The organism is Colwellia sp. MB3u-8, assembly GCF_014076985.1.
Taxonomy (GTDB): domain Bacteria; phylum Pseudomonadota; class Gammaproteobacteria; order Enterobacterales; family Alteromonadaceae; genus Cognaticolwellia.
On sequence record NZ_JACGVA010000068.1, the window covers coordinates 1 to 57,671 of the forward strand.

The following is a 57,671-nucleotide window of genomic DNA, read 5'->3' on the forward strand; positions in this document are numbered from 1 at the left end:
CTAGCGACAATAGCGACATGGCCCCACCTGATCCCATTCCGAACTCAGAAGTGAAACGTGTTAGCGCCGATGGTAGTGTGGGAGTTCCCATGTGAGAGTAGGACATTGCTAGGCTTCTATTTAGAATACCCAGCTTATGGCTGGGTTTTCGGCCCTGTGGAGGGGTTCCCGAGTGGCCAAAGGGATCAGACTGTAAATCTGACGGCTCAGCCTTCGGTGGTTCGAATCCACCTCCCTCCACCACCATTCTAAAACCCGTAACTAACGTTACGGGTTTTTTCGTTTCTGTCTATCAATTAATCCTATTTTTTAGTGTTTACCTCCTGCAGTCCTCTTGCTTCTCTCCCTGTGAGATGTTTTTTATTTTTACAGAAAGGAATAAGTAAATACCTAAGGCATTAAAGAACAGCTTAGCTTTGCCTTCCCCATTAGTATTAATTTAGTTGCTGTTTATGATAGAAGAATAAGCACTTTCATTGCACTAAAGCCGTCTATACTGTATTCTGCATCGCCGTTTGACATTGGATCAAACCAACAGCGAGAAGAGAATATTCTATGAGTTTTACCGATTTAGGTTTATCTGCACCCATTCAAAAAGCCATTGCGGAAAAAGGTTACGATACGCCATCACCTATTCAAGCTCAGGCTATTCCTGCCGTGCTTGCTGGTAAAGACGTTATGGCTGCTGCGCAAACGGGTACAGGTAAAACGGCCGGTTTTACTTTACCTATTCTTGAACTGTTATCAAAGGGCGATAATGTCCGACCAAACCAAGCTAGAACGCTTATTATCACTCCGACTCGTGAGCTTGCAGCACAAATTGCTGAAAACGTAGAAATGTATGGTAAACACTTACCATTGAAATCTACTGTAGTATTTGGTGGTGTTAAAATTAATCCACAAATGCAGCGCTTGCGTCAAGGCGTTGATATTTTAGTCGCTACTCCTGGGCGCCTACTCGATTTGTATAATCAAAAAGCGGTGCGATTTAATCAATTAGAGATATTGGTGCTTGATGAAGCAGATAGAATGCTAGATATGGGTTTCTTACGTGATATTAAGAAAATTTTATCTTTACTGCCAAAAACACGTCAAACACTACTATTTTCAGCAACATTTTCTCCCGATATTCGTGAACTAGCTAAAGGCATAGTTAACGATCCAGTTGAAATTTCCATTAGCCCAAAAAATACAACAGCTGAATCTGTTGAGCAATTAATTTATTCGGTTGATAAAAACAGAAAAGCAGCTTTACTGACGCATTTAATTCTAGAGAATGACTGGCAACAAGTTATTGTGTTTATGAAAACTAAACATGGCGCAAATAAATTAACTAAACAGTTAGATGCTGCAGGTATCAGAGCCGCTGCTATTCATGGCAACAAAAGTCAAGGTGCGAGAACTAAAGCTTTAGCACAATTTAAAGAGGGTAATATTAGCGTACTCGTTGCTACTGATATTGCTGCCCGTGGTATCGATATAGAACAGTTGCCACAAGTGGTTAACTTTGAATTACCTAATGTACCAGAAGACTATGTGCATCGTATTGGACGTACCGGCCGAGCAGGTTCTACCGGTCATGCAGTATCTTTAGTTTGTGCTGATGAAATAGATTTACTTAATGATGTAGAACATGTCATACAAACACATTTGCCAAGAGAAGTTATTGCCGGTTTTGAACCCGTACATGCCTTACCAGAGTCACGTAATTTACGCGCTTTAAAAGCTCAAAAGCCAAGAAAATTTAAATCAGAAAGTGTTGAGCATAAAGATGGTCAACGCTCGGGTGAAAATGCTCGTGGTCATAAACCTACTGGAAAAAACAGACGTCATATCGGCAATAGCTCTGCTAGTAATCCCTATGGCAATAGCGACGGTAATGGTGGCGGACGCCGCCGCATTAATCCTAATCCAAGTAAATAATGATAATAGCAAGGGCAAAATAATTTTTTGCCCTTGCGCTATATTTGCTTAACTTATTGCTGCGCTAGTAACTTATCAAGATTGTTAGCAAAAGCTTGTCGATCACTTTGGCTAATAGGTGGCGCTCCACCTGTTTCAATACCACTAGAGCGCAGCGTATCCATAAAGTCACGCATATTAAGACGTTGACGAATATTGGCCTCTGTGTAAAGCTCGCCTCTAGGGTTAAGTGCTAAGCAGCCTTTTTCGACGACTTCAGCCGCTAAAGGAATATCTGCTGTTATCACTAAGTCATTTGGCTCGGCTCGCTTTACAATTTCATCGTCAGCAACATCAAAGCCAGCACTCACTTGTACGAAGCTGATCACCTTAGACGGCGGTACTTTTAGATAATGATTAGCCAATAATGTTGTGAATGTTTGAGTACGCTCTGCGGCTCGAAATAAAATCTCTTTAATAACTACCGGACACGAGTCGGCATCAACCCAAATTTTCATGGTTATCCTTTAAATTTTAACTATGACTTAACGGGTGTAATGTACCTTTAAACCGCAAGTATTGTAACCACTGTTAGCCTTAATTTTACTGATAAATAGGAAGCACCATGAAGCAACCGCAACGCGATATAACCTTAAGATTTTTAGCTGAACCTCAAGACGTTAACTTTGGTGGAAAAGTTCACGGTGGTGCGGTAATGAAATGGATTGATTTAGCTGCTTATGCCTGTGCAGCAGGTTGGAGTGGTCGTTATTGTGTTACCGCGTATGCGGGTGGCATTCGTTTTGTGGCGCCAATTCATGTCGGTAGCTTAGTAGAAGTTGAGGCAAAAGTGATTTATACCGGTAAGTCTTCCATGCATATAGCTTTGAAAGTAAATGCCTGTGATCCTAAGTCATTAAATCGTCGACTCACCACGCATTGTATTGTGATTATGGTGGCTGTTGATCAGAATGGTCAATCTGAGCGTGTTCCTGAGTGGATACCTAAAACAGCAGTAGATAAAAAAGAGCATGATAGCGCAATAAAGTTAATGGAAATGCGGAAAAACATCGGCGAAGAAATGCAAATTTTTGTAGAATAGCGCCGCCATTTAAAAATAGTTTTCATCAGGAGTTCATGTGTTAGAGCCAGAAAAAATCAAACAAATATTACAGATGGATGACGCGCAGCGCGCTGTTTACTTTATCAATGAAGCGGTCAGCCAAAACGAGTTATGGATCTTAACGGATGAACATGGCTGTGTAATGCTCAACACGGAAGAAGAAGACTGTGTACCGGTTTGGCCGAATAAAGAGTTTGCCCAAGCTTGGGCTACCGATGGCTGGCAAGCTTGCCAACCTGAAGCGATTTCTTTAAACAAATGGTTTAGTCGTTGGAGCACGGGTTTAGCGGATGACGAACTCGCTATTGTGGTGTTTCCAAGCCAAGACGAGCAAGGCTTAGTCTATTACCCTGATGAACTTGAGCATGAACTTAAACAAAAACAACATTCGATTAATAAGCGATAGATAATCATGAGTTTTTCGTCCCTAGCATTAGATAAGTCACTTACTGATGCCGTTAAAGCCTTAGGCTATGATCAGCCAACGCCGATTCAACAGCAAGCCATTCCGGCTATTTTAGCCAATAAAGATATTATGGCTGGAGCTCAAACCGGTACAGGTAAAACTGCCGCCTTTGCTTTACCTATTCTGCAACGTTTAAGCGAGAGTATTCCAGCACAAAGACCGATTAGAGCCTTGGTATTAACACCGACGCGTGAACTTGCGCAGCAAGTGTATAAAAGCTTTGTTAGTTATGCTGAAAACACTGAGCTGAATATTGCGGTTGCTTATGGTGGTGTCAGTATTAAACCGCAAATTGAAGCCATTGAGCAAGGTGCTGATATATTAATTGCCACCCCAGGCCGGTTGTTAGACCATATTGTTAATGGCAGTGTCTTGTTAATTCACCTTGAAACCATTGTTTTTGACGAAGCTGACCGTATGTTAGATATGGGCTTTAAGGACGAGATTGACCGTATTTTAAATCGCCTACCGCCCAAGCGTCAGACTTTATTGTTTTCAGCGACTTTTGATGATGCCATCTTCAAACTCAGTAAAACCTTACTTAATGACCCACAACTTATTGAAGTCAGTGAACGTAATACCGCAGCAACAAAAGTAGAGCAAATTGTTTATACCGTTGATAGCGACCGTAAACGTGAGCTAACTTCATTTTTAATTGGTTCTAAAAACTGGCAACAAGTGCTTATTTTTACTCGCACAAAACTGGGCGCGGATGAACTAGCAAAAGAAATGTCGAAAGATGGCATTAAAACCCAATCTATTCATGGTGATAAATCACAAGGTGCCCGTGATAAAGCCTTAGCAGAATTTAAAGCAGGTAAAACTCGAGCCCTAGTCGCGACCGACGTTGCCGCGCGTGGTATCGATATTAGCGACTTACGTTATGTGATCAATTATGAACTACCCTATATTGCTGAAGATTACATTCATCGTATTGGCCGCACCGGACGAGCAGGTAATGAAGGTTTAGCTATTTCTTTAATGAGCCCATCAGAAACCTGGTTGCTAGAAGCGGTAGAAAAAGTGTTAGACACACGCTTAATGCAACAATGGCTACCAGGCTATGAGCCAGATTTAACTAAAACTGACCCACCAGCCCGTAAAAATACCTTAGGGCAGCAAAAAAAGCATGGTCGACAAAAGGCTTTTGGCGATAACAGTAAAGCTAAGCTGAATAAGCCACATAAGTCACGTAAACGCTAAAGCAGTAAATTAGTTATCCTACTTATGATGACATCATAATCTTAATAGCCTGGCTAGTAGGGGTTAGAGCAAGCAGAGCTTCTGCTTGCTCTTGAACTAAACTGAACCTAGGTAAATTACATTGAGGTAAAGTCAAGACAGGCTAGGTTAAGCGCCAAACTTGTGCTGATTTGCATTTTCTTTTACGGGCACTGTCATCGTAAGCAAGATCATCAATACTTTGTCTAATGTCTTCATTAACCGTGGCCCATAAATAATAACTATGTTCGGTGACGCCGCCAACAATATCAGAGCAGTTGACTTGACTGACTTTATTGTGCAATTGCAAAGGTCGTGCTGTGCCATTATGGCCTAACCTATCGGTATTGCCTTTAGTGTAATCAGAAATATACATAGCTAAATCACCATTATTGTAATAAACCGTTACGTGCCTCGCTAATCGATGCAAATTCACCATAGGTCTTTCATCTTCAAAAACATTATCATCAACATCAGGCGCACACATAAATATATGCTGAAATAATTGTGGAAAGTGTTTTTGGTTATTGAGCTTATCTAATGAAACTAGGGCGTGTTGTAAAACATAATTACCCATTGAGTGGCACAGTAAGTGTAGTTGTTGTCCACATTCATTTATCGTTGGATCATGATGTTTAGGTCTGAGTGTCATCAGAAAGTCACGTAATTTAAGAAAGCCTCGCGCTACTGCTACGCTTGAGTCTCTAGCATCGTTACGATCGGATAAATAAGCTCTACTTTTCACCATAGCGCCGTTTGAAGGCCAAGAGAAAAGAAACACGCTAGTATCTTTTAAGTCGTCATTATCTTGAGAGTGTCGGTTTAACATTAATTCTAATGCCATGGCAGAGGCGACCGCTTCAAACCAGTCAACATTAAAACCATGAATAAAAACCACCAGATCGCGTTTCAGCTCCATTTTTTTCTTGAGCTCATTAAAAGCCACAGTCGAAGCCAGAGGTGAATTTGTGGTATTGGTGAGGTTATCTGGTTCTACAAAAGCGGCGATAAGACTTTTTTTACGTAATTTTTTCTCAATATAGCCTGATAGGCTTTCACCATCACCGGAGCGCTTATTGACTTTATCATTCAGGTACTCTGTTACTTTATTAGTACTAACTTCAACCGTGACTCGCCCAAAACGTAAGTTATTAGGTCGGTCAGCACTAAAATCTTGTCCATAACTGTCGGGAGTCCAACGTTGACCTAAGTGATTTCTGTTAGTGGCATAATGTAGCGTTAACGTGAGCATAGAAACATCCTGTAAAATTAAACTAAACTAGAATAATTGTAGCTAAGATATTCTTGCTCACAAGCGACTTAGGTCATTATGCTGATGTTATACGTTGAAAAAACTTGCTTATTAAGCTCGCTTGTTCCTGCTTTAGCGCGGCATCGTCATAATTACTGTTTAATATTTTAATACGGATAGAATAGGTTGAGCCATGACCCCAAGGCCACCAAATAACAGCAAGGGCGGGTGTTTCTTGAAAGGCTGGGTGAGTAAAAATCAATTGATTTTTATTAAGGTTTGTTAATTTACCCAATTCATCTTTAAGCGCTTTAGGGGCTTTTTTAATATTCTTTCTATGCCATTCTTCACTGAATAACTGCCGTAAAATAGTTAATATGCGCTCTTTTTTTTCCCATGAAAACTCAGAGAGTAAAGCTGAGTGTTTGTCTTCCCAGCGCCACGTTAGCTCATCACCTAATGGTGTTGTTACGGTGCTAAATATAGTGTCTTGTTTTGTTTGCATATGTGACACGAAAATTCCTTTTTATTTATTTATTTATTTATTTAAGTAATTAGGTGAGCATTTAAGTTAAATGATTTAAAAATACCTAGGTATGTTTTTAAGACTTGTTGATAACCTTGTTAAAGTTGAATTTATCGATGCAGTTTTTACAAATACATGATTTTCCAGATAACGCTGGTGGTACTTGTGTCAATAATGCGGGTTTAACATCACGACTTACGCACCAACAAGGTTCATTACCATTGACCGCACATAAATTATTTTGTTGGCATAAAGGGCATTGTCTGGTATCAATGGCAGGCATTAGCACTATTGCTCTAGATAAGGTTGTTAACCTTAATCTAACATAACTTCACTAACAGTAAAATATTTAGCGGTAAACTTTAGGCGCTGTTGTCGTTAATTGTTGTGTCTTAGGTAAAATGACTTGGCTAAGCACTTGCAATAGCAGAGACGGCTAGTTAGCTGTGCTACAGAAAGCTATTAATCAGCAACTTTTTATTAACTGTATAAATAAACAGTTTTAAATGCTAGGCTATTTAAAACATCAGCAGCCTTTGCTCTACAGGTAAGCCTTCATCTTGAAATTATATATCGCCGAAAAACCAAGCTTAGGTCGGGCAATTGCCGCCGCATTACCAAAACCTCAAAAAAATCATCAAGGCTATATCGCACTGGCCAATGGTGACGTAGTCAGTTGGTGTATTGGTCATATTCTTGAACAAGCAAATCCTGAAGATTACGACCCCGCATTTAAAAAGTGGCAAATGGCCCATTTACCCATTGTGCCCGAGCAATGGCAACTAAAACCTAAAGCACAAACCCGGTCACAGCTTACCGTGTTACGAAAACTGGTTAAGCAAGCAGATGAAATTATTCATGCGGGTGATCCTGATAGAGAAGGTCAACTGTTAGTTGATGAGGTTATTGATTTTTTTAAGGTATCAGCAAAGAAGAAGCAAAATACTAAGCGCTTGTTAATTAGCGACTTAAATCTACCCGCAGTGCAAAGATCGCTGGCTAACTTACAAAGTAATCAATTGTTTATGCCCTTATCAATTTCTGCTTTAGCGCGCTCAAGAGCAGATTGGCTATACGGTATTAACTTAACGCGAGCTTATACTTTACAAGGGCAAAAAGTCGGTTTTAATAGCGTGTTATCTGTTGGCAGGGTACAAACGCCGATTTTAGGTTTAGTCGTGCGACGCCAACAAGAGATTGACCATTTTGTCGCGAAAGACTTTTATGATGTGCACGCACACTTACAAACTAGTACCCAAGCGCAATTCATTGCAAAGTGGCAACCCAGCGATGCCTGCCAACCACATATGGATGAAGAAAGCCGTGTGATTAATCGTGCTTTAGCTGAAAATGTTGTCCGTCGTATTGACCATAAAACCGCTGAAGTGAGCTCAGTGATTGAGCAGCAGAAAAACCAAGTAGCCGCATTGCCTTATAGTTTATCAGCACTGCAAATTGACGCGGCAAAAATATATTCATTGAATGCCAAGTTGGTATTAGATGTCTGTCAGGCATTGTATGAAAAGCATAAACTGGTGACTTACCCTCGTTCTGATTGTCGCTATTTACCCACTGAACATCACGCTCAGGCTAAAGGCATTATTGCCATGTTAGCCAGCGCGGATGAAGACTACGGCAAGTTTGCGCAAGGTGCTGATAGTTCGTTAAAAAGTAAAACCTGGAATAATGCCAAAGTAACCGCTCATCACGCCATTATTCCGACCGAGAAATCAGCAAAAAAGTTATCGTTGAACCCATTTGAAAAGCAAGTTTATTTTCTTATTGTTCGGCAATATTTAGCACAGTTTTATCCACCATATCAATATAATCAGTGTCGGGTTGAGCTGCTCATTGCCGGGGGTAAGTTCTTAGCTAATGCTAAAACCCCGATTGCCCAAGGTTGGAAGGTGTTATTTCAGCGAGCAAAAAATAAGCCTGACAATGCAACGCAAGATAATGACGAAAAGCTTAATAATCAACTATTGCCAAAATTAGTTAAAGGCGAGCAAATACTCTGTCGTCATGGCGAACTCATTAGCCGTATGACACAAGCACCTAAGCAGTTTACTGATGCGAGTTTACTGAGTGCCATGACCGGCATTGCTAGGTTTGTCAGTGATAATGAGATAAAAAAACTTTTACGCGAAAACGACGGTTTGGGTACCGAAGCAACGCGTGCCGGTATTATCGACTTATTGTTTAAACGTGATTATTTGCAGCGCCAAGGCAAGAATATTAATGCCACAGTGATTGGCACGTCACTGATCAATGCCTTGCCTGTTGCGGCCACCATGCCTGATATGACCGCCCACTGGGAAGCCACACTGACTAACATTAGTGAGAAAAAAAGCCGTTATGAAGATTTAATCACTCCTTTAACATCGACTATAGCGCAGATGGTTAAGCAGTCAGAGCAACAGTCATTTGCCCAATTACCCAAAGTGGCTTTTAAGCCTAAGTCAAAAGCCAAAAAGCAGAGTACGTGGAAAAAATCCGCGGTTAAATAAAACCCATTTTTATTGGTCAACATAGTTATACCCTTGGTGTATGTAGAGTGTAGTGCAGGTAATAGGATAAGTAGGATTAAGCTGTTAAGTTGATGCCATAAGTATTGGCCTTTACCTAACATTATGCCTTAGAAATAACTGTTGGATAATGTCCCTAGCTATGTTTTTATCGAGTAAAAAGATAATTGATGAGCATTAAAAGGCACAGGGATAGGCAGATAGAAAAGGCAGATAGAAAAGGCAGATAGAAATTTTCAAAAGCTGCAGCAGATACTCGTGAACTAGGCATGTTCACGAGTATGTTAATCGCTAGTATTACAGGATGGTTTGTGGACTAGCAATAAAGACTTTAAAAGGTAAGGGTGCTTCTAACGCGCTGTCATCTATAGCTAAATAACTAAAACCTGACTGCTCAAAGAACGCGCTTAATGCTTCAGTGTTTAACTCGTCTGCGGCTAAGTTCATGGCCTGATAATAGGCGGTATTTTCAGGTGTTTCGCAGTCTTGTGCATCAACAAATAAACTCATTGGCATACACAGTGCCGAAATTGACTGCACTTTGCTGTAGTGTTGGGCAATTTCTTTTAGTAAAAATTTCGCAACACCCTGCTGGCGATATGCGGGTAAGACACTAATAGCCTCAATTAAGATATGATCTTTGGCTTTAGTATCAATTTTTGCCTGTAATTTTTCGACTAAATCTGCCGCGACATGTTGTTTTTTAAAAAATAAATTTAAGGGTACTTCCCAGTCGGTAGCATCATGCTGGCTTAATAATTCATAGCTTTCGTCAGCACCACGGTGCTTATTTAAAGTGATTATTTCAATTTCTGCTTTGGCAATAACTTGGTTTTCGTCATTTTTAACATTAATCTCTTGTGCTAATTGCCAGTCAAAGGCACTTTTTATTTCTGGTTTATTAAATTCTATGGTTAAGTTCATCATATTTCAGTGCTTGGCTTAACGGTGATATAGCACCGAATAACAAGCGACTGCCTTAAGTGGTTGGCACAGTAAATTAAAGCAAAAATTTTGCCCTTACTGCATATTTTCATGCTCTGGCCCGTTTATACCACTAGTATGCCTGTCATACCAGCGTTTGATTTTTTAAGCGCTAGGCAACGAGAGGCTAATGTTTAAAAAGTATTGATGATAATTTTGCTTGATAAATGCGTCTTAAGAATATAATTTGAGAGATTGTTAGTTGTTGCCATATTAAGCTGCTAATGAAAATCTGATCTTGTTGTCTTAGATAGTCCTGGCTACCGAAAGGTAAATGTCTAACCCAGCAGCTAATATCAAGGCAATACAGTTAAAATAGCTTTTAAATACACCAAGCACTATTGAGGGGAATGCTTATATTGCCTACAATAGCGCACTTTTTATTTACTACAGGTCACCAAGATGAATGACACTAAATCGCTACCCGCTTTACCCGATCGCCTTTCGATCAATCCTCGTAGCCCACATCATGTGGCAGAAATTTTTGAGCATGATATTGGTATTACGCTCAACGGCAAAGACCGTTCAGATGTCGAAGAATATTGCATCAGTGAAGGCTGGGTAAAAGTTGCCACACACAAAGCGTTAGACCGTCGTGGCCAACCGCTTTTAATGAAGGTAAAAGGCACAGTTGAAGCGTTTTATCGTTAATAATTATTAATGAAAAGTCGAAAACCTAAAAAGCCTCGTTCAAGAGATATTGCACGGGGCTTTTTATTATCCATGTTGTTAAACCGGAAAAGCTCAGCCTGTGTTTTTAAGCTTAATACTCGCTATTGGTTGAGAGTATTACTGATTAACTACCTGGTATTTATCCATTATGAAAAAGTAGATCACTTAATCAGTGTAATGGTCTAATAAATAGCTTATGTTGCTGCCCTAAATAGTGTTTTTTATTTGAAGGTTATCGGCACTAGTATTAGTCATCGGCATTAACACTAAGTATTAGCATTAGTTATTACCCAGGGCATTAAGATTAATGCTTGGGATCAACTTCCCAAAATTCAAAGAAAATTGCTGCCAGTTCATGCCGACCGCTTACTTGGGCTTTTTTATAAACCGACGAAGCCTGGTTACGCACTGTTTTTTCTGATTTTTGCATTAGCGAAGCAATTTCAGTAATCGTTAAGCCTTTTAAGAGAAAAAGAGCAATATCATGTTCTGCCGCAGTGAGTTCCCAAATAGCGAATTGCGCATTAATGGCATCAAAAAAACTGTGCTTACTTCTTTCTAATTGCTTATTGAGTATTTTTTGCTGGTGTTGGCTGGAGTCTAATTGTCGCAGTAAATAGTTAGTTTGCTTGCTGCGGGTAAAAATATCTTTCATGAGAAAGATAAAAAGTGATAACGAAATAATAACCAGAGTGAGCTCTTGTGCTAAATGAAGGTAGCTAACTTCACTTTTAAAATCGACATAAATATCTACCAGTTTAAAGCCAATGATAAGTGAAAGGGCCAGTGATATTATTTTATCTTTATGCATTTTAATCCCATAAAAAAGCGAGGATAAACCTCGCTTTATTGCTACACTCCCTTGAATTTAATCATCGATTCAATTCGATTCAATTTCAGCTTCTAAGACGCGAATATAGGTATTTTCTACCCATACACCTTCAATCTCTACCGTGGTATTAACGGTTATTGCATTCATAAAGTCAACTAAATTAACGTTTTGATCATTGAGTTCTAAGCTAGCGCTATTATCTAAACGTACATCATAGCCATTAAGCGTAAAGCTAGTTGCGGATAGTAATTGCGATACCCGACCTTCGATTTCTACGTAACCTTGGCCAGCATTATGGTTGGATGAGTCGTCTTGGTCGTCTGATGAATCGTCTGATGGATTATCGCCTTGTGAATGAGACTCTAGTTCAAGTTTGTTAATGACTAATTGATTATTGCTATCGTAGTAACCTTCTATTTCGACAGAGATACCTAGTACGAGCGCATTAATGAAATCATCCATTGCAACCACAATATCTTGATTAAGATACAGGCTGCTACTATTTAACAAAATTCTTACACCATTAACCGTGATTGATGACGCGTCGAATGCACTAACAACCCCTTCAATTTCCCACTCATCGTTAAATTCGCTGCTGTTTTCTCGCTCAATTCGCTGTATGACTTTAACGCCATCAATCAGAGCAAACACTATTTCAACCGCATCATTAACTTGTAGATTTTGTAAATTAACATATTGATCGTCATCATCTTCAAATCGGGTATTAATACTTAGCTTATAAGCTTGGCCATACAGGGTAATTAATTGATTATCTCGATCAATTTGCTCAATATTGCCTTTAACTTTGCCATCAGAACGATATTTGTCTGATTCAAATTCAATACGTACGACTGCTTTGCTAGTCGATAATTCGAGTTCAACAAATACACCCGCTATTAAGGCATCTGCTGTGCCACCTTGGTATTGAACTGTATCAGCAAGCGTAAAGGTATAGCCATTGACGGTTATGGTGTTGTTCGTGGCATCGAACGCCGATACTATGCCTTCAACTTCATAACGAGAAAATTCTTCTGATGAAGACTCGCTATTGCCGTCAAACATCTCGGTTTCAATGTGAGATGCGATAATCGTTTCGTTGCTTAGAACACCTTCAACTTTGACTAAAGCCCCATTACTCAGTTCCCCTTCAATTGAGGCGGTACTGTAGTCAATAATCAATTGATTTAAGTGAAAGGTTCTATTCGTTGTATTGAGCTGTTCAATTAATCCTCGGGTATACTCAGCCTGATCATTACTGGTATCAACGTCAAGTTTGATCATAGTGGCAAGATAAGAATTATCCTGTCTTAAATAGCCATTAACTTCTATTCGCTGAGCCACAGACAAGTTAGCTTCAGTAATATCAATAAAGTGAGTCAGGTTGTTATAGGAGATTAACGTGCCTGCGACAATGATGGTTTGGTTATCCCTATCTATCGAGCTCACCATGCCTTCTACTTCAGATTCATAAGTCACTCTTGAGGCTTCTGGGGTCTCACTATTATCGTCGCTTGAAGCAATAGTTACCTGCATACCTACCTTCAATAATGAGACATCAGAACCGCTATTGCCATTGATATTGATGTCAGCACTGTCAGTAAGATATCGTACGCCATCAAGATAAACGCTGCCAAAGCCAGTAATGACACCGGTCGAGGAAACTAAGCTAGGTGAACTTGCAATAGGTGCTGGTTGGCTCGGTGGAGCGATCGGCGCTGGAGTGATAGTCGTTTCAGAGCCACCTGAGCCGCCACAACCAAAAAGCAATGTCGCGGTAATTATATTCAGTGAGTAAATCTTTTTTTTGTTGTAAGACATAAGTGCTGCTACCTGTTGGTTAATCTAATTGAGGCCAACATACCAAATACTCAGTTTTATTCACATGGGTTGAATGACCTATAGGCCTATTTTTAAGGGCTGTAGCCTGATAATTAATAACTAAAAAGCTATTTAGTGACTATTTTTACACCCAAGTGGAAATTTAATGACGTGACATAATTATATGATTGTTGAAGCTAAACTAATTGATAGAAAATTATGGCAGGCTTTAATAACCAGACTACTATTATTGGTCTAGCTACTTAGAGCTGTTGAAAACAAGTTATTAGCTAAATAGCCTAACAAAAATAGCTTGGACATAAACTGGCTTTTGATGGTAAAGGTTCCTAATTATCTAAGCTGATTAGCATGTACATTATGCTCACACGTTTGCAACAACCCAAGTAAATGTATAGATTTTTCACTTAGGCTGCGCATAAGAAGCATTAATTCATCCATAGAGCAATGATTTTGGGCTGCCCGGAGTAATTTATCACCGGCTTTATGTAATGAGATATGCGGTTCTTCTAAGCTTTTAATACAGTCAAAGTTACGCAGTTCTTCACTTAAACTGTAGTACCACTTTCCAAGTCGACAAGTGGTGGGATCAATTTCTGGACACCCTCTTAAATTTTCAAACGATCTTGTTTCAGTAGTACCTTGTAGAAAAAGAGCCGTGTCAATAACGGTTTTACGCCATTGAATATGGTCAAGCTGTGCCATGTATAGTAGCCCAGCAGGTGAAACGGGTAGCTTTTTATAGTGTTTTATATAGATAAGAAAGTCTTGCAAGGCAAGGGGTTTGCTAATCCAGTAACCCTGTCCGTTTTCACATCCAAATTCCTGAAGAACCTGATAGGTGTGCTGATCTTCAATACCTTCAGCAATAATATCGATATCTAACTGATGAGCTAACCTGATGCTGGCTCTAACAATTTCACGGTCTTTGGCTGAATCTTTTAAACCTTTAACAAATTTTTTGTCCATTTTTAAAACAGAAAATGGCCATTGGCTGAGCTCAACCAATCCAGAGTGGCCGGTACCAAAATCATCCATAGCAATGCTAATACCGAGATCAGACATTTGACTCAGGTATTTTTTTGCCTGACTATTATTGACTAAGGCAGTCTCAGTGACTTCTATTTCAAATTTTTCTGCCCTTATAAGGTTATTATTGATTGCTGAGCTAATAATTTCAGCTAAATCACCATTTTGAAAGTCTTTGCCCGATGCGTTAAATGAAATAACCAGAGCGTCATTGATTGCTTCTATACAGGTAAGGTTAATAATGAGTTCATTGAAAACATATTTTGTTATTTCACATATAAAGTTACTTTCTTCAGCAAGCGGAATAAATTGATCAGGTAGAATAAACTCACCATTTTTACGCCATCGTATTAACGCTTCAGCACCGGTTAAGTCACCGGTAATCATTGATACTTTTGGTTGATAAAAAAGTTCAAATTCGTGATTGTCGAGGGCAGCTTGTAAATCTAACAGGTTGATTTTTTTGCTCATTAAGAAAAAGACCTTTTAAGGGGGCACTGTTTCGAATAGAGAGCAAAAAATGACATAGCTTTATTCAAACTGAATACCCACATAACAACAAAGTGATACTGATTAACACACATGGTTCAGGCATTAGACCCGACCTGAACGGGCGGGGAGTTATGACTTTCCACCTCGAAATATCATCCGACTTATTAAGTCAAAATCAAGCCACTATATTATTCACAGTGATAGACAAGGTTCAAGTTAACAAGCTTACTTTTCATTTTTCTTGAGCTTTTTTAACTGATGTAGTTCATACAGTTTTGCTTCTTTTATCAAGGCATAGTACGAAGCTATCATGGCGGTTATTAAGCCTCTATTACCAGAGAAAATATGGCCTTGAACAATATATTTTTTAATAAATGTCACCGGAAAGACAAGAAATAACTTTAATGTGGAATAGGGTCTGCTTTTTAAAAATTTTTCTTGAGCTTTTAAACTTGAGTACTGATTACATTTATCGGTCATAACAGCAACGCTACCATAACCATAATGATCAAATGACTCATTAATGAAAATTTCTTTACCCTCGACGGTTGCACTTTCATGTACTAAGTCATTTTCATTGAAATGAGCTTTAGATTTTTTATAAAGACGAAGATTATTGGCTTTTTTGGTAAAGCGAGATGACACCTTGCCAATAAAAATATCATGACGTAAAAATCTAACACTATCCGCTTCGTTATTTTCAACTATTTTTTTGAAACGGGCAATAATAGCAGTGTTCAGCACTTCATCACCATCTAAGTTTAAGACCCATTCATTTGAGCATAATGACATAGCAAATTGTTTTTGACGTGCATAACCTAACCATGCTTGATGGTAAACTTTAGCGCCATGTTTTTTAGCTATGTTAACCGTGTTATCTGTACTACCTGAATCAACTAGTATGACTTCATTCATACTGGCAACACTCAATAATACTTGTTCAATGTAAGCCTCTTCATTTTTGGTAATGATAAAAACGCTAATGGGCAATGACTTTGGTGTGATTATATTCATAGGGTGATCGCAAATATATTTGATGTTATGTATTTAAATTACTGATGAAGGCCATCTAAAGCTTTTAACTTTTAATGGTATTCACCAGCCTATTTAGCTTGTTCAGACAGGTTTATGTTGTAACTTGCTGCTCGAATGAATTTTTAGTTTTTTTAGCTGGCGTCCTTATCTAGCCAAATTTTATTTTTATTTTTCAAGACAGTGGTCGCTTCAATAGTTAAGCCGCTTTATTGATTAAAGTGAACATAAATTGGCTGATGAAAGGACTATAAATAACGCCATGATTTTAAACAGCAATATATAAGGTATGTCAACTTCGTTATGTTATGTTTAATGAGTTTATCATGTAAAGCTTAATAAAAACTTAAGAGTGGCCGCGTTTTGTCCTCCCGCATTGTATTGATTATTTAACAAAATTAAAATTAGCATTAACTATTAGATCGATATTTTATTGATTTATTTTCCAGCGATGTTCAGCATAGTTTATCCTGAGTAACTTGGTTGGCAGGCTCAAGCCGCATTTTTGCCTAATTATGAGCCACTATCCTTAATAACTTGACCATCAAGAGTTTGAATCATTAGCTTTACAGTAGAAGCTAATACGGGCTCATAATGCCTTAATAACACGAGTTATAGGGTTAACTCCCAGTGTCATTATCATCAGTTACCGTTAGTGTGACCGTATATGCGCCTTCATCAGGGTAGCGGTAGATAACTATTTCGCCTTTAGCCATATCACCATGACCAAAAGCCCTAATGATAACTCACTGTAGGAGGAGAGTTTGTATTAGTGGCTATTAATACCGGTGTATAAACAGCGGTATTATTTAGGTCGAGTAAAGGTTCTTTTTCATAATCACCAGAGTCATCAACCCAATCATAATTACCCATAGATATCAGCGTGTCCCAGGTCGACTGTGAGCCAAATACTTGAGTTTAATGTCTTTAGCTTAACCCTATTATTGTCTTATCTGATAACCACTTTTAAATATCCAAGTAACCGCTAATAAACACAAGGCTAAAAAGCCGCCCATTACACAAAGACTTGTGATTAAACTGACATCAGCCACTTCATAAAAACTCCATCGAAAGCCACTGATTAAATAAAATACTGGGTTAAATTGCGTTACTGTTTGCCAAAAGGGCGGCAACATACTGACAGAATAAAAAGTGCCTCCTAAGAAAACCAGTGGAGTAATAATAATCAGTGGGATCACTTGTAGCTTCTCAAAATTGTCGGCCCAGATACCAATAATAAAACCAAACAAACTAAAGGTAATGGCGGTCATCACTAAAAAGAATAACATCCAAAAGGGATGGGCTATTTCAAGCGGCACGAAAAAATGCGCGGTGGCTAAAATAATTAAGGCTAATAACGTTGACTTAGTCGCTGCCGCACCCACATAACCGAGTAACACTTCAAAAGAAGATACCGGTGCAGAAAGTAATTCATAAATAGTGCCGGTAAATTTTGGAAAATAAATACCAAATGACGCGTTAGAAATACTTTGAGTTAATAGCGATAGCATGATTAATCCCGGTACAATAAAAGCACCGTAGCTAACGCCACCTATTTCAGTGATACGAGAGCCAATCGCCGAGCCAAAAACCACGAAATAAAGAGAGGTAGAAATTACTGGAGAAATAATACTTTGAAAAATAGTGCGTTTAGTGCGAGCCATTTCAAATTTATAAATAGCCGCAACAGCGTAACGATTCATGTTGTTTCCCTTACTAATGAGACAAATATATCTTCCAGCGAGCTTTGGTCGGTTTTGATATCTTTAAAGGCAATACCGGCGACTGACAAATGCTGAAGTAAAACAGAAATGCCCGTGTGCTCTTCGGTGGTGTCATAACTGTAAATTAACTGCAGTCCATCATTTTTAAGCTGTAAATTAAAATCAGCCATATTGGCGGGTATTTCAGTTAAGGGTTCTTTTAAATCTAGGATCAATTGCTTGGTACCTAATTGATTCATCAATGCTATTTTATCTTCAACCAAAATAAGTTGACCATTTTTAATCACGCCAATACGGTCTGCTATCTCTTCCGCTTCTTCAATATAATGTGTGGTTAAAATAATAGTGACGCCATCGTCACGTAATTGTCGTACCAATTGCCACATGTCTTTGCGCAGTTCTACATCAACGCCTGCCGTGGGTTCATCTAAAAATAAAATAGCCGGTTCATGAGACAGTGCTTTAGCAATCATCACTCGGCGTTTCATACCGCCAGACAACTCGATGAGACGGCTATCTTTTTTATTCCAAAGTGACAATGATTTAAGTGTTTTTTCGATAAAAGCGGGATCGGGTTTTTTGCCAAATAAACCACGACTAAATGACACAGTCGTCCACACTGTTTCAAAGGCATCTGTGGTCAACTCTTGTGGCACTAAACCAATCAGTCTACGTGTGTGTCGGTAATCGCTAACAATATCTTTACCGTCAACGGTGATTTGCCCAGAGGTTGCATCAACAATGCCGCAAATAGCACTAATGAGTGTGGTTTTACCGGCACCATTAGGGCCTAACAAGGCAAAAATTTCAGCAGGTTTTATTGATAAGTTAATATTATTAAGTGCTTGAAAACCACTAGCATAAACCTTATTAACATCGGTGATTTGAATCATTGGCTGCAAGATTATTTTCCGTCAAAATTTGAATGCTACTAAGGTATACGAGTTGCCCTATTGATGGCTAGGAAAATCATTAAATTAACCGCCTAAATTTATCTACAGGCTACTCACTCGTACCACAAAAGAGTCGGTCTTTATCAAGCAGAATCATGCGATCAAAGACTAAGTTAGATACCATAGTTCAGCGTTAGTATCTTTGATTATAAGAAAAAATTTACCTTGGAAATACGCGATTAAAAAATAACTGTGCCCAACTGATAAGAAAAAAAGGGCTAAAAAAACGATAATATTTGTTAAATAAAAACTCAGTAACCTAGCTAGTTAATCATAGGACGATGAATTTAATATCTAAGAATATAGAGCTGCTTAAGTAAAGGTAATATATGTATCGATAAGCATAATTAATAGACGAAATTTTGTTATCATGATTTACCCAGAGCTTGATGTTTATCCTTTAATGAAAAATTTTTTTTTAAAATCTATGATGTTGTTTTTTTTAATGCTGCCCCAGCTTAAAGCATTTCAATATCCATCCTCTATTGAAAATATTACTTTTTACACCGAAAATTACCCACCGGCTAATTATATAGAAAATGATAAGCTTAAGGGGATTTCAGTCGATACATTAAAGGCGATATGGAAACATCTAAAGTTACCAGAACAAAAAATATTTTTAGTACCTTGGGTGCGTGGCTATAGATTTACCTTGGATAAAAATAATACCGCTTTATTGACTGTGTCTAAAACTCAAGCGCGTGAAAGTTTATTTAAATGGGTGGGGCCTTTTTTTTCCTCTACTTATGTCTTGATAGCAAAAAAATCAAAAAACTTTAACTTTTCCAGTTTAGGACAAGTTTTTGACCATACCGTTGCAACAGTGCAAGGTGATATTTCAGAAATATCACTGCAGCAAGTGGGTTTTCCTTCGCCGAATATGGCAACAACGTCTCAATTAAAACAAGCCTTTCTAATGATGCAAGCAGACCGTGTCGACATGATCGTTGTGGCCAATCATGGTTTTGCCCATTTAGCGACGCAACTTAAGTTTGATGCTAATGAATATGAACAGGTGTGGGTGGTTAACAAAAAGGCGAATTACTTGGCATTTAATATCAATACAGCAGATAACGTCATAGAAACTTACCAAACAGCCTTTGACAGTATTGCCAAGCAAAGATTAAGTATTAAAGAGCATTATAATTTATCTCAAGCTGATTACTAATGCGATGATTGTTCTGCTAGGGTCGTTTTTGCTGCTGGAAAAAACAAGTTAATTTCACTTAGGGTCACTAAAACTCACGCTGGCTTAACGCTTCTCTGCTCGAGCACGACTTTGAAAAACGACTGTTTTAGATGACCTAAGGCGATCTGAAGTAACTAGTTCAATAGACAACTTAATGTCCATGGAACTCGTTATATTTAGCTAAATACGCGAAAAGAATATAAGCAATTTAAACATAAGTAAATATTATGGTTTATCGAAATTAAGTCAGGGACAAACCCTGAAAATTTTTATAAATAAATCAGTGATTTTTTAAAGAGCATTATTGAAATTAAATTAGGGACAAAAATTTTATACATATAGGCTATTGAAATATTAGCTGATTAAAGCAATAGATATTTTGTAGTCTCATCTATAACTCAGCTAAAGTCTAGGAGACGGCAGCTATATGGTCTAAAGCTTCGCACTTAGGTTCAGCAACCTCATTCTCTCTCAGGACCTTTATTTTGGCTGAAAAATATTGACTACTAATTGACTCTGCAATCGTTTTTGCAAATTTGGGGGGAACGGCATTACCAATCATTTTATATTTTTTTGCGGTACTGCTACCAATAAATTTATAACTATCAGGAAAAGATTGGAAACGTGCAATTTCTCTAACGCAATAACGCCTACTCTTTAAAGGATGAAGTATCCCGGAGTTTTCTGGTGTAGCGGCTGCTGTAATTGTTCCCATAATTTCATGACGAGCAAATCGACGATAAAAATTTGGTGAACGATAACGTTTCATTTCACGTCTTATTTTTAACAAACGTTCAGGTAGCTCTTCAATTGGAACACTTTTCCAAGAGCCACCTTCAGGGATAAATTTTTCTAAGTGTAATGCTTGAGGAGAAAGTTTCCAATGCTCATGCTCTTCACCTTCTGGTAGCGGGTTGCTGATTACAGAGTCGACAGTTAAGTGGCTCTTATCCTGTATTTTTTCAGGAAATTTGAATGGACCAAAAGATTCGTAAATATCCTTTCTGACTCCAACAATAACTACACGATACCTGTTTTGTGGTACTCCGAAATCTGATGCATTAAGTAACTCCCAAGTACACTCATAATCGTGTAATTTCATTTCAGCTTTAAGTCGTTCTGGCATAGGAACGCCTTTATCATCTTTAGCCGATGTAAAGCCACGAACATTTTCAAATATAACAACTTTGGGTCTTTTTTTATCTAGCACATTAATTACGTGTTCAAATAAAGAACCACGGTCGTCTTCCATTGAACCTCTATTTCCAGCATTCGAAAATGGTTGGCATGGGATGCCTGCCAATACAAGATCACAAGATGGAATATCCTCATCTATATCGAGTAAAGAGATATCTTTGATCAAAATAGGCTTCTTAAAATAGGCTTCATAAGGAGCTTTTACTGATTTTTCTATATCGTTTGCGAAAACAACATTAAAACCGGCATCTTCAAACCCTATATCCATTCCACCACAACCTGAAAACAGTGAAACTATCTCTGGTTTGTTCCGATTTATCATGTAATTATTTCCTGCTAAATTTTTAACGAAATGACTCACTATAGAAAGTGCCTCTAGAACTACAATAAAGTACTATAATAATATACAGTACTTGGTTTATTTCAAGTTTTATTCATAATCGAAGCGGTGTGATTGTACCTAGTTTTTGTTTGTAAGGCACGTCCCAGGTAGATTTAATAAAGGTAAGTTTTACCGCTTATTGACAAAGAAATTAATAATCATTTACTTGGAACATCCTTTACATAGTTAAAAGGAATCGAAATAACCCAGAATGTAAAAGAGTAATTATCGTGAAGTTCCAATGTATGCTTACCTACTAATTTAGGGGTAACAAATGCATAAGCTAAAATAGCATAGTTACCTTCATGCAATATCTCATCTCGTTTAAGCTTGCTAACATCATCAAATGAAATATCTGACAACTTTTTAACCCGCTTCCATTTTGCATCAATGACCCATTTTCTATGGTGTCTTTGGTGAGGTTTAGTTGTTATTACTATATCTGGCTTAGAGTCACGTTGCTCTTTTTTCGAGGAAGGTAGCACCCAGTTATACTTTATTTTTATTCTTTCTGAAGGCTCAACGTCTAATTGCTCAAATCTCGATTTAAATGCTAAATAAAGATACTTTTCATATATCAGTTCAGGACTCAAGAAAAAAGTACTTAAGTCTGAAAGGGGTAATCCAGTATTACCCGCTTTATCGTCTGTTTCTCCAAATTCACCTAATAAATGTAGTAGTGCCTTATAAAGGTTATAGGCACTTTTTTTAATAAAAAGCCGTTGGACAGAGCTAGTTGAAAGCTTGCTAATTCTTACTCCTCTGGTTTTTATCTCAAACCGTCGGCGAATAAACGAAGCCACTTGGCTTGCTTGATGTCGAAGTGAATCGTGATTAGCGTGGTACTTGGCTTTTTTTGAAATAAAAAAACTCAGTGCTTCTATTGTATAATCTGCTAATACCGATTCATTTTTTACATCTTTTTTAGTCTGGCTGATATTACTATTATCAATTTCTTGAATGTTTTTAAGTACGTTAAGTCTATATTTAAGTCCACTCGAGTTAACGTGCAAGTCTTTGCTTCTTCTAGAGCTATGTTTAGAAAAAAAATCTTTTATCTCCGTTAATGCATTGAAGGCATTCGCATCAATAAAGTCGTCTAAGCTGTTAAAGCCTTTATCGCTTCGTTGGCTGTTCAATACCACATCAAATAAACAGTCATTTATCTCATGCTTTTTTAATCCAGTTTTTCTGGCTATTTCTAGCGCTTTATTTAAATAATTAAGGAAGCTAGGCTCTGACTCCTCTTTATAATCTTTCGGTAAAACATAAAGCCTTAACCGCTCGTTAGCATTACCGAATTGGGCAAAACCCACTTTATTATTCTTAGCTTTGCTCCCAATTATGTTTAATTGCTTTTTATAACGAGAAACAGGGAATCCATCGTCAATCAGTTTTGACAACATATTGTCGTTTTCCTTCACAAAATAAGATTTCAGCATATCAAATCCAATTTTTATAGAGAAAACATATAATCACACTGCGATTGCAACAGTTTGATTAAGTTAGCATAGCTCCCTTTACTCCCATTACTCCCTTCATCGGTAATACCTTTACTCAATTCTTCAGAAATGATTCCCCCTACTTTTGGAAGTGTTGACGATTTTAATATTTCTGAAAATGTTAAAAAATCCACATCTCTTATTTCTTTGAATTCATCAACGATTTTTTTAAGTGCACGGGCGAATGATGGCTTATCATGAACATCCATAAAACGTGAATGACCAACTTGGAATCTATCGGGATGTGGCTCTATAGTGCCTAATTGATTTAATACCGCGTCATTAAACGTTTCTAAAAACTCACGAGCCTCTTCATTTTTGAAAAATCTTCCACCTTCCTTTCGCTTTGTTTCCACGTCCGTATTGGGAAATAGATCGATAACGTCAAATCTACGAAGTAAGTTATCTTCGATTATTTTTTTATCATCTCGGTAGTTTGTGGTGCAAAAAAGATATAAATTCTTTGGGAAAACTAAACGGCTCCCCTCACCTTCCTCTATGAGTGCTGGTAGCTGTACAGAGTGTACCTTGTCTTGTTCAGCGAGCTTCTTGAGTGCTTTTTCTATTTCGTGTTCTTTTATGCCATCTAACGCACTAGGATATTTTGTAACGTCTATTCGCTTACTTGGTTCTATTAAATAGATTAAATCACCTATTAATTCGTTAAGGCTATTTTCTTGAATTTCTTCTAGCACCAATACATACGGTTGATCTGGATCCTTGAGTGCATCATGAAGATGCCTTAACACAACCCCCGTTTTTTCGGCATACCTTAAGTTGTTACTATCTTTTGACAAGGCCACACTGACGCCTTGCATAAAGGAGGTGTTATCACTGGCAGAATGAACATTTACGCGTTTGACGTTGGCGCAATTTAATGAAAGACCAAGGTGTTCCACGATGATCTGGTCGATCAAGTGCGACTTGCCTGTGCCCGGTACACCTTTAAGCAAGAGGTTAAGGGGAAGCTGTTCAATTGTTGGAAGTTTTGCTGTTTTCCCACCCTTTTTAAAATCACTTCTCTTGATAAAGGGTTTTGCATCCTTTTCTGAAATATCACTGTCTTGGGTAGGAGCTTGCTCTGAAGATTCATCTGGTGTCTGCGATTCATCAAGCTTCTCTTCAAAATATAAAGAAGGCCGTGAACTACTTTCATCGTCTGAATGTGGGGGGAGTACAGCGGACTCAGTAGTATTTTCTGGTCCAATAGGTATATGTTCTTTGAGTAAGTCATAGAGAGGAGTTGCTTCGGTAGCTGAAATATCAATTTGTCCATTCAGGTCAACGTCTTCATCATTTTTCACCAATTTAGCCAGCATTTCTCCTGCTTTGCCATATACAGCCTCTAGTTGAGTCAATAATTCTTTAACTGTTGTATTTCCATCTTCCTTTTCAAATCGGTGATTACGAAGTGCAATGAAGCAGAAACTAAATAATAATTTAGGTTGCTCTTCGTATAGTATTTCTAAAGATGTTATTGCATTTTTATGGATTTTAGTTAAATGATCAGAGAAATCTAACAGAGGTTTCTTTTCAGGATAATTTTTATTTTTGTTATGCATTTGACTATCAATTATATTATTTTTGACAACGCTATTAAATTTTTTATGTTTTTGCCATAAAGGTTCGTCTTTCTTCTTGTTCCATGCATTTTTAAAAGGATGCCAAGCAAGTTGCTTCTGTTCATCTATATTGATTAATTCAGCGCTATATTCATAAAAAGTAGGGTCACCCATTTTATTGAAGTAAAGATCGGCTTCTTCCATTTTTCGCTCGTGTAGAACTCTCGATGCAGAAAAAAAATAAACAAGAGCTGAAGTGCCTGGCATTCCCATCGAGCTTTTCGCTATTTTTTCAGCCTTTGTTACAAGCTCTTCTTTAGATAAATATCCCATTAAATTTATACCTTAACTAACTTTTTATTATTTTATTTATTCCATCAATTATATTTTGTATTTTATTAATGAAATTATTTTTAATTGTTGATTAAATTGAAACAACTAACTGTTGTGAAGCGACTAAAAAATCGAGTGCTATAAAGCGCTCTTGCTCAGTCAATACGCTGTCGTACCGTAATAATGCTATCTCAGATGCTTCGAATATGGCATCAAAATAATCGAGTATTATCTCGCTTTTATTACCTTCGGTTATTAGTACCAATTCAACGTTGTTATGCACACCTTTCATATTGTGGGCGTATTCTAGCAACTGCGAAAGGGCTTTACGGCACTGGCTTTTAACATTATCTTGCGTAGCACTTTTAATCTCGAAGATTATTAATCTACCGGGTAACCGCAGTAATAAATCGATGCTTCTGCTTTGCATGGGTGTGTAGCCCGAAGCTATTAAATGCTTAGTAACCGCTACTAAAATTTCTTGATGTTTCTTTTCCGCACATTCGGTTTTTTTTAAAAACTCTTCAGACTGTTCTTCGTTGGTATGGTTTCTTTTTATGAATCGTCTAGCAAACACTTTAGTTGGATCAATTGAGGTGAAATTGTCGTCAAAAAAGGGTACTTGTGGATGGTGTCTTTTTGCTGAAGCGAGTATTTCTGTTTTATTTTTATCTTCACTTTCACATAGTATTCTTACCGCAAGACTTTTAAACGGTGACCAATTTTTCGGGTGAGACGGATGCTTTGGAGCTTGTTGGTATAAAAAAGTTTGTCGGCAATGGCGTTCTAGTCGGAGTAATTCAGAATCGGTCGATTTAAAAAGGTTAACTTCAGGTAATCGTTTTCGCACTGAGCTTAAAATAAAAGGCGTTATAGATTGATTCGTTTCTATCTTATTTTTTATAAAAGCACTTTGTTTACTGTTCAATCTAGTTATAACACCAATTGGAACTGCGGAAAATTCTGTAATAGATATTGTAGTATCGCAATCCTCTAGGTAAAAGTAATCAGAATTTAAATATTCACCGTAAACAGCGAACCCATTGTCAAACTCTTCACCATATTGGGATAACTCAACGTTAACCAAACGACAAAACAAAAGGTCTTTTGTTTTACTGCGAATTAATACCCAAATACTTCTACCTAGCATACTTTCAGGGGGAACATCCCCGAACCAACTTAACGGTAAAAAGAATTCGAAGGTCTTTTTTAACATTCGAGCTTCAGAAGCGGCAATGACGATTAAAAACTGATGATTGTTCACTAAAGTTGTTCTACTTCTTCAATTGCTTGTTGCAAAGTAAATTGTGTGTCATCGGCATCGCCTAATAAATCTCTTTGGGCACTTTCTTTATTTTGCAAACGCTTAAGTTCGTTTATTTCAATGGTGTCATCGCATACTAAAAAAATATATTCAACGCTGTCAGAGAGTTGCCCTTTTCTGTGAATCCGATCGAGTGATTGCATATAATGTGCGGCTTGATTGGAATAGGAAAGATAAATACAAGTATCGGCGGCATGTAACGTAAGACCTGCACCGGCAGCGGCAGGGTTCGCAACAAAAATACGGATGTCTGGTTCGTTTTGAAAACGTTCTACACATTTTGATCTATCGTGACCCGATACACTTCCGTCAACTCTTACCACTCCGTACTTGGTATATCGTTTTTCAATGCAAAGGAGATCAGCGGTAAAAGTACTCCAAACAATAACCTTTTTCCCTTGATTAACTATTTTCTTAATCAAGCCATCTAACACTGCATGTTTAGCTGGCGTTTCGGTAAATAGAGGATCTATTAACGAAGGGTTTACACAAATTTGCAGTAGAGCAGAGCGTCGTTGAAAATACCAAGTTAAGTGTCTTTTAAAGTCGGAGTTATCGATATTTTTCAATGCGATATATAATTCGTTTCGAGCATTTTGGTATAATTGAAGTTGTCTACCCGTTAAAGTGACTTGTTCAATTTTATAATTTTTATCTGGTAACTCAGACAATACATCTGATTTAAGTCGCCTTAAAAAAACACCTTTGTTTGCAAGAGCTTGTTCTATATTGGCTCGTTGATCTTTACCACTGTGTTGATAGTTACTGAAAGTCATTCCGCCATCAGCGATATTAAATTGATGAATAATATCAGTTGGGTTATTTGGCGCTGGTGTACCGCACAACACGACTCCTAAGGAGCACTCTTTTCTAACTTCTTCTAACGACTGAGATCTTTTAGCATCAGGATTTTTTACGAGAAAAGATTCATCAACAACGAGTAAAGTTTTTGCGCTCTTAGCTAAAGATGAAATAAATGTTTGAAAGTTTGAAACAGACTCGTAATTAATTAGATACACGTCAGCGGCTTTATTCAATGCATCAAATTTATTTTTTTGATTGCCTTCTACCTTAACGGTTGAGTATTGACCTGGTATAAAGTCTTTAAACTCCTTTTCCCATACGCCAAGCAAACTGAGTGGTGATACAACAATCAATTTTTCGCAAAAACCTCTTTTAAATAAAATATCGTATGCGGCTACAGCAGTGAGTGTTTTTCCTGTCCCTTGTTCGTCAAAAATACATATTCCCAACAGATCCGGTTCAATAATACAATTTACGGCGACTCCCTGGTAAGGCATCAAAATATTATCCCAATGGGAGTCATTTACTAATGATTGAGCATTTTCAATTATTTTTAATATGTTAGTTCTTGCACCTAAGTGTTTCTTAATTAAAGCTTTACGATCTTCTAAAACTGTTTTAGATTGAGTATTTATAGGTGTTGAATTATCGGCAAGAAGTGAGGAAGTCACCGATAAGTACTTTCTCGGGAACATTAAGCCTTTCGCTCTGTTGATAATGATTTCTTCACTTGGAATTAATGCTGTCAATTGCGCCTTTAATCGCAATAGCTCGGCGGTGTTACCCGTTACAATAATCTTTTGTTCATCTACGTTGGTTGTTAGCATTTTTTAACTTGTTCAATCATCGATAGTACAGTGTTTAGGCTGCTTTGGAGTTTTTCGACATAACCGGTGTCTTTCTCCACAAGATTGATTTTTTGCTCGGTTGTTAACTTAGATAAAAATGAAACGAAATCATCAATGGTCTCTTCGACATTTTCTTCTTCTTTTGATTCAAAACTTTTATAATCAACTATCGCTTTGGCCTTTTTTGCTGCTTTAGGATCATTCGACAACAACATATTGCGAGCTTGAGGAGTATCCCATGCATCTTTAACCGCTCGAACTTCGGTGAAATTCTTAAATTTTCCTTCAAATATTAATCGAAAGAAACTAAATTTAAAATCAGGATCTTGCTCTAACTTAACTCTGAATGATTTTTGCGCTTCATTAAAATATTGATATTTTTCTGCTGCTATTTTTTCTGCTTCGATTTCGGATAAACCAAGACCTGCGTACTCGTCTTCATCGGAACAATCGCCAGTTGCGAACATCACGAATTCTTCGATAAGCTCCATGATCCTTTTAGTTTCGGCGACTTTTGATGTATTCCAGCCGTACTTTTGTGCTACAGATTTTATTGGCAGTTCATTCTGTAGATCTTCGTAAATACGATGGGCTTTTACATAGTCAGGCCATTCGACTTTTTGGGCTGCATAGAAATTTTCTTGAACCAGAATATATTCTTCGTCTTCAGCGGTACATTGATCATCCAACACCCATACTGGGATTTGTTCGAATTCTGATCTCAATGGATCATGTCGGTCCATACTTTCTAATATTGAGCGAATAGAGTAATACCGTCTGTTACCATCTAATAATTTGCCCTCGTGAGTTATAATTATCGGTTGGCGTATTCCGTTGCAAAGAACATCCTTCGCTAAATCCTTAATTTTGAACTCTTTAATCGCTTTCATAATGGCGAATACTTCTTCGCTATTGGGGGCTATTCCTGCATGGTTATCTTTGAATCGTTTAATTTCTAGATCTATCCGTGGATTCTGGACCCAACCATTTATATTTGAAACATTGGCAAGTCCTTGCCACACAATTATTTTTTTACCATGAAAAGATTTTACTGAATTTTTTGGTTCTGGTTTGCCCAACATTATTTTAGGGTGAGACATATTATGATAATTCCTTTAATATTAAAGCGTTGATGAAATCAGCAATCGTCTGATTGTCTTTGAGTAAAGTTTTTATTTTTTTTATATCGTCCCCATAAAGACGCGTGTTTACTGTTTCTTTATGCATATCAGGATAAGCGGGATAACAGCTTATCTTTTCACTTTCGGTTAAATCATTTTCTACAAAATAATCTTTTGAATTATATGCAACACCATCTACAAAAAGTTTAATGAGTAAAGGGTCATTCGAGAGAACTTCCGAAACGAACTTATTCACCAGTTCTTGTTGAGAGTTATATGCTTTTTCTAGCGGTTCAAAACGATAATAATAAGTTGCTATAGCTAGTAAAGGGAGTCTATTTTCATTTTTAAGGTTAGGGGGGCTAGTTCGGTACAGAAGATTGTTAAAACCATCGTCTGTAAAAATAAATTTTGCGGGCCAGCCACTACCTTTAGGCTCACGTATGAAGTATGATTCATCACCCTCAGTCCATCTATGTCCGCCAACTAAAAGCCTTCCATAAACGGTGCTGTTCAAATAATTACTTGCTCTCCATTCATGAGCAAAAGGATCAAAAACAGAAACCCCACCACCCTTGATATAACCACCAAAATACCTGTGAAATTCATTTTCAAATTCAGCCCTATTCGAGGAACGGTCAACTATTTTCGATCTTTTAAAAATAAGACAATACAATAAGGCGGTTTGATTTTTCGGTAATTTTTTCAACTCTGACAAAGCCCACTTTGTGGCTTTTTGAGAAATAAAATGCAGCATAATAAATACTTTTTCCTGATTTATCTTATATTATTTAATAGGGTATGAAGCGTAAAGGGGAAATATAAACTAAGATATCGTAGTCCCTTTGTCCCTACAACTTAAATACTAACTATTTTGTAAGTTTATCATCGCGATAGTTATTATCAGTCTGCTATAACGCAAACTCTGTTGGGGCAGGTTGAACAAATAATCGAAAAAATTAATAGCTGATAATAATTAATTAGAAAGAATTATATTTCATGATATTAGAGCACATGGTTCTACAAAATCAATCAAAGGAGGGGGGATATTAAAATGGTGCAGGTTATACAAAAAAACGCCAGAGTGTGACGTTTTTATAAAAAAGAATAGATAACTTATAAACTTTTTATTTTAGTATTCAAACGGCTTTTACTGCGAGCAGCTTTATTTTTATGAATTAAACCTTTAGATGCATATCGGTCTAATATAGGTGTAGCAATACCCATCTCTAAAGTAGCTTTTTCTTTGTCCCCTGAATCAATAGCAGTGTGAACTTTCTTTAATAGAGTTCTCATCATTGAACGTCTACTTGCATTATGTTGTCGTTTTTTTTCCGACTGTACCGCTCTTTTTTTAGCCTGTTTAGAGTTAGCCATTACTATCCTAAATTTAAATTATATTTAGCAAGCATTTTAGTCTTTATTTTACTTCAAGTCTAATTTTTATACATCCTGTAAAGGGAAAGAGCCTCGCTATTAAGTGTTTGTTTTTATTGTGAATAACTTATCTACTTATCTGTGTTCTGTATTTAATATGGATATTATATTTTTTCACAAGGAAACAGTTTTAGTAGGTAAAACATATCATTCACCAATATAAGTATGGAAGTAGATTATTGAAGTAATTGAAACTATAAACACTCTAGTTGTAATGGAATTATTAAAATAATGATACAACATTTGTTTGGTTATCCAATTGAGCCTTTGTAGTGTTTTCCTGTTTTATTTTCTTGTCGTATATTGGTAAATATATCCCCGTAGTTTCAGACCTTTTTAAAGCTCAGTTAATTTGTTTATTCATCAAAAAATAAACTTCAAATACTATTAAAAATAACCACTTAAATTACTTTTCAATTTAATATACATTGAATATATTTCTGTGAAATTCAAAAAAAACAACCATGTAATTACTCATTAATGTACTTCCTGAAGTTTATAAAACATAAATATTAAGGAATATAAAATGACAGTTACAACAAAAATCATATTAATTGCTCAAGTGTTATTAGGAAAGTTTACTAAGGAAGAAAATACTCAAGTTCATGATCATAAAAAGGCGGTTTATCCCCTTTTCGGTTTGATGAATAAATCAAAAAAAATAAATAGTCATAAACGCGAACAGGGAATTGACCTAATTCATGAAATTAAAGCTTTTTCTTCAGAGTTTTTAGTTGATAAAGATGCTTCATTAAATTTAGCTATAAAGTCAGCAGAAGCTTTAAATATATTGCGTAAAGGCTACAGCATTAAACCTTTATATAGCCACACGTGAAAATGTGAATGCCTATGTAAGAGCTTTGCCTTATACAGAGTCATTATTTCATAGAGCTGCTGACACTATTTCAGTAGATGATATTAATTTGTTATGAACATAGTAATAAGGGATTGTCGCAGAGTATCAAACTTACAAATAGCTCCGTAAACGCTTTACTACTGTTTTTTGGGACTATGTATAGTGATAGTGAAGTTAAAACTTTATGGTAAGCCTTGTGTTTTAAAGTGACATTAAATTCTTTTAGCAGTTTCACAGTTCTGGGCACCCACTAGTGGCACCAAAAACAGCAAATAATATAGGATCATAGTAGTTTCAATCTTTCGGAAAAGCTTTAATGCAATTAAAGCCCCAAATTAAACCGCTTGCCCACAAGCCACGCCGCTGCTCCAGGCAAACTGGAAATTATAGCCGCCTAACCAACCGGTTACATCTATTGCTTCACCAATAAAATATAAGCCTTTGGCTTTCTTCGCTTCGAAGGTTTTTGATGATATTTCGTCAGTGTCTACGCCACCTAAAGTTACTTCAGCCGTGCGGTAGCCTTCCGTGCCATTGGGCTTTATTTGCCAGTGATGTAGATATTGGCCTAGGTAAGTAATTTCGTCATTACTGATTTGGTTGATAGCTTTATCAGAAATATCTTTTTGTTTCACTAACGCTTCAATAAAGCGCTTGGGTAGCACAGTTGAGAGCATATTTTTTAATGATTTTTGCCCACTGGTTTCACGCCATTCATTGATTAACTCATCGATAGGTGATGCTGGCAGTAAGTTAATGGTTACCGCTTGTCCTGCACGCCAGAATGACGAAATTTGTAAGATAGCGGGGCCAGATAAACCACGGTGGGTGAATAAAATATTCTCTTTGAATTTTGTGCAATCTTCACTGGAAACTTCAGTCGCTATGCTGATGCCGGATAAACCATCAAACTTTTGTTTGTCGTGATCGTGCAGGGTAAAGGGTACTAAGGCGGCGATTGTCGGCAATACCTTTAAGCCAAATTGTTCGGCAACTTTATAGCCAATTGGGCTAGCACCTAATTTCGGCATGGTTAAGCCACCCGAGGCAATAATTAATGACTCACATTGGTAGCTTTCATCGGCGGTAATGACTTCATATCCGGTCGCATTTTTGTTGACTGAGATCACTTCGCTGCGCATGGCAATATTGACACCGGCCCATTCACATTCGGTCATCAAAATATCAACTATGTCTTGAGCACTGTTGTCACAAAATAACTGCCCTATGGTTTTATGATGATAATTAAGGCCATGGCGGTCAACAAGCTCAATAAAGTCTTGTGCGCTATAACGGCTAAGGGCAGATTTTGCAAAATGAGGGTTTTGGCATAAGTAATTTTCTGGGCTGGCGTTTTCATTGGTGAAATTACAGCGGCCACCGCCAGAAATTAAAATTTTTCTGCCGGGCTTTTTACCCATATCAACCACAGTAACAGTGCGGCCTCGATAGCCCGCAGTGGCTGCTGCCATTAAGCCCGCGGCGCCAGCACCAATAATAACTACATCAGAAAATATCAACGAAACACCCTAATTTATGCTTTAAAGGCCAGCATTATACGTGAGATAACGCACTAGCGCGATACTATAAAGAGCGCTTGTTGCTCTCTAATATTCGCTAGCTTGCTTACCTAGCGTTGAGGTTGTTTAATGCGAGGGTTATTTATCTTACTATTACAGGTAAAAAACAGTGGGCAATAAAAAGGGAGCTATTGCTCCCTTTTTGCTTTAAAAGCGGATTAAATTGCTTTTACAGTTGGTTAAGAATAGTTTCAGCATCACTGATTTCAAATTCTTGAGGCTTTTCAACGTTTAAGTTTGTTACAACACCGTTGTCGATCACCATAGAATAGCGTTGCGAGCGTAAGCCACCAAACGCTGCTGTGTCCATTTCAAGACCCAGTGCTTTGGTGTAGCTACCATCGCCATCAGCCAACATCATCAGGTTTTTGGCATTTTGTGCTTTACCCCAAGCTGACATTACGAAGGCGTCATTAACCGCGATGCAAATAATAGCGTCAACGCCTTTTGCTGTTAACTCGTCAGCTGAAACCACATAGCCAGGTAAATGCGTTACCGAACAGGTTGGGGTAAATGCGCCAGGTACGGCAAACATCACCACTTTTTTGTTAGCGAAAAGTTCTGACGTTTTGTGGGTGATCATCTCACCATCTTTTAATTCTTGAAGTTGCCCATCAGGCATAGTTGCATTTAATGTGATCATAATATTCCTATTGTTGTGGTTATTGCGATAAAAGCGGGTTTGCATAGATAATTTTAATCGTGTGCGGCTCGAGTATAGTTTTTACAAAGAAATCTAGGCTTATCGACAATATGAGCAAGCTTATATCCATTTCTTTTTCTTAAGTTTACGTAAAGACTTTACCATGCGCGCACTAGCTAAATAAACCTGCTTTTAGTTTAGAATAATGCGAGGTACCGCGCACGTAAATGCATGAATAATTATTATATCATTTAACGGCTGTGTTTTAAGTGCTCTGAATTTTTGCTGCTTAACCGTTAGCACTCGTTGCCTAACAGTGAGGACTTGTGAAAGCTTGATATTAATCAAAAGGATCTTAATCTTTCCTGATTTTAGCGCTCGCTGTCATGGTAATTAGGCTAATAGTTATTATGCTTAGATGAGTGAAATGCTTAGATAAGTAAAATTCTCAAGCTTTGGTTATGCCATGCATCAGGGTGAGCTGGTAGTTTAAGGATAAAACCAGCATTAATAATCAGGAATAAAAATGACACAATCCAAATTATTTTTTAATCCATTAAAAAACTTAGCTGACCAATTTGATAAGTTGGTTGAAGGTAAACTATGGCTGAAAGTTATCATTGCCTTAGCACTAGGGGTTATTTCTGGGGTGTTAATGGGGCCTGATTTAGGCTTGCTGTCAGCTGGAACCGTTAAAATTATAACAGCTTGGCTTGCCTTACCCGGACAAGTGTTTTTAGCGATTATTCAAATGATTGTTGTGCCCTTGGTGGTTGCTTCAATTGTGAGAGGGCTGGCGGCTAATAATAATCCGGCAGCGATGAAAAAAAATGGCATGATCGCTTTATTATTTATCATGGTATCAACGGCATTTGCCGCCGCAGTGGGTATTGTGCTGGCGCTTAATATACAACCAGGTAATTTTGTTGATGCCTCCTCATTAATGGATGCTAACGTGGCACCTATGGTTAATAACGTGGCTAAAGGATTTCCTGCCGCCGCAGAGTTTCCTAGTAAAGTTTCAGCACTAATACCTAAAAATCCACTGGCATCTATGGCGTCTGGTGAGATGTTGCAAGTTATATTGTTTGCCGCCGTTTTAGGCGCTGCTTTACTGTCTATTCCTGCGCAGCAGTCTAAGCCATTATTTGATCTTTTAGGTGCATTACAAGAGGTAAGTTTACGTATTGTGTCATGGGCTATGCTTTTAGCACCTTTAGCTGTTTTTGGCTTAATTACCCGCTTAGTCGCCAACCTTGGTTTGAATGTGCTAACAGGCATGGCTATTTATATGGCTACGGTATTATTAGGGCTATTTATTATTGCAATTGCTTATTTTATTGTCGCCAAAATGACCTTGGCACAGCGTTTTAGCGAGTTTTTTGTGAACGTGCGAGAGTTACTCTTACTGGCGTTTTCCACCAGTAGTTCGGCTGCGGTAATGCCATTAACCTTGCAAGTTGTTGAAGATAAGTTAAAAGTAAAACCTGAAATTTCCCGATTCTTAGTGCCATTGGGGGCGACCATTAATATGACAGGAACGGCGCTTTATCAAGGCGTAGCTACCGTATTTCTTGCGCAAGTGTTCCATGTGGATTTAAGTTTAACGAGCTACGTATTCATTGTAACCATGTCGGTGGCTGCATCCATTGGTTCACCGGCAACTCCCGGTGCTGGGATTATCATTTTGAGCATGGTACTTGAAGGTGTAGGCATACCGGCTGCTGGTATTGCACTTATTTTAGGTGTTGACCGGATATTGGACATGTGTCGAACATCAGTCAATGTGCTTGGCGATGTGGTTACTTGTACCACAGTGCAATATTTCACTACTAAGTCGGCACCTGATGCAAGTAGCATAAATATAGATAAGCCTAACTAATATCAGGTTCAGGTTAACTAGCTCGCTTGTTGTAATGTTTTGCTAATGCCTGACACATGACTACTGACGTCTTTTGCAATATTCTCGGCTAACTCTTGTGATTGGTTTACTTCTTGATCAACATTGCTCATGGCAGTTTCAAAGGTAATGAAATGTTCACGCTGTATCGTAATTTGCGCTAAGGTATTTAAGGCAACTTCGGCAGAAACCTTTGCTTGATCGGTCACTTCAATCGCTGTTTTTTGTAATTGCTCAGCAATGCTTTGTTGATTTTCCGACGCCGCTTCAATGTCGACAATAGTTGATTGAATTGAATTGGTCGCGCTTTGCAGTTGTGCTAGCTTGGCTGAGATTTGTTGTAATGATTCTTGTGTTTTCCCTGCCAGCTGTCTGACTTCATCTGCGACAACTGAAAAACCTCGACCATGTTCACCAGCTCTAGCGGCTTCAATAGCGGCATTCAGCGCTAATAAGTTGGTTTGGTCAGCAATCGCCGCAATAACATCAACGATTGACGTTACACTGTTAACTGATTGCGAAAGCGAGGTAATGGCGGTTTTACTTTGTTGTGCAGCAATATTGGTTGATTCGCTTGCTTGCAATACTTGTCCTACGCGTTCTTGACTCGCCGCCATGGCTTGTTGCGTTGCTTGGGCATTGCCAACCACTTGGCTTGATAAGTCATTTACCGTTTCTGTTGCTTGTCCTAGCGCGGCCATAATTTGACGCGCGCCTTGTACATGTTCACTGGTACTGGCAGAAGACTGATAAATATTTTTAACTTGGCTTTCCATCGCTTTTAGCGCATTGGCAACGAGATCAAGCTGATGGGCTTTTTGTCGGTCGTCTTTAGCAAGCTTATTGACCATTTGATTAAAACTTGATGATATTTCACCGAGCTCAGTTTTTATAGAAATACCTTCTATGTTATCTACTTTTCCCTGCTCTACTAAGGCGACAAAGCTATCACGCAATTTGCGCAGCGGGTTTAAAATTACCGTGCGTTGTAAAACGTAATTTGCTACTAAAAATAGGAATAGAAATGCCGTTAACCCAAGAACAATTAACATTAATTTATGATTTAATTGTTCTTGTTTTTTAATAATAGTGGTTTCACCTGTGAGAATAATTTCCTCTAACTCTGCGACATCAGCGACTAGTTGCTGAATGCCTTTTTGACTACTTAGTTTGATTGTTAGCGTGTTATTAAACTCCACAAGATATCTGTTTGTGAGAGAGCTAAGTTCATTTATGGCGTCCCTGGCTAAATTGTCAGGGTCTTCCTCATCAGCAAAAAAGTCATCCTCATCAACTTCAGCATATATGGCTAAATCGGGCATGTTTGCTAGCTTTTTTACTAAACTCTTTAATTCGACGGTAATCACTTGAATATAGTTATCGTCATTAACATTAGCGAGAAAGTATTTTTCTCTACTGTGAATCAGCTCATTTAGGCTTTTTGAAATAAGTTGTGTGTTTGCTAAGTAGTTAACACGTTGTTGTGGGGTTAACGCTTGGCTTTGTTGTGCATATTGCGCAATAGCATAGATAAGTGACAACATGTTTTGTTCAGCATTGCGGATAAGGGCAAGCGGGTCGCCGCTGAGTTTGCCTAATGCACGATACTTGGTGGTTATGTCTTGGCTTAGTTTCGCGGTGTTTTGCTCAATATTAGCCGTTAAAGCAGGTAAATTCAGTTGGTTGCTCTGTTTGTTAATTTGAGCTAATTCTTGTTGTGCAGTTGTGAGTAGTCCAGCGTCACCGGATTGCAGGTACTTTGCAATTGTTCGATAAAAGCTGACGGTAGTAGCTGATTTAAGCGCTTGGTAGCCGACTAATTGGGCGCGGCTGGAGGTTAGTGAGTTACCAACATGGTACATAGTGGTTAAAAAAATTGCCGCAAATAAACTGATAGCTATTACTGATATTTTTGAAAAACTTGAAACTCGCACTGCATCTAACCCTGTCATTGACGTTTCTAAAGATGCTAAATTCTTACCTTTTTATGTGACAGTTTGGTTACAGCTAGGGGACACTAATATGACAATGACATTGTCATATTAGTGTTGGCGATAAAATAAACAGCTCAAGTGCTAATGTAACCCTGAACTGTTTTTATTTGTTTTTCGGAATTGCTCGATTTACATAAACATCAAAGCGATTTTTTTTCATATTAATACTGGTTGATGGTGCTCTACCCGCTAGTGGTGGTGCATAGCTTGGGCGTTTAACCACCACACGATATTTGGCTAAGGCAATGGCGGGTGCTAGTAAGTTGTCAGCATCAAGGTCTTCACCCACGAGCGATTGAAATACGCGCATTTCTTTTTTAACGGCGGCTGACTTCTCACGGTGCGGATACATAGGATCAAGGTAAATGACATCAGGTTGTTGGGCTAAGGGAATATCTGCAATCAATGACGAGCTAATTAAACTCATGCGCTCGGTAATATCATTAATTTCAGTGCTGAGTTTAGCGCGTTTTAAACCGTCTTCGAGTAAGGCGGCTACAATCGGCATACGTTCCATCATGGTTACGTAACAACCTAAGGTCGCTAAAACAAAGGCATCACGACCTAAGCCGGCGGTGGCATCAAGTACCTTGGGGGTAAAACCATGTTTTAAGCCCACCGCTTTAGCAATATCTTGACCTCGGCCACCACCAAATTTTCGCCGATGGGCGGTTGCGCCATCAACAAAATCAACGCAAATAGCGCCAATTTTTGGCTCATCAAGTTTACTCAGTTCTAAGCGTTGCATATTAACTTGTAAGGCAAAGAGTAAGTGAGGATGATTTTTTATTGCGGCGATATCACCGATATAATCAAGTTGCCATTTTTTGGCGATTTTTTTTGCCTTTTCGACGTCGACAGAATCTACATAGGCAACAGCAATGTTATTCAGCATCGATAACCCCTTCTAAATGAATATGGTTATCACCCGTCGCGTAAGCAATTAAACGACTGAGTTGGCCGAGTGACAAGTCACACTGTTTTTGCCAGTCATTAAAGCTTGTTTGAATGGCGTTTAAGCTAGATTTTGTTTGAATGCCACCAGTAATAATGTCGTGAGCGCGAAAGTAAGCTTCAACATCTCGGCTCAGAATAAAGGTGTCTTTACCTAACGCACGCAGCGCATAAGGCCCAGTATTACCACCCAGGCGTTGACCCTGTTTTTTCAAATAAGCCCATAAGCCAATAATGTCAGCACTGGGCCACTGGGCAATAAACGTTGCAAAACTATGGCCTTGTTGCTGCTGGTCAAAGATCATCAGGGCATTAGCTTTAATGGTTTTAACTTTATTAAAGTTACGGATTATTTTAGGATCGCTGGCTTTTCGCTCCATCATTTCTTCTGGCATCATCAAGACTTTTTCAATAGTAAAATTGAAAAAGCTTTCTTCGAAATTGGGCCATTTATTTTCCACTACGCGCCAAACAAAACCCGATTGAAAAACTTTTTTACTGAACTCAGATAAAAATCTGTCATCAGTTATTGTGGGTAATAAATGATCTCGGTTACCTGGGCCTAGTAATATATTGAGTTTAGCCGCGCCACCTTTGCGGGCAGCGGCGCGTTGATAAATATCATCAAATTTTTCTAATGCCATTGTGATTAACCTGTAATGCCACTGTGACGCAGTAAAGCATCTATTTTAGGTTGTCGACCACGGAAAGCTTGAAAGAGTTCGCTTGGCTCTTTTGAACCGCCCATTTCCAGTATATTGGTTAAAAAGTCATGACCCACGCTTTGGTTGAAAATACCTTCGTCTTCAAAGCGAGAAAAAGCGTCACTTGATAAGACCTCGGCCCATTTGTAGCTGTAATAGCCAGCGGCATAACCGCCACCAAAAATATGGCCAAAGCTGTGTTGAAAACGGTTGAACTCAGGCGCTTTAATAACCGCGTAGTCTTGACGTACTTTATCTAGCACTTGCTGAATTTGATCGCCTTTTTCTGGGCAATATTCTGCATGCATTTTAAAATCAAACAAGCTGAATTCAAGTTGACGGATCATTTGCATTGCGGATTGAAAGTTCTTGGCCGCTAACATTTTGTCGAGCATGTCTTGCGGTAAAGCTTCATCAGTTTGGTAGTGACCTGAAATAAAGGCAAGTGCTTCTGGCTGCCAGCACCAGTTTTCTAAAAACTGGCTGGGTAGTTCAACCGCGTCCCATGGCACACCGTCGATACCCGAAACACCCGCCGCGTTAATTTGCGTTAGCATGTGATGAATACCATGGCCAAATTCATGGAATAAGGTCACGACTTCGTCATGGGTAAATAATGCCGGTTTATCGCCAACTGGGCCATTAAAATTACAGGTCAGGTAAGCAACCGGGTATTGCATATCACCATTAGCTAATTCACGACGGCCGACACAATCGTCCATCCAAGCGCCGCCACGTTTTTTTGAACGGGCGTATAAGTCTAAATAGAAGCTGCCTCGACGTTGCTGTTTGCTGTCAAAGACATCGAAAAATTTGACATCTTTATGCCAAGTATCTACCCCTTTACGTTCGCTGATATTTAAACCAAACAAGCGATGCACCACTTCAAATAAGCCGGCAACCACTTTGCTTTCAGGGAAATAAGGTCGTAGCTCTTCGTCAGAAATGGCGTAACGCTCTTGTTTTAGTTTTTCACTGTAATAGGGTAAATCCCATGCTTGTAGATCACTTTGGGCAAAGTTTTGTTTTGCAAAGGCGGTCACTTCGACTAAGTCTTGTTCGCCTTGCGCTTTTGACTTAACCGCTAGGTCTTCTAAAAAGCCCAATACTTCATGGCTGTTATTGGCCATTTTTGTTGCTAATGATTTATCGGCAAAGCTGTTAAATCCTAGTAAGTTGGAAATTTCATGACGCAAAGAAAGTAATTCCGCCATAATAGGGCTGTTGTCATATTCGCCGCCGTTCGGCCCTATTTCAGAGGCGCGGGTAACATAGGCGCGATACATTTTTTCGCGTAGCGCTCGATTGTCGCAATAAATCATCAGGGGTAAGTAGCTTGGAATGTCTAAGGTAAATAACCAACCGGTTTTTTCTTGTGCTTGTGCTAAAGCTTGTGCCGCTTCTTTGGCGCTTTCAGGTAAACCTGCTAAGTCTGCTTCGTCGGTAATATTAACGCTAAAGGCTTGCGTAGCGTCGAGAATATTATTACCAAAAGTTGAGCTAAGTTCTGATAAGCGTGTGGATATTTCACCGTAGCGCTTTTTGTCTTGCTCGTTCAGTGCAATGCCTGAGAGTTTGAAGTCTTTTAACGTGTTACTGATGACTTTTTGTTGCGCTGTGTTAAGTGTTTTAAACGCTGCACTGTCATTTAATTGCTGGTAGGCCGCGAATAACCCAGCGTGCTGGCCAACAAAAGTACCGTATTCAGATAAAAGTGGTAAGCATGACTCATAAGCATCGCGCAGCTTATCGCTATTGACCACTGAATTCATATGCGAAATGGGTGACCATAATTTACCTAATACATCATTTACTTCATCAATAGGGGCAACTAAATTGGCCCAAGTGAATTGTGTATTGTTTGCTAATACATCCGCAATCACTGTTTTACAATCTTTGATGGCTTGCTCAACCGCAGGTTTAACATGTTCTGGCTTGATTTTAGAAAATTGCGGCAGTGAGGTCTTTTGTAATAATGGATTTGTCGTAGGATTGGTCATAAAATTCGCATGTTTGCTAGGTGATGGTGTAGATGTAATGGCAGATCAGTCGATAATCAAGGTGTAGCTTTCACTATTTAACACTAGAGAGAAAAATTTGAAATTTAATCGTTAAATATTATGTCATTTGCTGTCATAAAGAGGCAATAATGACCGGCATTGGCTGAGATGCTTGAATTTTGATGCTTTAAGTGCAATATAATCACTTTGATGTTTTAAGTGCAATATAATCAGATAGGAATAATAATATGACACAACATTTTGACTACATTTCGATTGGCGCCGGCAGTGGCGGTATCGCTTCTGCAAACCGAGCTGCGCGTTTAGGCAAAAAAGCCGCGGTTATTGAAGCTAAGCATATTGGTGGCACCTGTGTGAATGTCGGTTGTGTACCGAAAAAGGCGATGTGGTATGCCGGACAAATTGCCGATGCATTACACTACGCGAATGACTACGGTTTTAAAGCGCCATTACAAAGCTTTGACTGGTCAAAGTTAGTCAAAAACAGAGAAGCTTATATTGAACGCATTCATGCGGCTTATGCGCGTGGTTTTGCCAGTAATGACGTTACCGTGATCAAAGGTTTTGCTAAGTTTGTTGATAAAAACACCTTAGACGTTGACGGGGTTTTATATACCGCTGACCATATTACTATTGCAACAGGCGGACGCCCAAGTCGTCCCAATATTGAAGGGGCTGAGCATGGCATTGACTCAGATGGCTTTTTTGCGTTAACCGAGCAACCTGAAAAAGTAGCCGTGGTGGGGGCAGGTTATATTGCCGTTGAGCTTGCCGGCGTGTTGCATGCGCTAGGCAGCGAATCTCATTTATTAGTGCGTAAAGAAAAGCCATTACGTCATTTTGATGACATGTTGAGCGATACGTTAGTAGAGCAAATGGCCAAGCATGGTCCAACACTACACACCCTAAGTGTGCCAACGCGTGTTGAGAAACATCAGGATGGCAAATTAACCATTCATTTAGAAAATGGCCATAGTGTCGGCCCAGTAGACAGCTTAATTTGGGCGATTGGTCGTGAGCCAGCAACCGATAATATTAATATTGCCTCAGCAGGTATTGAGCTTGATGAACGGGGTTTTATTCCCACAGATAAATATCAAAATACTGATGTTGATGGTATTTATGCCGTTGGTGATAATACTGGCCGAGCCCAGTTAACGCCGGTTGCCGTGGCTGCTGGACGCCGCTTATGTGAGCGTTTGTTTAATAATAAGCCCGATTCGTATTTAGATTATTCCAATATAGCCACAGTGGTGTTTAGTCATCCGGTTATTGGTACGGTGGGTTTATCAGAAAAAGAAGCGCTAGAAGAGTATGGCGAAGCGCAAGTTAAGGTTTACAGCTCTCAATTTACCGCTTTATATCAAGCAATTACTGAAGATTATCGTGACCCTACTCGGATGAAATTAGTCTGTGTAGGTAAAGAAGAAAAAATAGTGGGTATTCATAGCATAGGTTTTGGTAGCGATGAATTATTACAAGGCTTTGCGGTTGCCATGAAAATGGGCGCAACTAAGGCTGACTTTGATAATACTGTGGCTATTCACCCAACCTCAGCAGAAGAATTTGTCACTATGTAATTCATTACGCTGTACCTACTTAGGCTTTAGGTTATTAGGCTTTAGTTTATTAGGACATTAAGCGTGTTTTTGCGTTAATGTAAACGCTGTATTCGTCATAGGGTACAGCGTTTTTTATTTTTCAAAGTTTAAGTTGATCCATCTTCTTTTATGTCTAAATGTTGGCTAGCCATTGTCTACATATAAGATAAGGTCATAACCCTAATACCTCAACAGCCAAGCTAATGTTAATAAAGTATCAGCTCAAGTCTCAGCTCAAATATTGGTGGCTAGCCATTCGGCCTAACACCTTACTCGCCTCCATGGGACCCATTTTATTAGGCACAGCATTGGCGACCCGTGACGTTGACATTAATATGGCCATATTTTTCTCGACCTTAGTCTGTGCTCTGTCATTGCAAATTGCGGTTAATTTAGCGAATGACCTTTTTGATGGTTTATCTGGGGTAGATAGTAAACAAAGAGTGGGGCCGGTAAGAGTGGTGCAAGCGGGCTTAATCTCATTATCAGCCATAAAACTTGGCTTAGCACTAATATGCACTGTTGCCATGCTTTCAGGGCTTTATCTTGCGGTTGAAGGTGGTGGGTGGATATTGGCTCTTGGCGTATTGTCATTGTTAGGCGTGTTTGCTTACAGTGCTGGACCCTTTCCATTGGCGTCAAATGCTTTGGGTGAAGTTACCGTGTTAATTTTCTTCGGCTGGGTGTCAGTACTTGGCAGTTATTATTTGCAAACGGGTACCTTGTCATTACTCGGCTTTGGCTTAGCCACTAGTGCAGGATTGTATAGTAGCGCCATTATGCTCGTGAACAATATTAGAGACATTGCTACGGATAAAGCGGTAAAAAAATACACCTTGGCGGTTATTCTAGGTGAACACAAGGCAAGAATTTTACTCGCTATGCTCATGACGGGTGCGTTAATTGTTCATGCAATATTTGCCATACAGGTATCGTCTATACTTTTGCTCACTACTATTTTACTTGTGACGCCAAGTTATTATGTGATTAAAAAAGGCTTTACCTTGCAAGGGCCGGCACTTAATTCATTATTAGCTAATGTGGCTAAAGTAGGTTTTTTATATTGCTTGAGTGTCGCTTTGAGTTTGATTATATTTTTGTAATAACGCTGTGACAGTGAGTGGAAGAATATATGTGCGATTTTGTCATATTTTGGCTTAGTGAAGACCAAGGTAATTTAAATTTTTACAAAAATTAAATTTATATAATTAAGCTAGCCCTTGTCAAATATAGCTTATGTTTTTTTGTTATTTATAGGTGTCATAAAACGGTAAAAATAGTTTAACAATTGTCTGGTAATGACGTTGTTTTCTGGTAATCTCTCAGCTCGCTTATTTCTGTTGTTCGTTAATTGAACAGCTAAATTTAAGCTGAGACATTTATTTATCCACATAATAAAAAAATAATAATAAATATTTGAAAAGGATTTCTGACTTACCTTTTTTCATCTAATACAAGTAGTTAAATAATAGTTGCCTTAAAGTTCACCAGAGCTTTAAGGTTTTTCATCGTGGTTTTCAACATACTTATCCACAATTATCGCGAATTGATGCGCCTAAATATAATGAATAGCTAGAGACAATTTGCCGATTATGGCATGCTTAGCCAATCTTTCTCCCAGTTATAAAATTATCATGCCAACTTCTGACCAATCACCGCTTATTTTAGTCGATGGTTCATCTTATTTATTTCGCGCTTATCACGTGCCATATTTGCAAGCTTTATCCACTTTAGACGGCCAACCTACCGGTGCTATTACTGGTGTTTTGAACATGTTCAGAAGTCTAAAAAAAGACTATCCTAATGGCAATATCGTGGCGATATTTGATGCCAAAGGGAAAACCTTTCGTAATGATATGTATGCTGAATATAAAGCTAATCGCCCGCCCATGCCCGATGATTTACGCACGCAAATTGCGCCAATACATGAAATTATTGTTGCCATGGGTTTACCGCTGTTAGTTATTGATGGCGTAGAGGCTGATGATGTCATTGGCACTTTATCGCATCAAGCAACCGCTTTAGGCATTGAAACCGTGATCTCAACCGGTGATAAAGATATGGCTCAGTTAGTTAACCCGCATGTGCGTTTAATTAACACCATGACCAATGTAGAAATGGATGAAGCAGGCGTTATTGAAAAATTTGGCGTGCGCCCTGATCAGATCATCGACTACCTTGCCTTGATGGGTGATAAAGTGGATAACATTCCTGGCGTTGAAAAGTGTGGCCCTAAAACAGCGGTAAAATGGTTAACTGCAAACCCTAGCTTAAAAGAAGTCATGGCACATGCCGACGACGTTAAAGGCAAAGTGGGTGAAAACTTACGCATCGCTTTAACACACCTGCCGCTTTCTTATGAACTTGCCACTATTAAGCTCGATGTTGACCTTGAGCAAAGCGTTGCTGAACTGCAACCCAAAGCACCTGATACTGAAGCATTACGAGCGCTTTACCAAAAATTTGAATTAAAACGCCTATTAACTGATTTAGACGCTGGCGATAGCAAAGCGGATACTGCAGTTACACCAAGTAGCGAAGCAGTTGCCGACTTGCCTGGTGACGTTGACACTGAATATGACATTATTCTTGATAAAGCCAGCTTTAATGTTTGGCTTGAAAAGTTAAGCGCTGCTGAGCTGTTTGCTTTTGATACTGAAACCACTAGCGTTAACTATATGAAAGCTAAACTGGTAGGTTTATCATTTTGTATTGAAGCCGGTAAAGCGGCTTATGTGCCACTAACGCATGATTATATTGATGCGCCAGAGCAGCTAGCACTCGACTGGGTGCTTGAGCAACTTAAGCCATTATTAGAGAGTGAAACCTGCTGTAAAGTCGGGCAAAATTTAAAATACGATGCCAATGTGCTCTCGCATTATAATATCGCCATGCAAGGTATTGCTTTTGATACTATGCTTGAGTCTTATTGTTTGAACAGTGTGGCAACGCGGCACAACATGGACGCGCTAGCAGAAAAATATTTAGGCTATAAAACCGTACATTTTGAAGATATCGCTGGTAAGGGCGCAAAGCAGCTGACCTTTAATCAAATTGAAATTGAAAAGGCCGGTCATTATGCCGCTGAAGATGCTGATATTACCATGCGTTTGCATCAAGCCATTTACCCACAATTAGCCAAAGTGAGTTCGCAGCACTCTGTTTTTACCGATATTGAGATGCCGTTACTGCCGGTACTTGCTCGCATGGAGCAACATGGGGTATTAATTGACTGCGATATGTTGGCTCAACAAAGCCAATCAATAGGTACACGTTTAGCTGAATTAGAGATTGAAGCGCATAACCTCGCAGGTAAAAGCTTTAACTTAAGCTCGCCTAAGCAATTACAAGTGATTTTGTTTGAAGAGCTAAAAATACCGGTTATTAAGAAAACCCCTAAAGGTGCGCCTTCAACGGCAGAAGAAGTGTTACAAGAGTTAGCCTTAGACTATCCATTACCGAAAGTGATTTTAGAAAACCGTGGCTTAAGTAAGTTAAAGTCAACTTATACCGATAAGTTACCCTTACTCGTTGGGGCAACAACTAACCGTGTTCATACCTCTTATCAACAAGCGGTTACCGCAACAGGGCGTTTATCTTCGACCGATCCAAATCTGCAAAACATTCCTATTCGTAGTGAAGAAGGACGTAAAATACGTCTGGCTTTTATTGCTCCGCCTGAGCATAAAATTGTTGCGATAGATTATTCTCAAATTGAATTACGCATTATGGCGCATTTATCAGACGACCCAGGCTTAGTTAAAGCGTTTTCTGAAGGTAAAGACGTGCATAAGGCAACGGCAGCAGAGATATTTGCCGTACCGCTTGATGAAGTCACTATAGATCAACGCCGCAGCGCGAAAGCGGTTAACTTTGGTTTGATTTATGGCATGTCGGCATTTGGCTTAGCAAAACAACTTAATGTGCCTCGCCATACGGCACAAGCCTATATTGATAAATACTTTGAGCGTTATCCTAATGTTTCTCAGTATATGGAAGATACCCGTCAACAAGCCACTGAGACAGGTTATGTCGAAACCTTATTTGGTCGTCGACTTTATTTGCCGGACATTAAAGCAAAAAATGCCATGCGCAAAAAAGCCGCTGAACGTGCAGCGATTAACGCACCCATGCAAGGCACTGCGGCTGATATTATCAAAAAAGCCATGTTGGCGGTTGACGCTTGGATACAAGCGCAAAACGATCCTAGAATCAAAATGACCATGCAAGTACACGATGAATTAATTTTTGAAATTCACCAAGATATTGTTGAGAAAACTACAGCAACCTTGGTTGAAATTATGAATAATGCCATCACCATGAGTGTGCCATTAATTGCCGAAGCCGGCATTGGTGATAACTGGGAACAAGCGCATTAGTGATATCAAAGGGGTATTACTATTGTTTGTTTGAAATTAATATCCTTGCTTTATGTTCTTATTAAATAACGCCGAGTGATCCCTTCATGGTGTGTTGTTATTCAGGCCTCTATCTAGAGGCCTTTTTTTACACTATTTTTCTCTTATTAAACACTCACTCATTTAAGCGTTAAGGCGGGTATTGAATGAACTCAACTGTACTTGTGACGTTTATCTGCCTTAAGCCTATAGCGGCTAAATTGCCTTAGACGAGCAAGCGCAGGCGTAGGTACAGGTGAACTTTACATTAAGCTAAGGGTCAACAGTGGAATAATATCACTTAGCTATTGTACTTATGCACAATGGCGATAAAATTATATCCGCTCTACTAAATTTATATCATGATTGAATCGAGGAAAATATTTTGAAGAAATGGACGTTACCGCTGTTACTGACTTGTTTAGTCGCCTGTGAAAATACTGATAAGCTGCAAACCCAAACACCTGATCGCATTGTTGATGGCATCACTTTTGTTGAGCAAGTGCGTACAGCAGCCAAAAAAACGCTGATCCCATATCAAAAATATGTTTTAGACAACGGGTTAACTTTGATTTTGCATCAAGACAGCTCAGACCCTTTGGTTCATGTGGATATGACCTATCACGTTGGCTCTGGCCGAGAAGAAATTGGTAAGTCAGGTTTTGCTCATTTTTTCGAACATATGATGTTTCAAGGTTCAGAAAATGTTGCTGACGACGAGCACTTTAAAATAGTCACTGAATCTGGCGGCACCATGAATGGCACCACCAACAGTGACCGCACGAATTACTTTCAAACCGTGCCAGCGAATCAACTAGAAAAAATGTTGTGGCTTGAAGCTGACCGCATGGGATTTTTAGTGGATGCCGTGACACAAGAGAAATTTGAAATACAACGTGAAACCGTAAAAAACGAACGTGGCCAAAGTTATGAAAATCGTCCTTATGGGCTGTTGCGAGAACGTGTTGCGGAAGCTATGTATCCTGTAGGTCATCCTTATTCATGGCAAACCATAGGTTATATTGACGATTTAAATCGTGTTAATGTTAATGACTTAAAAGCCTTTTTCTTGCGTTGGTATGGCCCTAATAATGCCACATTAACCATAGGCGGTGATCTTAATATTGCTGAAACTTTGGCAATGGTGAGCAAATATTTTGGTACTATTCCTCGTGGTCCAGCAGTAAAAATGCCTGAAAAATCGAGCTTTACACTCGAGGCTGATCGCTATATTTCTATGGAAGACAATGTGCATTTACCTTTAGTGTATATGTCGTATCCAACGGTGAGTGTTAGGCATAAAGACGAAGCCGCACTAGATTTACTCTCGAGTATTTTAGGCGGGGGTAAAACCTCATTACTTTATAAAAACTTAGTTAAAAATCAGTTGGCTGTGCAAGCCTCAGTAAGTCATCCTTGTGCTGAGCTCGCCTGTACTTTTAATATGTTAGCACTTCCGCATCCAGCGTCAGGTAACACTTTGGCAGACATGGAAAAAGTGATTCGTGCTAGTTTGCTTGAATTTGAACGCCGTGGTGTTGAAGATGACGACTTAATCAAAGCAAAAGCCGAAATGGAAGCTAGCTTTGTCTTTGGCTTGCAAAGTGTAGCCGGTAAAGTCAGCCAATTAGCGGCGAATGAAACCTTTAAAGGCAATCCAAATTATATTGAGCAAGACATTGCCCGTTATGCCAAGGTCACCAAAGCTGATGTCATGCGTGTTTATGAAAAATATATCAAAAATAAACATGGCGTGATCATGAGCATAGTACCAACAGGTCAAAAATTATTAGTTGCTGCGCCAGATAATTTCACACCACCAGCACGGGTTATCCCTGAACGTGCGATGACTTCAGATACCGACTTACAAGTGCGTAAAGCTCAAGACAATTTTGACCGTAGTCTTATGCCGGTTGCTGGGGCAAATAAAGCCGTTGAAGTACCCAAAATGTGGCGCGAAACTTTTGCTAATGGTATGAAAATACTGGCAACACAAAGCAGCGAGACACCGACTACCTCAATGTTGATCAAAATCCCTGCAGGTCATTATTATGAAAGTAAAGAAAAGGCCGGCACAGCAGCACTTTTAGCCGCCACGTTAAATGAGTCTACCAGCAAACGTAGCGCCGAAGACATGAGCAAAGCCCTGCAGAAATTGGGTGCTTCGGTTAGTTTCTCAGCGGGTAATGACTATTTAGCGGTCAATATAAACACCTTGACTAAGCATATAGATGCCACGCTTGCCTTAGTTTATGAAAAATTAACCATGCCGGCGTTTTTGCTAAGTGAATTTGAGCGTAATAAAAGTAACGCCATTCAAGGTGCTATTAATGGTAAAAAAGATGCCGGATATTTAGCGTCAAATGCTTATCGCCAGTTACTGCATGGCGATAATATTGCGGCAACTTCTAGTGCGGGTTCAGAAGCCTCATTAGCTAATATCGAATTAGCCGATATTAAAGCGCTTTATCAAGCGCAAGTGCAGCCAAAAGGCAGTGAAATAATATTGGTGTCAGATTTAAACCAAGGCGATATTTTGCAGTCTTTGAGTATCTTCAAAGCATTGACGGGCGCAGGCAAAGAGCTGTTATTAACCTTACCCGACTCAAATGCTAAGCGCGGTGTTATTTATTTAGTAAATAAAGACAATGCTGCGCAGGCTGCTATTCGTATGGGTAAACGTTCACTTACTGAAGATATTACCGGTGAATACTATCGAGCTTACTTAATGAACTTTGCTTTAGGCGGGGCATTTAATAGCCGTATTAATCTAAATTTACGTGAAGATAAGGGCTACACCTACGGTGCGCGTTCGTATTTTTATGGTGATAAATTCTCTGGCACCTTTACCGCAAGCGCAGAGGTGCGGGCTGATGTAACAGACAAGTCGATTGTTGAGTTTGTGAAAGAAATTACACATTATGCGGAGCAAGGGATTAGCGATGAAGAGTTAGCTTTCATGCGTAATGCCATCAACCAAAAAGATGCGTTGAAATATGAAACACCCAGCCGTAAACTCGGATTTTTAGCACAAATTTTAGAGCATGATCTCACGGCTGATTTTGTCAAAGAGCGCAATGACATTGTGGCTAATATCAGTAAAGCAGACATTAACGCTTTAGCGAAAAAGCATTTAGTTTTAAGCGAAATGTTAATGGTGGTAGTGGGTGACGCTAAGACCCTAAAACCTCAGCTTGAGGCCTTAGGTTACCAAGTGATTAATTACGAAATTTAAATTAACGTAATGCTACTCAAGGCTGCCAATGGGTGGCCTTTTTACTTTCTGTAATACTCACGTTTTCCCCTGTAAATTATTTTTTGTTTTTTTACAGGAAGGAAACAATGAAAAGGGATTTAGGGAAGTTTAACAACAAGTTTTCAGCTGTCAGCTATCAGTAAGTTAAAAGAAGTTTTAAACTTGGTTTTGCTGTGTTTTTCCTTCTGTAGTTCTCCTGCTTGTCTCCCTGTGAGATGTTTTTTTACAAAGAGGAAACAATGAGAAGGGATGAGTAGGGCACTTAAGAAATTCAAGGTGGTGAGCTTTGCTTTAATAGTAAGAGTACTTGGTGTTGGTAGTGGTTCGCAGGTAAAAAATTTAGAGATAGGATGGCTTGATAGGCAGAGTTGGCGATAAGGTTGTCAGTGTCTAGGCACTGACAACCTTGATTAACGCAGTAACATACTGGCTAGATTAGCGTTTGCTTGGATATTTTGCTGGTGTGGTTTTATTCGGTAAGGTGGCTTGCATAAACTCCCGAAGATCTTGGTTAGAGGCTTCTAAATCTTGATAACGTAAATACATCATATGGCCACTTTTATAACCCTTAAATGATAATCTGTCTTGCATTTTACCACTTGGGTCAATTTGGGATAAGGTATATTTAGCATCAAAATAGTTGGTGGCACCATCATAGTAACCTGACTGTATCATCACATTTAAATATGGGTTTTGCGCCATCGCTAAACGTAAGTTTTCACCGGTTTTATTGTTGCTTCTATCCCAAGGGTGCACATTACCGAACATATTATATTTAAGGTCGGTTTTATAATTGAGCTCTTCACGTAAATAATAATTTATTGCGGGCGTAAAACTGTGCAACCAAGAGGTTAATTCGGCGTTGTAATCAGGACTGCTACCGGTAACTTTTTCATCAATACCTAAATAGCGAGAATCTAAACGACCCACGGTTTGCTCGCGATTACGCAGTATTTCTTTCCAAAAATAAGACGCTTCAATATCTAAGTTATTACGCAAGACTTCTTGTACCGATAAACCAGAATACCGAGCGACTTGTTCGGCGATGCGCTGTTTTTCATCTTGAGCAATAAAGCCACCTTTGGCGAGTGTGGGCAAGTACTGCTCAAGGGTGAATTTTTCAATTTCAGGTAAAATGTCTAATAGATCTCTACTTTGCAAGTCGTCAGCGAGTGCTTTGTGGTACCAAGCGGTTGCAGCAAAGTAAGGTAAACGATTGGCTGCTTTTACCGGGCCGTCACGTTTAATACCAATATCCGTGGGTGATACCAAAATAACGCCATTAAGGTACATCCACTGGCGCGACTGTAGTTCTAACGCTAAGCCTGCAACACGGGTAGTGCCATAACTTTCGCCAATAAGGTATTTGGGTGACTGCCAACGGTTATGGCGGGTAACAAAGGTGTTAATCCACTCTGCCAAGTATTTAACGTCAGCATTTACGCCAAAGAACATTTTCTTTTGTGCTTCTTTTGATGGCATTTTACCTTCTTCATTCGGTAAAACTCGTGAATAGCCAGTATTGACTGGGTTAACAAAGACAATATCAGCGCTGTCTAAAATGGAGAAGTCATTGGTTTTTACGCCGTATGGCTGTAATGGAAAACCTTCGTTGTCGACATTAAGTACGTTAGGGCCGGTATAAGCGACATGCATCCAAACAGATGCTGAGCCTGGACCACCATTGAATGATATAAGTAACGGCCGAGCGGCTTTGTTTTTTACATTTGCGCGTTGGTAATAGGTATAAAAAAGGCTGGCAGTAGGCTTGCCTTCTTCGTCCCAGACCGGTTGAGTACCGGTCGTGGCGGTGTAATCAAATTTCTTGCCATTCACTTTTGTACTATGAGTACTGGTATTACTTTCATCAATGGCAATTTTGCGTTCAAATTCTGCATTGGCCAAGGGTGATAAGAGTAACAGTAGGCTAGTTAACCTTATAAAATACTTAATGGTCATAATGTTGTCCTTAGGGTTAAGGCGTAATTTTTATTTTGTCTCTTGAGCCTACGTCAGCATAAAGAAAAAGTCATAATTAAAAGTTAGAACGAGTATTTCTAGCGATTAATAACCTTAACGACTGATTAAAACCCGGCGTACTAAAATAGGGTTTGTTTATGTATTTAAATGAGTAAGTCAGTTTAAAAGCTTAATGATCACCTCTAGGTCGGTCTTCATTTTAAAGACGGTTAAATTTCATTTAACTTAATGGACTAAAGTCCACTCTACATTAGACCTACATTAGACCTAGATTGAGTCTGCATTGAACTTACCAAGGGACTATAGATGGTGCTGTGGTTTTAGGTGATTTTTTGTCGGTTGGACTTTAGTCCGTCAACTGTTAATTTGACCGCTTAAAGTCTGCCTTAAGTGGGTAAAGTGTGCACATTGCACTGGCCTAAAAAATCAGGTGCAATGCGTTAGGTAAACAACAATAAGGTGCTCACCGGTTAGGCTAGCGAAGTTGTTGGGTAAGTCGGTTATTTTTACTAAGTGTTGGGCAGGCAAGGTGATGACTTCTTGGCTGTGGTTTAAGGTCAATGTTGCGTCTTTGAATAAGCTATAAATAAAGCACAGGGCGCTTCTTTCAAGTAAATAATTATTTGCACTTTTTTGGCAGTTTACCTTAGTATTAAAGGCCGAAGTTTGGGTGATAACATTAAAGTCGGTTATTTCATTAGTATGTAAGTTGCCAACGGTTTTATTACCACCATCAAAAGTAGCTAGGTCTAATAGCTGGGTTAAACGGTCAATTTTATTATCATTGTGTTGTAAGTTGATGCCGTCTCCGTCAATTAAAATTAGGTTGCGGGTATAGCCAGTAAAATTAGAGAAAACGCCATCTTCAACCACACTTGCCATGCTTAATCGCCAGTCGAACTTGTCTAAGCTGCCGCCTGGGTTGATCGCCATTTCAATGGTTTCCCCCTGACCATTTTTCCATGGTACGGTTTTAAATTGTCTGGGTTGAATAATTTCTATCATTTTGTGTGTCCTGATTAAACCTGCATATTCTGCTCATTGTTTAGATCATAGCGTGAAACTGAACCCAATGTCTTTGGCAAATGATGTTTATTTAGCTCTCCGGCTAAATACATAATTTGTTACTTATTTTTCTGATTTAACCCACACAAAATAATTGCGTAACGAAAGGCACATTGTTAGCATGCGCGTTTTCTTATTTCCATTAATTCACTATTTAAACTCACTATTTAAATTAATAAAAGGATATTATTTTGTTTAAAAAATCTTTAATTGCACTTTCTTTATTGGTATTACCTTTAACGGCTTCGGCTAACTGGTCAGCTGGCGCAGGCTATGCAAACTTATCAGATGATAGCCTTGATTTGGGTGTTGTTTATGGTGCTCTATCTTATGAAGTTGTCGAAGAGGGTAGTAAATTCTCACTAATACCTGAATTGCGCCTTGGTACTGGTATCTCAGATGATAAAATGGATGGCGTTAAACTAGAAGTCGAACGCTTCACAGCACTTTCTGTTCGTGGTCAATACAACTATGACAATGGTTTTTATGCTTACGTTATGCCGTCATATGCCAACTTAGATCTAAAAGCCAGTTTCCGTGGCACGTCTGTCAGCGATGATGAATGGGAATTTGGTTTTGGTGCGGGTGTGGGTAAAAAATTGAACGAAAAAATTAGCGTTGAAGCGTCTTTTGAAAATTACGACGGAACTGATGTGTTATCGGTTGGTTTTAAATACGCGTTTTAAGCGCTTAAATACACTTTATTATTTAAAAGGGCAGCCATAGTGCTGCCCTTTTATGTTCAGAAAGAACGATATGTCACGATCATATGCGAAAGCGTGACTGAATATAAAAAGCAGCGATTAACGCTGCTTTTTATAAATATTAACTTTTAAAAAGCTAATTAAATGGCTTAGGGTTTATTTTAATGATGATGCGTACTGCGACAGTGCAGTAATGTCTTCATCAGTTAAATTTGCAGCAACACCTCGCATCATGCCATTAAGGTCATTATAACGTGAGCCATTACGAAAGGCGTCTAACTGAATTTTTAAGTATTCAGCATTTTGGCCAGCAAGAGCAGGAAAACCAGCATTTGCCATGCCTTTACCATCAACACCATGACAGGCCGCACAGGCGGTAATTTCCATTTCGGCATTACCACCTAAATAAAGTTTTTTACCTTTTGCATTAGCGGTACCGTTGCCATCAGTGACTTTTTGATTAGCATAAAATGCTGAGATATCAGCCATGTCTTGCTCACTAAGTGCCATTGCCATACCACCCATAATGGCGTTTACACGACCTGATTTACCACCTGAGGTCATGCCTAATTTAAATTCAGTCAGTTGCTTAACTAAGTAGTTAGCACTCTGCCCCGCTAACTTAGGGTACATAGGCACAAGACTATTACCGTCAGCACCGTGACAAGCAGCACACATGGCTGCTTTGCCTTTACCTGCTTCGGCATCGCCTTGCGCTGCATTGGCAGTAGTGACTGCACTTAATCCTAATAAAACAGTAATGATAAATTTTTTCATTGATTTAGTCTCTGCTTGTCGTAAACACGATAAAGGGTTTACTTATAAAATTTGCTAAAATGTTGTTTTGGCATTCTACACGAATTTAATGGCTGTGAAATAATGTCATTAAAAAAACTAGCGAATACCAGTACAGTAAATTTTTTTGCTGTACTGGCAGTATAAAATCACGGCAATAAAAAGCAGCGATAAACGCTGCTTATATTGAGATTAAATAGCTGACATTAGCCCATCTTGACTAATATTACTTCATTGACGCCATGTATTTCGCTAACTCATCCATGTCGCTAGCTGAAAGCTTAGAAGCAACACTGCGCATCATGGAGTTGTAATCGTTATAACGCTCACCGTTTTTGAATTGCATTAATTGTGCTTTTAGGTACGCTTCGTTTTGGCCGGCGATAACTGGGAAGCCAGCCTTACCTGAACCTTTACCGTTAACACCGTGACAAGCAACACAAGCGGTGATTTTACGTTTTGCATCGCCACCTAGATAAAGTTTTTTACCAATATTAGAACCTTCCAAATCAGCAACAATAATTTTTTGAGCGGCAAAATAGCTGGCAATCTCTACCATGTCTTGCTCACTTAATGCTGACGCCATAGGCCCCATCACCGCATTTTCACGCGCACCTGATTTAAACTCTTGTAACTGTTTTACAATGTAATCTGCATGTTGTCCTGCAAGTTTCGGGTAGATAGCAACAAGGCTGTTACCATCGGCGCCGTGACATGCAGTACAAGTTGCGGCTTTGGTTTTACCCGCAATCACTTCAGCAGTTACTGGCGCTGATGGCGTTACTCTACGTGAAACCACGTTAGCAACGGCAGCAGTGTCAGCAAAGTAAGCGGCCATGTCAGCAATCTCATTGTTAGTCATGTTACCGGCAAATTGGTTCATGGCGTAGTTAATGCGATCTTTGTTTTTAAAATTCATTAACTGTGTGGCAATGTATTCAGGATGTTGATTGGCCAGGTTCGGATAAATTAATACCTTGCTGTTACCTTCGCTACCATGACAACCAATACATGAGGCAATATTGCGCGAAGGATCGCCTAATTCAAATAGGCTCTTACCCGCTGCAGGGTCAGGTACATAAGCAGTAGGTGCTTTAATTGTCGCTGCGCTTGTACTTGCTTCAGTAGCGCTAGTGTCTTGGCTTGCGCCATTACGCGGTAACGCTGTAAAGTAAGCCGCCAGATCAGCCATATCTTGTTCAGATAAACCTGCTGCCATTGAAGACATTAATGAGTTTTCACGCTCACCTGATTTGAATGCTTTCAGTTGTACGACAATATAATCAGCATGTTGGCCTGCTAAATTAGGAAAGGTATCACTAATGCCAATACCATTTGCACCATGACAGCCTGCACAAGTAGCGGATTTAGCTTTACCTGCATCTGCGTCACCAGTTGCGGCTACAGCAATATTAATACTTAATAAGGTTATAATTAATGAAGTTAAAATATGTCTCATAGGAAAATTCTCAACATGCTTTTGTGTTTTTTATTGAATACATTCAATAAGCCAGAAAAATCGGGGATATCATACACCATTAAGGCTATTGCGCGGCTTGTTTAATGAAAAAAATTGCCTAAATTCTAATACAATTGCATATTTAGTATAAAAAAACGATATAATGCGGTTTTAATTTATATCGTTGGATCTAATCTTGTCATCTACAGCCATTCATCTAAGCAAAGCGACTTTTACCCTTAGCGCACCTGATATCCGTCGTTTACCTGCCGATAGTGGTATTGAAGTGGCATTTGCAGGTCGCTCTAACGCAGGTAAGTCAAGCGCGTTAAATACCCTAACAAATCAAAGAGGCCTTGCACGTACCAGTAAAACACCGGGCAGAACTCAGTTGATTAACATCTTTGAAATTGCTGAAAACAAGCGCCTAGTTGATTTACCTGGCTATGGTTTCGCTAAAGTGCCTATGGAAATGAAGAAAAAGTGGCAAAAAGCTTTAGGCGAATACCTAGAAAAACGCGAATGTTTGAAAGGTTTAGTGATACTGATGGATATCAGACATCCGTTAAAAGACCTTGATATGGACCTAATTCAATGGGCTGTAGACGGAGAATTACCGGTTTTAGCCTTATTAACCAAAAGCGACAAACTCTCTCAAGGCAAAGTCAGTGGGCAAGTACTTGCGGTTAGAAAAGAGCTAGCTACATTAAATGCTGATATTAAAGTGCAGGCATTTTCGTCATTAAAACGTACTGGCTCAGAGCAAGCCGACAAAGTAATTTGCGATTGGTTTCAAGATGAAAATCTGCAAGCCTTAAGTGAATTAGGCGAAGCACCTTTAATAGAAGAATAAAAATCAGAAGAATAAAAATCAGAAGAATAAAATTAGTCAGTTGAGCAATACAGTACTCAACTGATTATATTGACATAACAATCTAATAAGTAACGCTGTACAGTAAGTAAGCTCAGTTTTCTTATTTCAGACAAAAACTAAGTACCGACCTCCTTGTCAGCAATGTCATTACCATATGGATCTGAAAAAGTGATCATGTACAGGCGCTCTTAGCCATTTATGGCTCCGACACCACGACATCAGTGCTCGCCTATCAGTTGAAATAAACCACTCTTATACAAAGCCTTTTAGGCCAGTTACCTAGCCTTATTGTTCAGGTAGCACCCAATCAGGTCTTGGAAAATGGCAAGTGTAGCCATTGGGCATCCGCTGTAAATAGTCTTGATGTTCTACCTCGGCTTGCCAAAAATCACCAACGGGCTCAACTTCAGTAACCACTTTACCCGGCCATAAGCCTGAGGCATCAACATCAGCAATGGTTTTTTCCGCCATGGCTTTTTGCGCTGCGCAAGTGTAATAAATTGCCGAACGATAGCCAGTGCCTAAATCATTGCCCTGCCTATTTTCTGTAGTAGGATCATGTATTTGAAAAAATAATTCTAAAATTTTTCGATACCCAATCACAGTATTGTCAAAGTAGA

General features: G+C 38.9%; 47 protein-coding genes, 1 tRNA gene and 1 rRNA gene (1 of these 49 running past the window's edge). 17 read left to right on the forward strand and 32 right to left on the reverse strand.

The window, feature by feature from the left end:
* The 3 genes from rrf (at window position 1) to H4J54_RS12505 (ending at window position 1,923) form a co-directional block, all read left to right on the forward strand.
* A 5S ribosomal RNA gene (rrf, locus tag H4J54_RS12495) occupies window positions 1-114 on the forward strand.
* A 44-nt stretch (window positions 115-158) separates the two neighbouring features.
* A tRNA-Tyr gene (locus H4J54_RS12500) sits at window positions 159-243 on the forward strand.
* Window positions 244-555: 312 nt separating this feature from the next.
* Entirely contained in the window at window positions 556-1,923 is a 1,368-nt protein-coding gene (locus H4J54_RS12505) for a DEAD/DEAH box helicase (protein ID WP_182191199.1), read from the forward strand.
* A 53-nt stretch (window positions 1,924-1,976) separates the two neighbouring features.
* On the opposite strand, the gene H4J54_RS12510 is transcribed toward H4J54_RS12505, so the two are convergent.
* Window positions 1,977-2,420: a YaiI/YqxD family protein gene (locus tag H4J54_RS12510; protein WP_182191200.1), complete on the reverse strand. Its 444-nt coding sequence runs from the start codon at window positions 2,418-2,420 to the stop codon at window positions 1,977-1,979.
* Between the two features lie 107 nt (window positions 2,421-2,527).
* On the opposite strand from H4J54_RS12510, the gene H4J54_RS12515 reads away from it, so the two are divergent.
* The 3 genes from H4J54_RS12515 to H4J54_RS12525 all read left to right on the forward strand — a co-directional run bounded on the left by H4J54_RS12515 (window position 2,528) and on the right by H4J54_RS12525 (window position 4,694).
* Complete coding sequence (locus H4J54_RS12515) at window positions 2,528-3,004, forward strand: acyl-CoA thioesterase (protein ID WP_182191201.1); 477 nt, start codon at window positions 2,528-2,530, stop codon at window positions 3,002-3,004.
* 73 nt (window positions 3,005-3,077) lie between these two features.
* Window positions 3,078-3,431, forward strand: coding sequence for a DUF2750 domain-containing protein (locus tag H4J54_RS12520; RefSeq protein WP_182135906.1), 354 nt, complete (start codon window positions 3,078-3,080; stop codon window positions 3,429-3,431).
* Between the two features lie 6 nt (window positions 3,432-3,437).
* Window positions 3,438-4,694, forward strand: a complete 1,257-nt coding sequence (locus H4J54_RS12525) for a DEAD/DEAH box helicase (RefSeq protein ID WP_182191202.1) — start codon at window positions 3,438-3,440, stop codon at window positions 4,692-4,694.
* Window positions 4,695-4,836: 142 nt separating this feature from the next.
* On the opposite strand, the gene H4J54_RS12530 is transcribed toward H4J54_RS12525, so the two are convergent.
* The 3 genes from H4J54_RS12530 to H4J54_RS19700 all read right to left on the reverse strand — a co-directional run bounded on the left by H4J54_RS12530 (window position 4,837) and on the right by H4J54_RS19700 (window position 6,773).
* Window positions 4,837-5,964, reverse strand: a complete 1,128-nt coding sequence (locus tag H4J54_RS12530; protein ID WP_182191203.1) for an alpha/beta hydrolase — start codon at window positions 5,962-5,964, stop codon at window positions 4,837-4,839.
* A gap of 76 nt (window positions 5,965-6,040) precedes the next feature.
* Window positions 6,041-6,478: a hypothetical protein gene (locus tag H4J54_RS12535; protein ID WP_182191204.1), complete on the reverse strand. Its 438-nt coding sequence runs from the start codon at window positions 6,476-6,478 to the stop codon at window positions 6,041-6,043.
* Between the two features lie 88 nt (window positions 6,479-6,566).
* Window positions 6,567-6,773, reverse strand: a complete 207-nt coding sequence (locus tag H4J54_RS19700) for a cysteine-rich CWC family protein (protein ID WP_182191205.1) — start codon at window positions 6,771-6,773, stop codon at window positions 6,567-6,569.
* A gap of 277 nt (window positions 6,774-7,050) precedes the next feature.
* On the opposite strand from H4J54_RS19700, the gene H4J54_RS12545 reads away from it, so the two are divergent.
* Window positions 7,051-8,997 carry a DNA topoisomerase III gene (locus tag H4J54_RS12545; protein WP_182191206.1) on the forward strand — a complete coding sequence of 649 codons (1,947 nt, stop codon included), beginning with the start codon at window positions 7,051-7,053 and terminating at the stop codon, window positions 8,995-8,997.
* A gap of 315 nt (window positions 8,998-9,312) precedes the next feature.
* Here H4J54_RS12545 and H4J54_RS12550 read toward each other — a convergent pair whose 3' ends face one another.
* Window positions 9,313-9,942, reverse strand: a complete 630-nt coding sequence (locus H4J54_RS12550) for a GNAT family N-acetyltransferase (RefSeq protein WP_182191207.1) — start codon at window positions 9,940-9,942, stop codon at window positions 9,313-9,315.
* 459 nt (window positions 9,943-10,401) lie between these two features.
* Between H4J54_RS12550 and H4J54_RS12555 the strand changes: the two genes are divergently transcribed.
* The gene (locus H4J54_RS12555; protein ID WP_182135882.1) at window positions 10,402-10,650 is read left to right on the forward strand and encodes a DUF3297 family protein; all 249 of its coding nucleotides are present in this window, start codon (window positions 10,402-10,404) and stop codon (window positions 10,648-10,650) included.
* A gap of 325 nt (window positions 10,651-10,975) precedes the next feature.
* On the opposite strand, the gene H4J54_RS12560 is transcribed toward H4J54_RS12555, so the two are convergent.
* From H4J54_RS12560 to H4J54_RS12590, 8 genes are all read right to left on the reverse strand, one after another.
* A complete protein-coding gene (locus tag H4J54_RS12560; protein ID WP_182191208.1) occupies window positions 10,976-11,482 on the reverse strand; it encodes a LuxR C-terminal-related transcriptional regulator in 507 nt (168 codons plus the stop codon).
* 69 nt (window positions 11,483-11,551) lie between these two features.
* Window positions 11,552-13,321 carry a DUF5666 domain-containing protein gene (locus tag H4J54_RS12565; protein WP_182191209.1) on the reverse strand — a complete coding sequence of 590 codons (1,770 nt, stop codon included), beginning with the start codon at window positions 13,319-13,321 and terminating at the stop codon, window positions 11,552-11,554.
* Window positions 13,322-13,672: 351 nt separating this feature from the next.
* Window positions 13,673-14,839, reverse strand: a complete 1,167-nt coding sequence (locus H4J54_RS12570) for an EAL domain-containing protein (protein ID WP_182191210.1) — start codon at window positions 14,837-14,839, stop codon at window positions 13,673-13,675.
* A 246-nt stretch (window positions 14,840-15,085) separates the two neighbouring features.
* Window positions 15,086-15,874, reverse strand: coding sequence for a glycosyltransferase family 2 protein (locus H4J54_RS12575; RefSeq protein ID WP_182191211.1), 789 nt, complete (start codon window positions 15,872-15,874; stop codon window positions 15,086-15,088).
* Window positions 15,875-16,512: 638 nt separating this feature from the next.
* Entirely contained in the window at window positions 16,513-16,635 is a 123-nt protein-coding gene (locus H4J54_RS19795) for a PKD domain-containing protein (RefSeq protein WP_404851910.1), read from the reverse strand.
* Window positions 16,628-16,765 carry a hypothetical protein gene (locus tag H4J54_RS12580; protein ID WP_182191212.1) on the reverse strand — a complete coding sequence of 46 codons (138 nt, stop codon included), beginning with the start codon at window positions 16,763-16,765 and terminating at the stop codon, window positions 16,628-16,630. Before H4J54_RS12580 ends, H4J54_RS19795 begins: the two co-directional genes overlap by 8 nt.
* A 68-nt stretch (window positions 16,766-16,833) precedes the next feature.
* The gene (locus H4J54_RS12585) at window positions 16,834-17,595 is read right to left on the reverse strand and encodes an ABC transporter permease (RefSeq protein WP_182191213.1); all 762 of its coding nucleotides are present in this window, start codon (window positions 17,593-17,595) and stop codon (window positions 16,834-16,836) included.
* A complete protein-coding gene (locus H4J54_RS12590) occupies window positions 17,592-18,509 on the reverse strand; it encodes an ABC transporter ATP-binding protein (protein WP_259367026.1) in 918 nt (305 codons plus the stop codon). Before H4J54_RS12590 ends, H4J54_RS12585 begins: the two co-directional genes overlap by 4 nt.
* Before the next feature lie 463 nt (window positions 18,510-18,972).
* On the opposite strand from H4J54_RS12590, the gene H4J54_RS12595 reads away from it, so the two are divergent.
* Entirely contained in the window at window positions 18,973-19,737 is a 765-nt protein-coding gene (locus H4J54_RS12595; RefSeq protein ID WP_182191215.1) for an ABC transporter substrate-binding protein, read from the forward strand.
* A gap of 430 nt (window positions 19,738-20,167) precedes the next feature.
* Here H4J54_RS12595 and H4J54_RS12600 read toward each other — a convergent pair whose 3' ends face one another.
* From H4J54_RS12600 to rpsT, 8 genes are all read right to left on the reverse strand, one after another.
* Window positions 20,168-21,316 (reverse strand): DNA cytosine methyltransferase, encoded by a 1,149-nt coding sequence (locus H4J54_RS12600; protein WP_220464202.1) that lies wholly within the window; start codon window positions 21,314-21,316, stop codon window positions 20,168-20,170.
* A gap of 179 nt (window positions 21,317-21,495) precedes the next feature.
* Window positions 21,496-22,779 carry a hypothetical protein gene (locus tag H4J54_RS12605; protein ID WP_182191216.1) on the reverse strand — a complete coding sequence of 428 codons (1,284 nt, stop codon included), beginning with the start codon at window positions 22,777-22,779 and terminating at the stop codon, window positions 21,496-21,498.
* Between the two features lie 14 nt (window positions 22,780-22,793).
* Window positions 22,794-24,734 carry an AAA family ATPase gene (locus H4J54_RS12610; protein WP_182191217.1) on the reverse strand — a complete coding sequence of 647 codons (1,941 nt, stop codon included), beginning with the start codon at window positions 24,732-24,734 and terminating at the stop codon, window positions 22,794-22,796.
* A gap of 91 nt (window positions 24,735-24,825) precedes the next feature.
* Window positions 24,826-25,998, reverse strand: coding sequence for a hypothetical protein (locus tag H4J54_RS12615; protein ID WP_182191218.1), 1,173 nt, complete (start codon window positions 25,996-25,998; stop codon window positions 24,826-24,828).
* On the reverse strand, window positions 25,998-27,689 hold the full coding sequence (locus H4J54_RS12620) for a DEAD/DEAH box helicase (RefSeq protein ID WP_182191219.1): 1,692 nt from the start codon (window positions 27,687-27,689) through the stop codon (window positions 25,998-26,000). Before H4J54_RS12620 ends, H4J54_RS12615 begins: the two co-directional genes overlap by 1 nt.
* Window positions 27,683-28,810, reverse strand: a complete 1,128-nt coding sequence (locus H4J54_RS12625; protein WP_182191220.1) for a hypothetical protein — start codon at window positions 28,808-28,810, stop codon at window positions 27,683-27,685. Before H4J54_RS12625 ends, H4J54_RS12620 begins: the two co-directional genes overlap by 7 nt.
* 1 nt (window position 28,811) lies before the next feature.
* Complete coding sequence (locus tag H4J54_RS12630) at window positions 28,812-29,588, reverse strand: hypothetical protein (RefSeq protein ID WP_182191221.1); 777 nt, start codon at window positions 29,586-29,588, stop codon at window positions 28,812-28,814.
* Window positions 29,589-29,947: 359 nt separating this feature from the next.
* A complete protein-coding gene (gene rpsT / locus H4J54_RS12635; protein WP_182191222.1) occupies window positions 29,948-30,208 on the reverse strand; it encodes a 30S ribosomal protein S20 in 261 nt (86 codons plus the stop codon).
* 586 nt (window positions 30,209-30,794) lie between these two features.
* Here rpsT and H4J54_RS12640 point away from each other — a divergent pair.
* The gene (locus H4J54_RS12640; RefSeq protein ID WP_182191223.1) at window positions 30,795-31,103 is read left to right on the forward strand and encodes a hypothetical protein; all 309 of its coding nucleotides are present in this window, start codon (window positions 30,795-30,797) and stop codon (window positions 31,101-31,103) included.
* Window positions 31,104-31,459: 356 nt separating this feature from the next.
* Here the strand turns inward: H4J54_RS12640 and H4J54_RS12645 are convergent, their stop codons facing one another.
* Together H4J54_RS12645 and H4J54_RS12650 are read right to left on the reverse strand one after the other, a co-directional pair.
* Entirely contained in the window at window positions 31,460-32,644 is a 1,185-nt protein-coding gene (locus H4J54_RS12645; RefSeq protein ID WP_182191224.1) for an NAD(P)/FAD-dependent oxidoreductase, read from the reverse strand.
* A gap of 229 nt (window positions 32,645-32,873) precedes the next feature.
* Entirely contained in the window at window positions 32,874-33,347 is a 474-nt protein-coding gene (locus H4J54_RS12650; protein WP_182191225.1) for a peroxiredoxin, read from the reverse strand.
* A 526-nt stretch (window positions 33,348-33,873) separates the two neighbouring features.
* Between H4J54_RS12650 and H4J54_RS12655 the strand changes: the two genes are divergently transcribed.
* A complete protein-coding gene (locus H4J54_RS12655) occupies window positions 33,874-35,229 on the forward strand; it encodes a dicarboxylate/amino acid:cation symporter (RefSeq protein WP_182191226.1) in 1,356 nt (451 codons plus the stop codon).
* Window positions 35,230-35,246: 17 nt separating this feature from the next.
* Here the strand turns inward: H4J54_RS12655 and H4J54_RS12660 are convergent, their stop codons facing one another.
* From H4J54_RS12660 to prlC, 4 genes are all read right to left on the reverse strand, one after another.
* Window positions 35,247-37,199, reverse strand: a complete 1,953-nt coding sequence (locus H4J54_RS12660; protein WP_182191227.1) for a methyl-accepting chemotaxis protein — start codon at window positions 37,197-37,199, stop codon at window positions 35,247-35,249.
* A 145-nt stretch (window positions 37,200-37,344) separates the two neighbouring features.
* The gene (locus H4J54_RS12665; protein ID WP_182191228.1) at window positions 37,345-38,136 is read right to left on the reverse strand and encodes a class I SAM-dependent methyltransferase; all 792 of its coding nucleotides are present in this window, start codon (window positions 38,134-38,136) and stop codon (window positions 37,345-37,347) included.
* Window positions 38,126-38,839 carry a DNA-3-methyladenine glycosylase I gene (locus tag H4J54_RS12670; RefSeq protein WP_182191229.1) on the reverse strand — a complete coding sequence of 238 codons (714 nt, stop codon included), beginning with the start codon at window positions 38,837-38,839 and terminating at the stop codon, window positions 38,126-38,128. The genes H4J54_RS12665 and H4J54_RS12670 overlap by 11 nt, the downstream gene beginning before the upstream one ends.
* A gap of 5 nt (window positions 38,840-38,844) precedes the next feature.
* Window positions 38,845-40,899 carry an oligopeptidase A gene (prlC, locus tag H4J54_RS12675; RefSeq protein WP_182191230.1) on the reverse strand — a complete coding sequence of 685 codons (2,055 nt, stop codon included), beginning with the start codon at window positions 40,897-40,899 and terminating at the stop codon, window positions 38,845-38,847.
* Window positions 40,900-41,147: 248 nt separating this feature from the next.
* Between prlC and gorA the strand changes: the two genes are divergently transcribed.
* From gorA to H4J54_RS12695, 4 genes are all read left to right on the forward strand, one after another.
* The gene (gene gorA / locus H4J54_RS12680; RefSeq protein WP_182191231.1) at window positions 41,148-42,500 is read left to right on the forward strand and encodes a glutathione-disulfide reductase; all 1,353 of its coding nucleotides are present in this window, start codon (window positions 41,148-41,150) and stop codon (window positions 42,498-42,500) included.
* Window positions 42,501-42,724: 224 nt separating this feature from the next.
* The gene (menA, locus tag H4J54_RS12685) at window positions 42,725-43,624 is read left to right on the forward strand and encodes a 1,4-dihydroxy-2-naphthoate octaprenyltransferase (RefSeq protein WP_182191232.1); all 900 of its coding nucleotides are present in this window, start codon (window positions 42,725-42,727) and stop codon (window positions 43,622-43,624) included.
* 531 nt (window positions 43,625-44,155) lie between these two features.
* Window positions 44,156-46,900 carry a DNA polymerase I gene (gene polA / locus H4J54_RS12690; protein WP_182191233.1) on the forward strand — a complete coding sequence of 915 codons (2,745 nt, stop codon included), beginning with the start codon at window positions 44,156-44,158 and terminating at the stop codon, window positions 46,898-46,900.
* 403 nt (window positions 46,901-47,303) lie between these two features.
* Window positions 47,304-50,153, forward strand: coding sequence for a pitrilysin family protein (locus H4J54_RS12695; RefSeq protein ID WP_220464201.1), 2,850 nt, complete (start codon window positions 47,304-47,306; stop codon window positions 50,151-50,153).
* A gap of 456 nt (window positions 50,154-50,609) precedes the next feature.
* Here H4J54_RS12695 and H4J54_RS12700 read toward each other — a convergent pair whose 3' ends face one another.
* Both H4J54_RS12700 and H4J54_RS12705 read right to left on the reverse strand, forming a co-directional pair.
* The gene (locus H4J54_RS12700; RefSeq protein WP_182191234.1) at window positions 50,610-52,133 is read right to left on the reverse strand and encodes a S10 family peptidase; all 1,524 of its coding nucleotides are present in this window, start codon (window positions 52,131-52,133) and stop codon (window positions 50,610-50,612) included.
* Window positions 52,134-52,580: 447 nt separating this feature from the next.
* On the reverse strand, window positions 52,581-53,159 hold the full coding sequence (locus H4J54_RS12705; protein WP_182191235.1) for a HutD family protein: 579 nt from the start codon (window positions 53,157-53,159) through the stop codon (window positions 52,581-52,583).
* 251 nt (window positions 53,160-53,410) lie between these two features.
* Here H4J54_RS12705 and H4J54_RS12710 point away from each other — a divergent pair, with 251 nt between their 5' ends.
* Entirely contained in the window at window positions 53,411-53,905 is a 495-nt protein-coding gene (locus H4J54_RS12710) for an outer membrane beta-barrel protein (protein ID WP_182191236.1), read from the forward strand.
* A gap of 174 nt (window positions 53,906-54,079) precedes the next feature.
* Here H4J54_RS12710 and H4J54_RS12715 read toward each other — a convergent pair whose 3' ends face one another.
* Window positions 54,080-54,700, reverse strand: a complete 621-nt coding sequence (locus H4J54_RS12715; protein WP_182191237.1) for a cytochrome c — start codon at window positions 54,698-54,700, stop codon at window positions 54,080-54,082.
* Between the two features lie 244 nt (window positions 54,701-54,944).
* The gene (locus H4J54_RS12720; protein WP_182191238.1) at window positions 54,945-56,177 is read right to left on the reverse strand and encodes a cytochrome c; all 1,233 of its coding nucleotides are present in this window, start codon (window positions 56,175-56,177) and stop codon (window positions 54,945-54,947) included.
* 196 nt (window positions 56,178-56,373) lie between these two features.
* On the opposite strand from H4J54_RS12720, the gene yihA reads away from it, so the two are divergent.
* A complete protein-coding gene (gene yihA, locus H4J54_RS12725; protein WP_182191239.1) occupies window positions 56,374-57,030 on the forward strand; it encodes a ribosome biogenesis GTP-binding protein YihA/YsxC in 657 nt (218 codons plus the stop codon).
* Window positions 57,031-57,336: 306 nt separating this feature from the next.
* Here yihA and msrA read toward each other — a convergent pair whose 3' ends face one another.
* A protein-coding gene (msrA, locus tag H4J54_RS12730) for a peptide-methionine (S)-S-oxide reductase MsrA (protein ID WP_182191240.1) crosses the window boundary here: on the reverse strand, window positions 57,337-57,671 show its 3' portion. Its footprint extends 163 nt past the window's final position; 335 of the gene's 498 nt are visible here — the last part of the coding sequence; the start codon falls outside the window, past its right edge; the stop codon is at window positions 57,337-57,339.

What these genes read in the sequence shown, in the direction of transcription:
- H4J54_RS12705 (WP_182191235.1), bottom strand. Translation starts at nt 53,159, where the DNA reads ATGATAGAAATTATTCAACCCAGACAATTTAAAACCGTACCATGGAAA.
- gorA (WP_182191231.1), top strand. Translation starts at nt 41,148, where the DNA reads ATGACACAACATTTTGACTACATTTCGATTGGCGCCGGCAGTGGCGGT.
- H4J54_RS12595 (WP_182191215.1), top strand. Translation starts at nt 18,973, where the DNA reads ATGAAAAATTTTTTTTTAAAATCTATGATGTTGTTTTTTTTAATGCTG.
- H4J54_RS12550 (WP_182191207.1), bottom strand. Translation starts at nt 9,942, where the DNA reads ATGATGAACTTAACCATAGAATTTAATAAACCAGAAATAAAAAGTGCC.
- H4J54_RS12590 (WP_259367026.1), bottom strand. Translation starts at nt 18,509, where the DNA reads ATGATTCAAATCACCGATGTTAATAAGGTTTATGCTAGTGGTTTTCAA.
- H4J54_RS12525 (WP_182191202.1), top strand. Translation starts at nt 3,438, where the DNA reads ATGAGTTTTTCGTCCCTAGCATTAGATAAGTCACTTACTGATGCCGTT.
- H4J54_RS12515 (WP_182191201.1), top strand. Translation starts at nt 2,528, where the DNA reads ATGAAGCAACCGCAACGCGATATAACCTTAAGATTTTTAGCTGAACCT.
- H4J54_RS12505 (WP_182191199.1), top strand. Translation starts at nt 556, where the DNA reads ATGAGTTTTACCGATTTAGGTTTATCTGCACCCATTCAAAAAGCCATT.
- H4J54_RS12665 (WP_182191228.1), bottom strand. Translation starts at nt 38,136, where the DNA reads ATGCTGAATAACATTGCTGTTGCCTATGTAGATTCTGTCGACGTCGAA.
- H4J54_RS12575 (WP_182191211.1), bottom strand. Translation starts at nt 15,874, where the DNA reads ATGAATATAATCACACCAAAGTCATTGCCCATTAGCGTTTTTATCATT.
- H4J54_RS12625 (WP_182191220.1), bottom strand. Translation starts at nt 28,810, where the DNA reads ATGTCTCACCCTAAAATAATGTTGGGCAAACCAGAACCAAAAAATTCA.
- rpsT (WP_182191222.1), bottom strand. Translation starts at nt 30,208, where the DNA reads ATGGCTAACTCTAAACAGGCTAAAAAAAGAGCGGTACAGTCGGAAAAA.
- H4J54_RS12700 (WP_182191234.1), bottom strand. Translation starts at nt 52,133, where the DNA reads ATGACCATTAAGTATTTTATAAGGTTAACTAGCCTACTGTTACTCTTA.
- H4J54_RS12585 (WP_182191213.1), bottom strand. Translation starts at nt 17,595, where the DNA reads ATGAATCGTTACGCTGTTGCGGCTATTTATAAATTTGAAATGGCTCGC.
- H4J54_RS12640 (WP_182191223.1), top strand. Translation starts at nt 30,795, where the DNA reads ATGACAGTTACAACAAAAATCATATTAATTGCTCAAGTGTTATTAGGA.
- H4J54_RS12630 (WP_182191221.1), bottom strand. Translation starts at nt 29,588, where the DNA reads ATGCTGCATTTTATTTCTCAAAAAGCCACAAAGTGGGCTTTGTCAGAG.
- H4J54_RS12580 (WP_182191212.1), bottom strand. Translation starts at nt 16,765, where the DNA reads ATGGGTAATTATGATTGGGTTGATGACTCTGGTGATTATGAAAAAGAA.
- H4J54_RS12670 (WP_182191229.1), bottom strand. Translation starts at nt 38,839, where the DNA reads ATGGCATTAGAAAAATTTGATGATATTTATCAACGCGCCGCTGCCCGC.
- H4J54_RS12605 (WP_182191216.1), bottom strand. Translation starts at nt 22,779, where the DNA reads ATGCTGAAATCTTATTTTGTGAAGGAAAACGACAATATGTTGTCAAAA.
- H4J54_RS12530 (WP_182191203.1), bottom strand. Translation starts at nt 5,964, where the DNA reads ATGCTCACGTTAACGCTACATTATGCCACTAACAGAAATCACTTAGGT.
- menA (WP_182191232.1), top strand. Translation starts at nt 42,725, where the DNA reads ATGTTAATAAAGTATCAGCTCAAGTCTCAGCTCAAATATTGGTGGCTA.
- H4J54_RS12655 (WP_182191226.1), top strand. Translation starts at nt 33,874, where the DNA reads ATGACACAATCCAAATTATTTTTTAATCCATTAAAAAACTTAGCTGAC.
- H4J54_RS12555 (WP_182135882.1), top strand. Translation starts at nt 10,402, where the DNA reads ATGAATGACACTAAATCGCTACCCGCTTTACCCGATCGCCTTTCGATC.
- H4J54_RS19700 (WP_182191205.1), bottom strand. Translation starts at nt 6,773, where the DNA reads ATGCCTGCCATTGATACCAGACAATGCCCTTTATGCCAACAAAATAAT.
- polA (WP_182191233.1), top strand. Translation starts at nt 44,156, where the DNA reads ATGCCAACTTCTGACCAATCACCGCTTATTTTAGTCGATGGTTCATCT.
- H4J54_RS12720 (WP_182191238.1), bottom strand. Translation starts at nt 56,177, where the DNA reads ATGAGACATATTTTAACTTCATTAATTATAACCTTATTAAGTATTAAT.
- H4J54_RS12520 (WP_182135906.1), top strand. Translation starts at nt 3,078, where the DNA reads ATGGATGACGCGCAGCGCGCTGTTTACTTTATCAATGAAGCGGTCAGC.
- H4J54_RS12560 (WP_182191208.1), bottom strand. Translation starts at nt 11,482, where the DNA reads ATGCATAAAGATAAAATAATATCACTGGCCCTTTCACTTATCATTGGC.
- H4J54_RS12660 (WP_182191227.1), bottom strand. Translation starts at nt 37,199, where the DNA reads ATGACAGGGTTAGATGCAGTGCGAGTTTCAAGTTTTTCAAAAATATCA.
- H4J54_RS12610 (WP_182191217.1), bottom strand. Translation starts at nt 24,734, where the DNA reads ATGGGATATTTATCTAAAGAAGAGCTTGTAACAAAGGCTGAAAAAATA.
- prlC (WP_182191230.1), bottom strand. Translation starts at nt 40,899, where the DNA reads ATGACCAATCCTACGACAAATCCATTATTACAAAAGACCTCACTGCCG.
- H4J54_RS12715 (WP_182191237.1), bottom strand. Translation starts at nt 54,700, where the DNA reads ATGAAAAAATTTATCATTACTGTTTTATTAGGATTAAGTGCAGTCACT.
- H4J54_RS12650 (WP_182191225.1), bottom strand. Translation starts at nt 33,347, where the DNA reads ATGATCACATTAAATGCAACTATGCCTGATGGGCAACTTCAAGAATTA.
- H4J54_RS12510 (WP_182191200.1), bottom strand. Translation starts at nt 2,420, where the DNA reads ATGAAAATTTGGGTTGATGCCGACTCGTGTCCGGTAGTTATTAAAGAG.
- H4J54_RS12570 (WP_182191210.1), bottom strand. Translation starts at nt 14,839, where the DNA reads ATGAGCAAAAAAATCAACCTGTTAGATTTACAAGCTGCCCTCGACAAT.
- H4J54_RS12620 (WP_182191219.1), bottom strand. Translation starts at nt 27,689, where the DNA reads ATGCTAACAACCAACGTAGATGAACAAAAGATTATTGTAACGGGTAAC.
- H4J54_RS12565 (WP_182191209.1), bottom strand. Translation starts at nt 13,321, where the DNA reads ATGTCTTACAACAAAAAAAAGATTTACTCACTGAATATAATTACCGCG.